The following is a 47,134-nucleotide window of genomic DNA, read 5'->3' as shown; positions in this document are numbered from 1 at the left end:
GTGGGTCAGTCAATACATCCGGTGACTGACAGACCGTATTCGCGAGCAAGCCCACTCCCACATTGACCGAGGCTGACTTGATACCGGTGAGCTCCCTCAATCGCCGTAGATATCGGCTTTGAAATACTGCTGCGAAATCTTCTGGTACTCCCCGCTCGCCCGAATCCCGTCAATCGCCGTGTTCAACTCGCTGACCAACGCCTCATTACCTTTGCGCACCGCAATCCCCGCACCCTCACCCACGTATTTAGGGTCTTTGAGCTCCGGCCCGACAAATGCATAGCCCTTGCCCCGTGGCATCTGCAAGAAGTCATTGAGCGGGATGGTATCGGCAAAAATCGCATCCAGGCGCCCCGCCGCCAGGTCCATATAGATCTCTTCGTTGTTGCTGTAGCGCTTGACGTTGATGCCCTTGGGCTCGAACACCTCGGTGGCATAGCGGTCGGTGGTGGTGGCGCGCTGCACGCCGACGGTCTTGCCCTTGAGGCTGGCGTACTGGTCGTCCACCACGGCGCCGTCCTTCATCACCAGGCGCGAGGAGGTGAAGTAGTACTTGTGGGTGAAGTCCACCGACTTCTTGCGGTCTTCGTTGATGGTCATGGACGACAGGGCCATGTCGATTTTCTTCACCTTGAGGGAAGGAATCAGCCCATCGAACTCACCTTCGACCCACACGCACTTGACCTTCATCTGTGCGCACAGTGCATTGCCAATGTCGTAGTCAAAACCGACGATCTTGCCCTCCTCGGTCTTGGACGCAAACGGCGGGTACGCGGCCTCGATGCCGATGCGCAGGGTTTTCTCGGCGGCCAGCATTGGGCCAGACGCAAGCAGGCCAAGGGCCAGGGCGGTGATGAGAGGGAGTTTCTTCATGGGGACGATCTCGCAAGTTGTTGTTGATTTGGCAAGAGTGAAGAAAAAGACGAAACGGGAGCGACTGCTTTTGTACTTATAATTCCATACTGGACTTTTATGTCTTTATCGTCAATCGCAGTTGTAGCGCGTATGCACCAGCACCCGCGTAAACGGCGGCGCGGCCCTGGCGCCTTCACGTGCCCCGCGAATCCAGCGCACCGCCGCGGCCATCTCGCCGACAAAATCGTGAGACACCACATAGTCCATCACCCCGGACTCCAGCATGGCCCGGGTGTGCACGGTCAATTCATGACCAACAAACACCGGGCGTCGCTCGGCGGCGAGGGTGCCGATGGCTTGGGCCACGCCCCGATTGGCGCCGGCCACGTTGTAGATCGCGGCCGGGCAATCGTGCTTGGCGAAGTAACGCATCAACTGCTCGGCCGTGGTTTCGGGGCTATCGTCGGACATCATCCGCTCATCGATTTTCAAGTGGGGAAACTCCGCCCGCAGTACCCGCCGAAAGCCCATCTCACGCTCCTGCTGGCAGCGAAACGCCATGCTGGTAACCAGCAAAATCTTGGCCTTCTGCCGCGCCAGCGCATTGCCAATCAACAACCCGGCAACGCTGCCAGCGGCGTACTGGTCGTTGCCCACATAGGCGCTGCGCCCCGAGTTGGGCAGGTCGGTGGTCAGGCACACCACCGGGATGCCCTGGCGGCACAAGGCGCGAACCGCGCGGTTAATGGCCGGGTGCTCGCGGGACACCACGATCACGCCGTCGGCCGAGGCGCCATCGGCCTGGACGTGGTCGGCGAACGTCGCCGGGTCAACCTGGTTGGAAGGCAGGAAATGGCCATGCACCACCGCGCCGGGGGTGGAACCGTTGATCACCTCTTGAGCGCTGGCCAGAGTGGCGTTGAAGGTTTCGCCCGACTCGCAGAACAACTTGATGTGCAAAGTGGCGGTGCCATTGGCCATGTCCTGCTTGAGCTTATCCAGCGCCGCCAACACTTTTAGCCGTGTGTTTTCCCGCACGTTCAAACGGTTGTTGAGCACCCGATCCACAGTGGCGACGCCAACACGGGCCACCTTGGCAATCTGCTCAACGGTGGGGCCTTTCCAAAGCTGCGAGGGAATTCTAGAAGGCATGGACAACGCGCCAATAGTGATGGAATTGCCATCAGTTATAACGCTTTAACCACCATTATCCGAGTAGGAGCCGCAGCGATATCTGATGGAGTTCCCATCAATCTTTGCCCTTGCTCGTCCTTGAACGAAGGGTCCGCGCTGCCAATAATCCCCTCCATAACAACCACAACAACTCATCTGGACCACCAAGGATCCTCTCTATGAAGCTGGGATTTGTCACCGATACCCTGGGCTCCCTGCCCCTGGGCGATGTGCTCAAGCACGCCGAACGCATGGGCCTGTCGGGCCTGGAAGTGAACACCGGCGGCTGGTCCACCGCGCCGCACATCAACTTAAAACAGATGCTCCAAAGCAATGCCGCACGCCGGGATTTCACCCACAGCTTCGAGCAGCACAACTTGGAAATCATCGCCCTCAACGCCAACGGCAACCCGTTGCACCCAACCCAGCCGGAACAGGCCCAGTGCCTCAAGGATACGATCCGTCTGGCTGGCGAGCTGGGGATCAAGACCGTGTGCACCATGTCTGGCTTGCCCGAAGGCCAGGCCGGCGACCGCATGCCCAACTGGGTGGTCGCCTCCTGGCCGCCAGAAACCCAGACCATCCTGCGCTATCAATGGGAAGAGCGCCTGCTGCCGTTCTGGAGCGACATCGCCGACCTGGCCAAGGCCCATGGTGTAGAACGCATCGCCCTGGAACTGCACGGCAGCCAATGCGTGTACAACGTACGCTCGCTGCTCAAGCTGCGCGGCGCCATCGGCCCGCTGATCGGCGCCAACCTGGACCCGTCCCACCTGTTCTGGATGGGCGCCGACCCACTGGCCGCCGCCGACGCCTTGGGCGATGCGCTGTACCACGTGCACGCCAAGGACACGATGCTTAACGCGCCGGTACAAGCGGTGGATTCGCTGCTGGAAAACGGCTCGCTGATGGACGTGTCGGCGCGCAGCTGGTCGTACATCACCCTCGGCTTCGGCCATGGTGAAGAGTGGTGGCGCCAGTTCTGCTACCGCCTGAAAATGGCCGGCTACGACGGCTGGCTGTCCCTGGAACACGAAGACGTGCTGCTCAACAGCCTCGAAGGCCTGGAGAAATCCGTGGCGCTGCTCAAGGGCGTGATGCCCGTTGCCGCCAGCGATTTCAAGCCACAGGCAATCTGACTGCCTGCCAGCGGCGTGATGGCAAAAAAAGCCATCACGCCGCTATTAACAATCATTCTCGTTTGTTATATTGCGCCGCGCTTGCTTCCATGGCTGTCAGGTAGCTTTATGTCCGGCTCAGATCTCAAGGCGCTTTACCTCGCCCATCGCGGTGAAATCCAGGCTTACCTGGACCGCCGTCTACGCTGCAAGGAAACCGCAGCCGACCTGACGCAGGACGCGTTCATTCGCCTATCGGAGCAGATGGGCCGCACCCGCATCGAAAATTTCCGCGCCTATTTGTTCTCTGCCGCGCGCAACCTGTTCATCGACCACACCCGCCGCCAGGAACACCGCAAGGGCGAGCCGCTGGACCTACAGGAACCCGGCACACTCGAACAGCCCAGCCCCACCCTGGAACAAGCCGCCATCGCCAACCAGCAATTGGCAACCCTCAACGACGTGCTGCACACCATGCCCGAGCCCTGCCGCGTCGTATTTTTGCTGGTGCGGGTCGAAGGCCTCACCTACGTCGAGATCGGCGAACGCCTGGGGATTTCCCCCAAAACCGCCTACAGCCGCATGGTGCGCGCCCTGGACTTGTTGAAGCAGGGCATGCCCGAGTGAGCGCGTTCACTTATACTCGCCGCCTGACCGGTTTTTGTTGAATTGATTAACCCATGAGTGTTGAACCGCCGCGCCTGCTCCCGCCCCTCGCCCGCCCGGATGACGCCAGTCACCAGGCCAGTGAGTGGTTTGCCTTGCTCCAGGCAGGCATGCCAACCCCGGCCGAGCGCGAAGCACTGGCCCAGTGGCTGGCCGCCGACCCGCGCAATGCTCAGGCGTATGCCCACCTGGAGAAGGTCTGGGCGGCAACTGCGCTGCTGGCACCGCCCAAGGTTCAAGCGCCACAACTGTCTCGACGGCGCTTTGTTGGTTTGGCCGCCGCCGCCAGTGTGGCGGTGGTTGCCACCAGTGCGGGCACCCTGTGGCTCAAGGGCGTCAGCTCGCCGTTTGCCGATGTGCGCACCGCCGTGGGCGAACGACGCAGCGTGCAATTGCCCGACGGCTCGACGGTGGAACTGGCAGGCAATACCGCACTCAACCTGAATTTTTCCGCCACCCAACGCTCGGTGGAACTGCTGCAAGGTGAAGCGTTTTTCACGGTGCAGCCTAAAGCCTCCGGGGAGTTTTCAGTACAGACCCAAGCCGGTCGCGTGCTGACGCCCCAGGCCGACTTCTGCCTGGCCTGCGACGGGGCCAACGCGCAGCTGAGCGTGAGCCGCAACACCGTCCGCGTGATCACCCCCAACCAACAAACCGACCTGGGCGAAGGCCTCTCCCTGCGGTTCAGCACCACGCAAACCGGGGCGATCCAACGCGCCGAACTCGAACAGGTATTGGCCTGGCGCAACGGTCGCCTGGTGTTCTTCGACACACCGCTGCTCACCGTGGTCAACCAACTGCAACGCTGGCGTGAAGGCAAGATTTTCATCCCCGATCCACACCTGGCCGCACGCCGGGTCAGCCTGATCCTCAACCTCAATCGCCCCGACCAGATGCTCGACGTGTTGTCCAAAGCCCTGGCCGTACGCATGACCCGCTACACCGACCTGGTCACCCTGATCCAACCGGCCTAATCGCAAATAATTCACATCGCCATCAGGTATCGCCGAGTTTCATCCGTCCTAGAGGGATTGATAGCGCGACCTCATAGGGAACCACCTGAATGGCAAAGCATCCTCAACCCACCCAGCACTGGCGCGCCGCCGCCCTCGCCTGCAGCCTGCTCATGGGTGCGGTCCCGGCCTATGCGGCGCCGGCACCGGGCACCTCGGTGGATAAGCTGTCGCTGAACATCCCGGCCCAGTCACTGCGCCAGGCACTGTTGGTGTTCAGCCAGCAGTCGGGGCAGAACGTGCTGCTGGACGGCAACCTCGATGCCGCCTTGCGCAGCTCGGCGGTGGTGGGGGTGTACTCGCCGGAACAGGCCCTGGCCGAATTGCTCAAGGGCAGCGGCTATGGCTTTTCGCGCACCGACGCGGCCACCCTGTACCTGGTGCCCCTGCCCCAGCAGGCGGACGGCATGACCCTGCCTGCTATCCACATTCAGGACTACGCAGGGCAAGACGGCGGCGCGAGCGTCGGCTACCTGGGCAAGCCGAAGTCCACCACCACCAAGCTCGGCCTCACCGACAAGCAAACCCCGCAGGCCGTCACCGTGGTCACCCGCGAACAGCTGGACGATTTCAAGCTCAACAGCGTCAAAGAGGCCTTGCGCAGCGCGCCGTCGGTGACCGTGGAGCAGTTCGAAACCGACCGTACTGCCTTCACCTCCCGTGGTTTCAAGATCGAGAACTTCGAATTCGATGGCATGGGCCTGCCGTTCTCCGGCGGCGTGCTGGTGGGTGAGCAGGACATGACCGAGTTCGAACAGGTCGATGTGCTGCACGGCGCCAACGGCTTGATGAGTGGCGCGGGTGACCCCTCGGCCACCGTCAACCTGGTGCGCAAGCGCCCCACCGACACCTTCCAGGCCCGTATCGATGCCAGCGGCGGCTCCTGGGACAACCGGCGCCTGGCCCTGGATGTATCGGGCCCGCTGACCGACGGTGGCAACGTGCGCGGGCGCTTTATCACCTCCCACGACAAGGGCAACTCCTACCTCGACAACTACAGCCACGAAGTCAACGTGATGGCGGGTTTGCTGGCCTTCGACCTGTCCGATGCCGACACCCTCACCGTAGGCTTCTCCCAGCAAGACAGCCAATCCAACGGAAGCACCTGGGGCGGCTTGCCGATTGCCGACTACTTAGGCAACCGCATCCACTACAGCAGCCGCAGCAGCAGCGTGGGCCAGCCGTGGACCTACTGGAATATCCAGACCCAGCGCGCCTTCGCAGAACTCGTCCACGCCTTCGACAATGGCTGGACCAGCACCCTCACCGTGTCCGGTATGAGCCAGCACTCCGACACCAAAATGCTCTACGCCATCCCGATCACCGCCGACACGGTCGCCGCCTATATCAACCGCACCACCAGCACCGAGCATCAGGTGGCGGCCGAAGGGCAATTGTCCGGGCCGTTCAGCCTGTTGGGCCGTGAGCATGAGTTGACCCTGGGCGCCAACTACGGCCGCCTGCACCACACCGAGCGCGGCCACTACCGCACCTCGTCGGGTAATCAAGTAGAAAACCTGGAGGACGTGCTGGCCGGCAACGTGGTGGAGCCGGAGATGAACTACACCGACGACCTCAACACCCAACGGTTCACCGACCGCCAAAAAAGCCTGTTCGCCGGTGCGCGCTTCAGCCTTACCGACGACCTGCACTGGATCGCCGGTGCGCGCATGCTCAGCGCCGATGGCGACGGCATGGGCTACGGCTCGCCCCACAACACCCGGGTACACGGCAAAGTCACGCCCTACACGGGCCTGGTCTATGACCTGACGCCACAGTGGAGCCTCTACACCAGCTGGACCGAGATCTTCAAACCGCAATACCTGCGCAGCACTGCCGGCGGCATCATCGAACCACTGGAAGGCAAAAGCATGGAAGTCGGCGTGAAGGGCCGCCTGCTGGATGAGCGCCTGGGCGTCACCGCCGCCGTGTTCAAGACCGAGCAACAAAACGTCGCCGAGGCCACCGGAGCCATCGTCAACGGCCAATACGTGTATCGCGGCGTCGACTACAAGAGCCGTGGCGTGGAGCTGGAAGCCAACGGTGAAATCCTCACCGGCCTGTCCCTCAGTGGCGGTTATACCTACGTGCATATCGAGGACAACAATGGCGAACGCGCCCGCCAGTACGTGCCCACCCACAGCGTACGCGGCAGCCTGACCTATCGCCTGCCCGGCTTGCCCAAAGCCAAGATCGGCAGCCGCGTGCAATGGCAAAGCCACACCGAGGTCGACAGCAACAGCCGCGTGTACCAAGACGCCTACGCCCTGGTGGACCTGATGGGCAGCTACGACTTCGACGAGCACTGGAGCACCTCGCTTAACCTGAACAACGTCACCGACCAGAAGTACCTGCTGTCGCTCTACCAGGCCGCCGGTTCCACCAACTACGGCGCGCCGCGCAACCTCACCGCGTCAGTCACCTGGAAATACTGAGCATGAGTTTTTTGCACAACCCATCGGTGTTTCTGCGGGTTCATCTCTAGATTTATGCGTGCCTATACTCGGTTCAGCCACCCGGCTGAGCCGGGGGCCAGTCCTACAACAAGTCCCTACAACAATAATCAAGGACACCGACCATGACGCACCCCTTCCTGGCCGCCCGGGATTTTCTGCTCGCCCACCGCACCGACTATGCCACCGCCGCACGGGACTTCCGCTGGCCGCAACTGGATGCGTTCAACTGGGCGCTGGATTACTTCGATGTGATGGCCGAAGGCAACTCAGCCACTGCGCTATGGATCGTCGAGGAAGATGGCAGCGAGCAACGCTACAGCTTCCAGCAACTGTCTGCGCGCTCCAACCAGGTGGCCAATCACTTGCGTTCCCTGGGCGTGCGTCGCGGTGATCGGGTGCTGCTGATGCTGGGCAACGACGTGGCGTTGTGGGACACCATGCTCGCCGCGTTCAAGCTGGGCGCCGTGGTCATTCCTGCCACTGCCCTGCTGAACCCGGATGATTTGCGCGACCGTATCGAACGTGGGCAGGTACGTCATTTGGTGGTGGGTGAAGCCTATGTCGGCAAATTTGCCGGGCTGGCCGAGGGTTGCAGCCGCATCTGTGTCGGCGCGGCGCCCGCTGGTTGGGTGGCCCATGACGCCGCCTTTGAGTATTCCGAGCAGTTCGAAGCCGAGGGCCAAACCCACGCCACCGACCCGATGCTGTTGTATTTCACCTCCGGCACCACCTCCAAACCGAAGATGGTGCTGCACAGCCACCAGAGTTACCCGGTGGGCCACCTCTCGACCATGTACTGGATCGGCCTGCAACCGGGCGACCTGCACCTGAATATCTCCTCCCCCGGCTGGGCCAAGCATGCCTGGAGTTGCCTGTTTGCGCCGTGGAATGCCGGGGCATGCATCTTTATCCATAACGTCGCGCGGTTCAGCGCACCCGCCCTGCTCACGGCGCTGGAACGCTATGGCGTGACCAGCCTGTGCGCGCCGCCCACGGTGTGGCGCATGCTGATCCAGGAAGACCTGGCCAGCTATAAATCGCGCTTGAACCTGCGGGAACTGGTGGGTGCCGGCGAACCGCTGAACCCGGAAATCATCGAACAGATCCAGCACGCCTGGGGCTTGCCGCTGCGCGATGGCTTCGGCCAATCGGAAACCACTGCACTGGTGGGCAATACGCCGGGCCAGTTGCTCAAGCCCGGTTCCATGGGCAGGCCGTTGCCGGGGTATCAGGTTGCATTGTTGGACCCGGACGGCCTGCCCGCCACTGAAGGCGAAGTCGCCCTCCCCCTGGACGTACGCCCGCTAGGCCTGATGCTCTGCTACGAAGACAGCCCGGAAAAAACCGCCGAAGTGATGCGCGACGGCTACTACCGCACCGGCGATACCGCGCAGATCGACGCCGACGGCTATATCACCTTTGTTGGCCGTGCCGACGATGTGTTCAAGGCCTCCGACTACCGCATCAGCCCGTTCGAACTGGAAAGCGCGCTGATCGAACACCCGGCGGTGATGGAAGTGGCCGTGGTGCCCAGCCCCGATCCTTTGCGCCTGGCGGTGCCCAAGGCCTTCCTGATCCTGGCCCACGACGCCCCAGGTAGCCATGAACTGGCACGCCACATCCTGGCGTTTGCCCGCGACAACCTGGCGCCGTACAAGCGGGTGCGGCGTATCGAGTTTGTGAGCGAGTTGCCCAAGACCATCTCCGGCAAGATCCGCCGCGTGGAGTTGCGGCAGATGGAGGTGGTGCGGCGCCAGAGTGAGACGCGGGGGGAACAGGAATATTTCGAGGAAGATTTTGTAGTGACTACCCCCACGGTGTAACTGCCTGACTCGGTTCAAAATGTGTGAGGGAAACTAATGTGGGAGGGGGCAAGCCCCCTCCCACATTTTGGATTGAGGGGTGTCAGCAGCACTCTAAGCAGCTGACCTAATCCTCCTGAATACTTGCCTGATCCTGCGAACTTATCGACCACCGGATACATTGCCCTTGCGCGGTGGTCTAGAGTTCGACAATAAGCGGCCACTGCATTCATAAAGGCCGCACCTACCGTCGATCAGCAGGTGAGCCATGCAATTACGTATTAACCAACAGACCTATCAGGTCGATGCGGACGCGGACACACCGTTGCTGTGGGTGATCCGCGATGACCTGGGGCTGACCGGCACCAAGTACGGTTGCGGCCTGGCCCAGTGCGGCGCGTGTTCGGTACTGGTGGACGGCAACGTGGTGCGCAGTTGCGTCACCCCGGTAGCCGGTGTGGTCGGGCGCGAAATCACCACCATCGAGGCCATCGAGGCCGATGACGTGGGCAAGCGCGTGGTGGCGACCTGGGTCGAGCGTCAGGTGGCGCAATGCGGTTACTGCCAGTCCGGGCAGGTGATGGCCGCCACCGCTCTGCTCAAGCACACCCCCGCGCCCAATGACGCGCAGATCGAAGCGGCGATGATCAACCTGTGCCGCTGCGGCACCTATAACGCTATCCGCACCGCCATGCATGACCTGGCCAAGCCGGAGCGTGCCTGATGAATACACCCAAAGACCTATTTGATGCGCCGGTGAATTTGTCGCGCCGACGCTTTTTGGCCAGTACCGCCGTGGGTGCGCTGGTGATCGGTTTCGGGCTGCCGCTGGGTACTTCCAGGGTGCAGGCTGCCACCGCCGCTGAACGCGGCACTCAAGTGCCGGCTTTCCTGGAAATTCGCCCGGACGGCAGCGTGCACCTGCTCAGCCCCTTTATGGAAGGTGGCCAAGGCACCCACACCGCAATGGCGCAGATTGTCGGCGAAGAACTTGACGCCGACCCCGCCACTTTCGTGGTCGAGGCCGCGCCGCCCGGTGAAGCCTATGTGGTGATGGAAAACGGCATGCGCATTACCGGCGGCAGCATGTCGGTGCGCATGAGCTACCCCACCATGCGTCGTCTGGGCGCCCTGGCGCGTACCATGCTGCTGCAGGCGGGCGCTTCGCAATTGGGCGTGCCGGTGGCCGAGTTGACCACCCAACCAGGCCGCGTGGTGCATACGGCGTCTGGCCGGTCCCTGGGTTACGGTGAGTTGGCCGGCCTTGCCCTGGATATGCCCGTGCCCGACCCGGCCAGTGTGAAGCTGCGCGACCCCAGCCAGTTCCGCTGGATCGGCAAGCCGGTAAAACGCCTGGATGCCTACGACAAATCCACCGGCAAGGCCATGTACAGCATCGACCAGAAGGTCGACGGCATGCTCCACGCCGCCGTGCAACACGCGCCGCGCCTGGGCATGACCGTGGGCAGCCTGCGCAACCAGGCGCAAGTGGAAGCCATGAAAGGCGTGCATTCGGTTCACCAACTGCCCGGCGCCGTGGCGGTGGTGGCCGAACGCTGGTGGCACGCCAAGCGCGCGGTGGAAGCGATTCAAGTCGACTGGCAGGAACCCGGTGCCGATGCGACCGTGCGGGTGATGCCGGCGGACTTTTCCAGCGATGGCTTCCGCGACTTTCTTGCCGCCCAGCAAGGCCCGGCGCGGGATGACGAAAACGAAGGCGATGTGGCCGGCGCACTGGCAGGCGCCAAGACCAAGGTCGAAGCGACTTATCACAACCAGTATCTGCACCACGCCCAGCTGGAGCCGCCATCGGCCCTGGCGCGGTTCAACCCCGACGGCACGCTGGATGTGTGGCTGCCCAACCAGGCCCCCGACATGTTCCGCGCCGATATCGCCAAGCGTACCGGCCTGGCTATCGAGCAAATCAACCTGCACTCGCCGTTGCTGGGCGGTTTTTTCGGCCGGCATTTCCTGTATGACTCGGCCAGCCCCTACCCGCAGGCGATCACGTTGGCCAAGGCGGTGGGCCGTCCGGTCAAGTTGATCTGGAGCCGCGAGGAAGAGTTCCTGCGTGATGTATTGCGCCCGGTGGCGGTGGTCAAGTTCCGCGCCGCGCTGGACGACAAAGGCCTGCCGACCGCCATTGAAGCGGTGAGTGCCACTGAAGGCCCCACCGAGGCCATTGCCGGCAAACAGGGCGAAAAGCTTGACCCCACAGCCCTCGAAGGCTTGTCGGGCAAGGCCTATGCGATCCCCAACAAACGCATCGCGCAAATCTACGTCAAGGGTCCGGCCATGCTGGGCTACTGGCGCTCGGTGGGCAATTCCCTGAATGACTTCTTCTACGAGGCATTTTTGGATGAATTGGCCGACAAGGGCGGCCACGACCCTTACGAGTTGCGCCTGCATCTGCTGCGCGACAACCCACGGTTGACCACGCTGTTGCAGGCGGTGGGCGAACTGTCCGGTGGCTGGAAGCGCGGCCCCTACACCGCCGAAGATGGCACCCGCAGAGCCCGTGGCGTGGCCATGGCCTCGCCATTCGGCTCCCATGCGGCGGTGGTCGCCGAAGTGTCGATTGAAAACGGCCAGGTCAAAGTGCACCAGATCTGGCAAGCCATCGACCCAGGCAGCATCGTCAACCCGGCGATTGTCGAGGCCCAGGTCAATGGCGCGGTGTCCCTGGGCTTGTCCCAGGCCTTGCTGGAAGAGGCGGTGTATGTGGACGGCAAGCCACGGGCGCGCAACTACGACCTGTATCCGATTCTGCCGCCGTCGCGCATGGCCCAGGTGCATGTGCGGATTGTCGAGAGTGGCGAAAAAATGGGCGGCATTGGCGAGCCTCCGTTGCCCGCCGTGGCACCGGCCGTGGCCAATGCGGTGGCGCAGTTGACCGGCCAGCGCATCCGCAGCTTGCCTTTGAGCCGACACACTTTCAGCTAACCGACAGAGACCGCCCATGAACAACCGTCGATTCGTAAGAACCGCAGGCTGGCTGGCGCTGCCCTGCCTGGTCGCCGCAGGTGTGCTGGCCTGGTACGTCACCCGCCAGCCCGCCTCACCGCTTGAACAAACCCCCACTGTGGACGCCGCCTTGGTCAGCCGTGGCGAATACGTCGCGCGTTTGAGCGACTGCGTGGCCTGCCACAGCCTGCCGGGCAAGACACCATTTGCCGGCGGCCTGGAAATGGCCACGCCGCTGGGGGCCATCCACGCCACCAATATCACCCCGGATCGAGAACACGGCATCGGCGCCTACAGCCTGGCCGACTTCGACCGTGCCGTGCGCCATGGCGTGGCGCCCGGTGGCCGCAGGCTTTACCCGGCCATGCCCTACCCTTCCTATGTGAAGCTCAGCGACGATGATGTGCGTGCGCTGTACGCGTTCTTTATGAAAGGCGTACAACCGGCCAACGAGCCGAATATCCCCAGCGACATTCCCTGGCCGCTCAACCTGCGCTGGCCCATTGCATTGTGGAACGGCGTGTTCGCCCCCAGCGAACCCTACGCCGCCAAGCCCGATCAGGATGCGCTGTGGAACCGTGGTGCCTACATCGTCCAAGGCCCCGGCCATTGCGGCAGTTGCCATACGCCGCGCGGCCTGGCCTTCAACGAAAAGGCGCTGGACGAATCCGGCAAGCCTTTCCTCGCCGGTGCCCTGCTCGACGGCTGGTACGCCCCCAGCCTGCGCCAAGACCCCAACACCGGCCTGGGCCGCTGGACCGAGCCGCAGATCGTGCAGTTCCTCAAGACCGGTCGCAACCAGCATGCGGTGGTGTACGGCTCAATGACCGAGGCGTTCAACAACTCCACGCAATTCATGCAGGACGACGACCTGGCGGCCATCGCCCGCTACCTCAAGTCACTGCCGGGGGACCCACAGCGTGACGGCACGCCTTGGCAATACCAGACGGCCGCCGCCGATACCGGGCCGGGCGCCCACACCTATGCGACGCGCTGTGCGTCCTGCCACGGCCTGGACGGCAAGGGCCAACCGGAGTGGATGCCACCGTTGGCCGGCGCTACATCGGCATTGGCTGCAGAAAGCGCCTCGGCCATCAACATCACCCTCAACGGCTCGCAGCGCATCGTGACCGCGGGTGTGCCGGATGCCTACCGGATGCCGGCGTTTCGTGAACAGCTGTCTGACCAGGAAATCGCCCAGGTACTGAGCTATGTGCGCAGCACCTGGGGCAACAAAGGCGGCGCGGTGGACGCGCAAGCGGTGGGCAAGCTGCGTGGGCATACTGACCCTGCGAGCAGCAGCCCGATTATTTTGCATATGCGCTGACTATCTGAGCTGGACCTGATTGGGGAGCACACCGCGATCCCCTGTGGGAGGGGGCTTGCCCCCGATGGCGGTGTGTCTGTTGGTGCATGTGCCGGCTGACACACCGCTATCGTGGGCAAGCCCACTCCCCCATTTTGATCGGTGCCAAGCCTGCTATCTGACTACCCCTGTGGTTTGATGTGTGCCAACCCTGGCACCTGAGTACACCGCCACCCCCTCTTGCACCACCACGCAGCAAGAGCCCTTGCGCAGCGCACATTCAGTGCACCAGTTCCCCTTCTTCCAGCACCGCCCCCTGTGATTTCAAGGCCGCAAAGGATTGGCACGCTTCATGCCTCTGTATATTTATTCAAGTTACTTGAATGAAATTACCGACCTTTCAAGGGGAATGACGATGATGCGATTCACGTTAAAAGCACTGTCCTTGTCGCTGGCTGCGCTGTGCAGTGTGTCCGTGGCCCATGCCGACGATCTGTTGCAGCGGATCAAGCAGAAAAACGAGATCGTGGTGGCGACGGAAGCGCGTTTCGCGCCATTCGAATCCGTTGAGAACGGCAAGATCGTCGGCTACGGCGCCGACCTGATGCACTACGTGCTCGACGCCGACCTGCCGGGGGTCAAGGTGCGCCAGTTGGACCTGCCCTTCCAGGGCATCCTGCCTGGCCTGGACACCAAGAAGTTCGACTTCGTGGTCACCTCGGTCACAGTCAACAAGGCGCGTTTCGAACAGTTCGCCTTTACTGTGCCAATCGCCGAATCCACCGTGGCCCTGCTCAAGCGCGCCGACGACGCCAACGTCAAGACCCTGGCCGATCTCAACGGCCGCGTGATCGGCTCCCAAGCCGGCTCCGGGCAACTGGCGGTATTGCAGGCGCTGGATGCCAAGCTCAAGGCCGAAGGCCAACCGGGCCTCAAGCGCATCAAGGAATACGTCGGTTTTGACGAAGCCTATGCGGACCTCGCCAACGGTCGCCTGGATGGCGTGGCCCAATCGCTGTCCAACCTCGGCCCGTTGATGAAAGCCCGCCCCGGCGTGTTCAGCACCCTGCCCGAGATGGTCGGCCCAGTGACCTACTTTGGTTGGGTCGGCCGCAAAGACGCCGACAGCGCCAGCCTGGTCAAACTGTTCAGCGACGGCATCGCCCGCGCCTCGAAGGACGGCACCCTCAAGACCCTGCAAGACAAATGGTTCGGCTTCACCATGCAATTGCCCACCGACGCCATGCCGGTGCCGAGCATCTGATGAACGATTTCAGCAGCCGTCTCGCCCTGTATTGGCCGGCCTTGCTCGATGGTGCATGGACCACCCTGTGGCTGTGCAGCATCGCCATGCTGCTGGGCTTTGCGCTGGGGGTGCTCATTCACCTGTTGGCCAACGGCCGCAGCCGGGTGGGCGTGGCCTTTACCCGGGTCTACGTGAGTTTCTTTCGCGGCACGCCAATGCTGGCGCAACTGCTGCTGATCTTTTACCTGCCCTCGGCCCTGGGCCTGGACATTCCACCCATGGTCGCCGCAGCGGCGGCGCTGGCCTTGAACACGGCGGCCTACCAGTCGCAGATCCTCAGCAGCGGCTTTGCGGCGATCCCTCGCGGGCAGCTGGAAGCGGCGTCGATATTCGCCCTGGGCAAGTACAACACCCTGGTGCATATCCAATTGCCCCAGGTGCTGCGACTGACCTTGCCGGCGCTGATTTCCGAGCTGATCGATGTGATCAAGGTGTCGGCGGTGGTTTCGGTGATTTCCATTACCGACTTGATGCGCGTCAGCCAACAGTTGGTGTCGCAAACCTATCGCCCGCTTGAGGTGTACCTGGTGGCGGCGCTGTTCTACCTGGTGCTGACCAGCCTGTTGAGCGTGCTCGGCAGCCTGTTGGAACGCCGCTGGAAGGAGCGCACCTGATGCACGAAGTCTTGAGTTACCTGCCGGATTTTGCCGACGCACTGCTGGTGACCCTGGGCATCAGCCTGGCCGCCGCCGTGATCGGTTTGGCCGCAGGCTTTGGCCTGAACGCCCTGCGCCTGCGGGTGCCGGGGTTTGCCCTGGTGTACCGCGTGTATGTGTGGCTGATCCGTGGCACGCCGTTTTTGGCGCAGCTGGCAGTGATCTATTTCGGCCTGCCGGTGATCGGCCTGCGCCTGGAAGCCGTGGAGGCCAGCATCCTCGCACTGGCGCTGTATAGCGCTGCGTATTTTGCCGAGTTGTTCCGCTCGGCCTGGGCCAGCGTGCCCCATGGCCAGGTGGAAGCGGCGCGGGTGCATGGCCTGTCGCAAAGCCAAGTGTTCTGGCATGTGCAGGCACCCCAGGCCCTGGCCTTCGCCCTGCCCTTGCTGGGCAACCAGGTGATTTTGACCATCAAGGAAAGCGCCGTGACCTCGATCATCACCGTGCCCGAACTGACCATGACCGCCGGGCGCATCGTGTCCACCACCTTTTCTTATGTCATGCCCTACGCCCTGCTGGTATTGAGCTACTGGCTGCTGACCACCGCGGTCGCGGCCGTGGCGCGCAGCCTGGCGCGGCGCATGACTCGCCATCTACGAGGCTGACCGGATGAGCAACCTACCGCTTCTTGAACTGCGCGGCGTGGGCAAGTCCTACGGCGCCAACCGCGTACTGCGCGGCTTTGACCTGCAGGTGCAAGCCGGTGAAATCGTCTCGCTGATCGGGCCCTCAGGCTCCGGCAAGACCACCGCCCTGCGCTGCATGAATTTTCTGGAACGCTACGACGAAGGCGAAGTGTGGATCGACGGCCAACTGCTGGGCTATAGCGGCCCGGGCCGACAAGTGAGCGATTGCGACAGCGAAGCCAAGGTCGATGAAGTGCGTAACCCGCTGTCCATGGTGTTCCAGCAATTCAACCTGTGGCCCCACATGACGGTGCGCGAAAACGTCATGGCGCCGTTGGTGCTGGGCAAGCGCATGGCTAAATCCGATGCGCGCACTTTAGCCGACCACGCACTGGCCCGCGTCGGCCTGGCCGCCAAGGCCGATGCCTACCCGGCGCGGCTGTCGGGCGGCCAGCAGCAACGCGTCGGCATTGCCCGCGCACTGGCGGTGAAACCACGCCTGATGCTGCTGGACGAGCCCACCTCGGCCCTCGACCCGGAGCTGGTGGAAGAAGTGCTGCAAGTGATCCGCAGCCTCGCCGACGACGGCATGACCATGGTCATGGTCACCCACGAGATGAGCTTCGCCGCGCAGATTTCCGATGTGGTGGTGTTTATGGAAGCCGGGCAGATCATCGAGACCGGCGCGCCCCAAGGGCTGTTCAATGCGCCGAAGACCGAGCGCCTGCAACAGTTCCTCAAACCCTGGTTCAACCGCAGCCTGCAGGTGACGTCATGACCGCACTCGCCGTTTCATCCACGCGCTTGCAAGGCCTGCTGGATACCCTGGCCACCTTCGGCCCCAGCGCCAATGGCGGCATGAACCGCCAGGCCTTGTCGGAAGAAGATTTCCAAGCCCGTGCCTGGCTGATCGACGAAGCGCGCAAGCTCAGCTGCACCGTCTGGACCGACGCTTGTGCCAACCTGTTTTTGCGCCGTGACGGCCTTGAAGACCTGCCACCGGTGATGACCGGCAGCCACATCGACACCCAACCCACCGGCGGCACGCTGGACGGGTGCTACGGCGTCATGGCCGGCCTCGAATGCCTGCATGCCTTGCACGACGCCAATGTGCGCACCCGCCGCCCCATCGAAGTGGTGGTCTGGACCAACGAAGAAGGCAGCCGTTTCAGCCCCGGTGCCATGGGGTCCAGCGCCTACGTCGAACCGGCGCGGCTGGCTGCCTATCGCAACAATTTGGACAAGGACGGCGTGTCGGTGGGCCAGGCACTGGACGCCCACGCCCTGCGATTTGCCGACATCCCGTTGCGCGACAAGATCCAAACCCACGCCTTCGTCGAACTGCATATCGAACAAGGCCCGGTGCTGGAACAGGCCGATATCCCCCTGGGCGTGGTCTCGGGCATCCAGGGTGTGCGCTGGTACCAGGTGCGTTGCACAGGCGCCTCGGCCCACGCCGGTACCACGCCGCACTCGATGCGCAACGATGCGATGCTGCAGGCCATGGATGCCGTCAGGCACATCGATGCACTGGCCGATACCCTGGCCGGTGACGACAAGCGCCTGACCTTCGGCCGCTGGAACGTGCACCCCAATGCGATCAACACGATTGCCGGTGAAGTGACCTTCAGCATCGATTTCCGTCACGCCGACCCAGCCGTTCTCGCCGCTTTCGATACGCAGTTGAGCACTTGCCTGCCGACCCATGCCGAGCTGACAAGCCTGTTCAGCCATGCGCCGACGGCATTCGATTCCAAGGTCATCGAGGTACTCGAACACGCCTGCGACGCCACCGGCCTGCCGTGGCAACGCATCCGCTCGGGCGCCTTCCACGACGCCATGTACCTGGCCGAGCACTGCCCCACCGCCATGCTGTTCGTCCCCAGCCGCGACGGCATCAGCCACAACCCGCTGGAATTCACCGAACCCACGCAACTGCTGGCGGGCACCCAGGCCTTGGCCTGGAGCCTGGTTGCACTTGCCGAACAACCCTGAACCCATAGGAACCCAATATGACCCACGTTACCCATAGCCACGACTACCCAGCCTGCTGCCAACCCGACAACGGCAACTCCCTGGGCATCAACGCCACCCTCAAGGAACCCATCTCGGTGGACGGCACCCCGGTGCTCGGCGAAACCTACACCGTACCCGCCCGCTGCGGCCGCGCCGTGCGCCTCAAGGCCGGTGAAGTGATCAAGATCGTCAACACCCATGGCACCCAGGTGTGCGACACCTGGCTGTTCAACAGTGAAGACCTGAGCGAGTTCCTCTCCATGGAACATGCCCGCGCCCACTGCAACAGCATCATTCCCAAGGCCGGTGATGACCTGTTCAGCAACCGTCGCCGCAGCATCGGCACCCTGCTCACCGACACCTCACCGGGCATCCACGACACCCTGATGGCCGCCTGCGACCTGCACCGCTACACCAACCTGGGCGTGGTGGGTTACCACGACAGCTGCGCCGACAACATGCGCCTGGCCCTGGCCGCCATTGGCCTGCGCGCCCACGAAGTGCCGCAGCCGTTCAACCTGTGGATGAACATCCCGGTCAAGCCAGACTACAGCGTCGAGTGGCTGCCACCGGTGTCCAAGGCCGGTGACTATGTGGAGATCCGCGCCGAGATGGACGTGGTGGTGGTGATGTCGGCCTGCCCGCAGGACATCGTGCCGATCAACGACCTGAACCCGGTGGAAGTGACCTTCTCGGTTCACGCCTGAGGCGCCAACGCGCAGTAGACGACAGGCGTCCGTGACCCTAGGATGCCTGTCGCATCATTGAATGCCCTTTTTTCACCCGAGGCCTGCATGTCCACACCCAGCAAACCGCCTGTCACCAAAGCCCTGCACTCCGATGGCCTGCCCAGCCTGAGCGTGCGCCTGCGCCATGCACGCAAGGTGGCCGGGCTGACCCTCAAGCAGGTGGCGGTGGCCGCCGGTTGTTCCGAAAGCCTGATCTCCAAGCTGGAAAACGACGCCGCCTCGCCGTCCCTGGCCATGCTGCACCGCCTGGCCATCGCGCTGGGCAGCAACGTGTCCGAATTGACCAGCGAAGAATGGGTATCCGAAGAGCCGGTACTGCGTGCCGGTGCGCGGCAAATCAACCGGTTCGCCAATGGAGCGAAGAAGGGCTATATCGACCTGGAGCGCATCACCCACCTGCAAAAAGGCGGGTTGCTGCAGGGCGATATCCATATCGTGGCGCCGGGGATGGTCAGTGACATGATCGAGCATGCCGGTGAAGAAATGGGCTACGTGATCGAAGGCAGCCTGGAGCTGACCTTGGGTGACACCACCTACACGTTGAACGCAGGGGATTCGTTCCACTTTCCCAGCAATGTGCCCCATGGGTATCGCAATGGCACCGACAGCGTTGCGCGCATCCTGTGGATCAACACCCCTGCTACCTTCTAAACACAGGCGCACCGCAAACGTGCGTCTTTTCTACCCAGGTGACAGTTTCCGGGGCGTGAAACCCACTGAGACAAACGTTCATTTCCTTTAAAAACATAAACATAGCGTTTATGGCCTGAAGCTTGCTTTTGAAACAGCGCCGCACCTAGCGGTACTCGTTTCCCCCATCCCCTTGCGATGGGCGACCCAGCCTCAACGATGCGGTTGGTGTCTCCAAGCGAAACGACTCACACATTCAGCCGACAGCGTCGTCGGTATGAGAAATCAGGCCCTCCTTCCCCCGCCTGCATTTCTTCCCAGTCCTTTCCTCTTCCAGCGCAACTGCCCAAAGGCGGCGGTGGACGTTTGGGCCTGGGTTCCAGGAGTCTTCCGAATGGCTATGAATCGTCGTGCTTTCCTGCGTACGTCCGCTATTTCTGCTGCTGCATTGTCCACCTTGAGCTTGAAGAGCTTTTCGGCGTTTGCCGCCGATGACGCGATCAACATCGCCTCGCTCTACGACAACTCCGGTGGCCTGGACATCTATGGCAAGCCCATCGTCGACGCCCTCACCTTCGCGGTCGAAGAACTCAACGGCGCTGGCGGCCTACTGGGTCGCCCGCTCAACCTGATCAAGTACGACACCCAGTCGAACATGCAGCTCTACGCCCAATACGCCCAGCAGGCGGCCCTCAAGGACCGCGCCGCAGTGGTGCATGCCGGTATCACCTCGGCCTCGCGGGAGGTGGTGCGCCCGGTGCTCGACCGCTACAAGACCCTGTACTTCTACAACAACCAGTACGAAGGCGGCGTGTGTGACCGCAACGTGTTTGCCACCGGCGTGACCCCTGGGCAGACCGTGGAAAAACTGGTGTCCCACGTCACGAAAAAATGGGGCAAGAAGGTCTACATCGTCGCGGCCGACTACAACTACGGGCAGATCGTCACCGCCTGGGTGAAGAAGTACGTCGAGCAGGCCGGCGGCGAAAGCGTGGGCATCGAGTTCTTCCCGCTGGACGTGACCAACTTCGGCGCGACCATTTCCAAGATCCAGGAAGCCAAGCCGGACTTCGTGTGGTCGGCGCTGGTGGGCGGCGCGCACATGTCGTTTTACCGCCAATGGAAAGCCGCGGGCATGACCGGCAAGTTGCCGATTGCCTCCACCACCTTCGCCGGAGGCAACGAGCACATTGTGCTCTCGCCCGAGGAGTGCAACGGCATCCTGATCTGCCAGAACTATGTGCAGGAACTGGCCACGCCGCAGAACCAGGCGTTCGTCGAGCGTTTCCACAAACGCTTTGGTGCCGGCTACCCCTACATCACCGAACTGGCCATGGGCGCCTACCAGGGCATGATGCTGTGGGCCGAAGGCGTGCGCCAGGCCGGCACGGTGGAGCGCATGGCGGTCACCCAGGCCCTGGAAAAAGGCATCACCCTGGACCTGCCCAGCGGCAAGGTCAGCGTTGACCCGGCCACCCACCACTGCATCCTCGACGTGCACATCGCCGAGGTGCGCGACCGCCGCCTGGAAGTGGTGGAAAGCTTTGCCCAGCAAGCGCCGTCCGACACCGCCGCCGTGTGCGACCTGGTGAAGAACCCGCGCGACGCCAAACAATACAGCCTCGCGCTGTAAGGAGGCCGTCATGGATTGGGCTGCCATTTTTTCCCTGCAAATCGTGGGCGCCATCGCCACGCTGGTGCTGCTGAGCATCGGCCTGGCGGTGGTGTTCGGGATGATGAAGATCATCAACCTGGCCCACGGTGAATTCATGATGCTCGGCGGTTACGTGGCCGTGCTCGCTACCCATCACCTGCATGTGCCCATCTGGATCTCGATCCTGGTGCTGGCGCCTTTGACCGTGGGGTTGTTCGGCATGCTGGTGGAGCGCCTGCTGGTGCGTCACCTGTATGGCCGCATGATCGACACCATGCTCGCCACCTGGGGCCTGAGCCTGGCCCTGACCGGCGCGGCCACCATGCTGTTTGGCAATACTACGGTGGGCATCAGCTCGCCGTTGCCGGGCATCAGCATCGGCGCTTATCAAACCAGCGGCTACGGCCTGTTCGTGATCGGTGTGGCCGTGGCCGTACTGCTGGGCATGTGGGCGCTGCTGCGCTTTACCCACTTTGGCCTGTGTGCCCGCGCCACCATGCAAAACGCCAAGATGGCGGCGGCGTTGGGGGCCAACCCTGGGCGCATCTACAGCCTCACGTTTGGCCTGGGCGCGGCGCTGGCCGGTCTGGGTGGTGCGGTGTTGGCGCCGCTCACCGGGGTGATCCCGACGCTTGGTGCCAGCTATATCGCCAAGGCGTTCATCACCGTGATCGGCGGCGGCAGTGCAGTCATCACCGGCACCCTGAGCGCCGCCAGTGGCTTTGGGGTGATCAGCCAGGTGGTGACGTTCTTCAGCACCCCGGTGTTCGGTGAAGTGGCGTTGCTGCTGGCGGCCATTGTGTTGATCCGGGTTTTGCCCCAGGGCATTACCGGTCGTTTCTTTCGGAGGGCGTTCTGATGCCTGTTGATACCCGCACCCTGCTACCGGTGCTCGGCTGCGCCCTGGCCGCCGTGCTGGTGGCGGTCCTGCCGCAGTGGCTGGACCTGTTTACCTTATTGTCCCTGACCATCTACCTGGTAATGGCGCTGTTGGCCCTGAGCCTGGCGTTTATCTGGGGTTTTGGCGGCATCCTGTGTTTTGGCCAGGCGGCATTTTTCGGCCTGGGGGCCTATGCCTATGCCATTGGTGTGATCAACCTCGGCGACAGCACCTGGCCGGTGTTGCTGGCGATCGCGGTACCTGCACTGGTGGCGGCGGCCATGGGGTATTTCATGTTCTATGGGGGCATCAGTGACGTGTACCTGGGGGTGATCACCCTGGCGGTCACCCTGATTCTGTTCAATGTGATGAACTCCACGTCCGGCTCCGAGTACCACATCGGCAGCGCCTTGCTCGGTGGTTTCAATGGCATCCCGGCGATCCCCACCCTCAATGTGCCGTTCAACCCCGACCGCGTGCTGGAGCCGGAAACCCTGTTCCAAGTGATCGGTGGTGCGTTGATCCTGTGCTACCTGGGCCTGCGCGCCCTGCTCGCCAGCCGTTTCGGCAAAGTGGTAGTAGCGATTCGTGAAAACGAACAACGCGCCGGTCTGCTGGGCTATGACACGCGCCTGCACAAGTTGATCGTGTTCAGCCTCGGCGGCGGCATCGCTGGCTTGGCCGGTTGCCTGTTCGCCAACTGGGGCGCGTTTGTCAGCCCCGGCGTGTTTGGGCTGGCGCAATCGGCGCAGATCATCATCTGGGTCATCGTCGGCGGGCGCGGCACCTTGTTCGGGCCGATCCTGGCGTGCATTGGCATCCAGGCGCTGATGGCGCGCCTGGGTGAGCAACAGCATGTGGACAGCGGCTTTGTGCTGGGCCTGATTCTGCTGGTGTTTGTGATGCTGTTGCCACGAGGCTTGCTGCCGACGTTGAGCGGTTTTCTATCGCGTGTTTTCCAGCGTCGCCCACGATCTATGCCTGCACAGGAGCGCGCACTATGAGCCTGTTGCAAACCCAAGGCCTGGGCGTGAGCTTTGGCGGCGTGCATGCGGTCAAAGAGGTGGACTTCACCCTGGAGCGCGGCGAACTGCGCTGCCTGATCGGGCCCAATGGCGCGGGCAAAAGCACCTTTTTCAAGATGCTCAGCGGCCAGCTCAAACCCACCCGTGGTGTGTGCCACTTCAAGGGCCAGCGTATTTCCGGGCTGGCACCGCACAAGGTTGCCCAGCTCGGCATCGGCATCAAGACCCAGGCCCCCAGCGTGTTCGACGGCCTGGACGTGCTGGAAAACCTGCGCCTGGCCGCCAGCCGCCAACAAGCCCCTGGCCAAGCCCGTGCCACCGCCGAAGCGACCCTGGAACGCATTGGTCTGACCGAGTTGCGCAACCGCCTGGTGGGCGACCTGGCCCACGGCCAACGCCAATGGGTGGAACTGGGCATGATCCTCGCCTCGCGCCCGGAGCTGGTACTGCTGGACGAACCCGCCGCTGGCATGACCTACCAGGAAGTGCGCAAGACCGCCGCGCTGATCAAGGAAATCAACGCCCACAGCACCGTGGTGGTAGTGGAGCACGACATGGAATTTATCCGCTTGATCGCCGGCACCGTCACCGTGTTCAACCAAGGCGCGATCCTGGCCCAAGGCAGTTTTGCCGAAGTCACCCAAGACCCCGCCGTGCGCGAAGCCTACCTGGGCAAGCAGGAGATCAAACATGCTTGAAGTCATCGGTTTATCCGCCGGTTACGGCCGTATCCCTGTGCTGCGCGACATTCGCTTGAGCTGCGCCGCCAACACCTGTGTAGGCGTGCTGGGGCGTAATGGCATGGGCAAGACCACCTTGCTGCGTGCGCTGATGGGGGAAATACCCGCCATGGCTGGCAGCCTGCATTTCGATGGCGAGGACTTGAGCCGCGCCGCCGCCCACCAGCGCGCCCGCGCCGGTATCGGCTATGTGCCCCAAGGCCGGCAGATCTTCCCGTTCTTGAGCGTGCGGGAAAACCTGCGCATGGGCTGCGTGAAGGATTTTGCCAAGGCCGACGCCACCATCGAACGCATCCTTGCGTATTTCCCGCGCCTACAACGCCTGCTCGACCAACCGGGCGGCGCGCTGTCGGGTGGTGAACAGCAGTTGCTGGCCCTGGCCCGCTGCCTGTGTGGCGAGCCGAACATCATCCTGCTGGACGAGCCTACCGAAGGCATCCAGCCCTCGATCTGCGACGAAATCATCGAAACCCTGCAACGCCTGCGGGTGGAGCAAAGCCTGGCGGTGATCCTGGTGGAGCAAGACATTGAATTTTTGAGTGCCTTGTCCGACCGCATCCTGATCATCGAGAACGGCCAACTGGTGGACGAGGTCGACCCGGCCCACACCAGCGCCGAGGCCATCGCCGAGCGCTTCATGGGCTTTCATGCATAAGGAACCTGCTATGTCGATTCAACGCCCTACCCTGGCCGATCTCACTGAAGTCGGCCACAACCTTGGCCTGCAAATGGCCGAGCCGTTGCTTGCCGAATACGCACACATTCTCGAAGCCGTATGGCAGGACTACGACCGCCTCGACGCCATCGCCCAGCCGCCCGCGCCGCCACGCTACCCACGCGGTCCCGGCCAGGTGCCGCAGCACAACCCTTACAACGCCTGGTACGTGCGCACCGAGATCCAGGGCGCCGCCACCGGCAAACTGGCCGGCAAGCGCGTGGCGCTCAAGGACAATATCTGCCTGGCCGGCGTGCCGATGATGAACGGCGCCTCGACCCTGCACGGCTACGTGCCGGACCTCGACGCCACCGTGGCCACCCGCGTGCTGGACGCCGCCGGGCAGATCCTCGGCAAGGCCCATTGCGAGTTTTTCTGCGTGTCGGGCAGCAGCCACACCAACGCCACCGGTGCGGTGCACAACCCGCGCAATCCGGGGCATTCCACCGGCGGCTCGTCGTCGGGTTGCGCGGCGTTGATTGCCGCCGGTGAAGTGGACCTGGGTATCGGCACCGACCAGGGCGGCTCGGTGCGCATTCCGGCGGCGTATTCCGGCATCTACGGCATGAAGCCGACCCACGGGCTGATCCCCTACACCGGCATCATGCCCATCGAAATGACCCTGGACCATGCCGGGATCATGAGCGCCAACCTGGCCGACAACGCGCTGCTGCTGGAGGTGCTGGCCGGCGCCGATGGCCTCGACCCACGCCAGGACCGTGTGGTGCCCACCGAGGCCTACACCCAGGCGCTGGGCAAGGGCTGCAAGGGCCTGCGCATTGGTGTGGTGCGCGAGGGCTTCGGCCACGCCAACTCCGAGGCCGATGTGGACGCGGCGGTACGGCGCGCAGCGGCATTGTTCGAAGGCCTGGGCGCACGGGTGGAAGACATCTCGATCCCACTGCACGCCCTGGGCCATGCGATCTGGACACCGATCGCGGTAGAAGGCACCACCCAGTTGTTGCGTGGCTACAATTACGGCTCGAACTGGAAAGGCCTGTATGTGCAGAGCCTGATGAATGCGCAGCAGGGCTGGCAGAACAAGGCCGGGCAATTCCCCCACGATTTGAAAACCTGCCTGTTGGCCGGTGAATACGCGTACAAACGCTTTGGCGGCCAGTACTACGCCAAGGCCCAGAACGCCGCCCGCCAACTGCGCGCCGCCTACGACCAACACCTGCAGGACTTCGACGTGCTATTGATGCCCACCGTACCGCTCAAAGCGCCCAAGCTGCCCTCGGCAGATGCGTCGCCCAGCGAGTGGGTGCAACGGGCCCTGGAAATGAACGCCAACACCGCGCCGTTCGACGTGACCGGCCACCCTGCCCTGTCCATACCCTGCGGGCTCGCTGCGGGTTTGCCGGTGGGTATGATGCTGGTTGCGCGGGACTACGACGAAGCCATGCTGTACCAAGTGGCGCACGCGTTCGAACACCATATCGACTGGGAAAGCCTGACGTCATGAGCACCACCGACTACAAAGTCGGCCTGCTGTTTTCCGAGTGCAGCCTCACCGCTGCCTCGGAGACCACCCAGGCCAATGCCACTCACCTGGCCATCGCCGAGGTCAACGATGCCGGTGGTATCCACGGCCGCCTGCTGGTGCCGGTGGACGGCCACCCCGGCGCCGAGCCTGCGGATTATCGCGACAGCGCCGTGCGCCTGTGTGACGAGCACCAGGTGCAGGTGCTGTTCGGCACCCACATGTCCAGCACGCGCAAAACCGTGCTGCCGGTGGTCGAGAGCCGTCGCCGGTTGCTGTTCTACCCCACGCTTTATGAAGGGTTTGAATACTCACCGTGGTGTTACTACACCGGCTCCGCGCCGAACCAGAACTCGGTGCAACTGGCGCGCTATGTGCTGGAGCACTTCGGCAACCGCGTACTGTTCGTCGGCGGCTCCTACGTGTACCCGTTCGAGTCCAACCGCATCATGCGCGAGCTGTTCGAGCAGGCCGGCGGTGAAGTGGTGGATGAGATCTACCTGCCGTTCCACGCCACCGCCGAGGACTTCGAGCGGGTGATGCACCAGGCCCGCGCCACGGCACCGGATGCGATCTACTCGACCATCGTCGGCAGTGATATTCCGGCGCTGCACCGGGCCTACCGCCAGGCCGGTTTCGATCCGGCGCGCATGCCCATCGTCAGCCTCGCCACCAACGAGGTGGATGTGTTGCGCATGAGCGCTGAAGAGGCCGAGGGGCATGTGTCCGCCGCGCCGTGGTTTTCGACGTTGCAGACACCGGCCAGCCAGGCGTTCGTGGCACGCTACCGGGCGCGTTTTGGTGATGAAGCACCGTTGACCGCAGGGGCCGAGGCCGCGTATTTCCAGGTGCACCTGTTCGCCGAGGCGGCGCGGCGCGCCCAGGGTTCATCCATTGAAGCACTGCGCCAGGCCTTGGCCGGTGCGCAGTTCGACGCCCCCCAGGGCCGCGTGCAAATCGACGCCGACACCCAGCACACCTGGCTGTGGCCACGCATCGCCCGCCTCGACCACCAGCGGCGTTTCGAGCTGGTGGTGCATAGTGAGCAACCGGTCAAACCCAGCCCCTATATGGTCGACTATCAACTGGACGGGCAGCCATGAGCGGGAGCAGCGCACCGTCATTGCTGCGCGAACTCAAGGGCCTGCGCGTGCTGGTGATCCACCCGGTGGACGCCGAAGCCCGCGTGGTGCTGGACCAGTTGCAGCGCATCGGCTGCATCGTCGAACAATGCTGGCCGGTGCCTGCGCACTTGCCAGAGCACACCGACGTGGTGCTGCTGGCGGTGGAACTCAGCCAACGCCTGAACACCCAGGCGCTGGTAGAGGGCCTTGGCGAACAGGCGCCGCCGATCATTGCCGTGGTGGGCTATGAAAACCCCTCGATGCTGCAGTTGGTGCTGGAAACCCAGCCGGCTGCGGTCATCGAGCGCCCGTTGCGCCCGTTCGGCCTGTTGACCCAGTTGCTGATGGCCCGCGCGGCCTGGCGTGCGCGCATCGACATGCTGGCCCAGTTGCGCAAATTACAGACCCGCCAACCGGCGGTATCCAAGATCTCCATGGCCAAGGCTTTGCTCATGGCCCGTCATCGCATCGGTGAAAACGACGCCCACCGCCGCCTGCAACGCGATGCCATGGCCAGCCGCAGCAGCATGGAAGCGGTGGCCCAGGCTATTATCGATGCCGGCCTGCCCCCTCAACCCGAATAAGCACTGCGGTGCATCCAACAATACGTAGAGGTTCGTTATGCAAGCTTTCAACTTCAGCACCACCGCCCACCTGATCTGCGCCAGCGGTGCTGCCGCCCAACTGGCCGAGCATTGCGCCGCCCGAGGCGCGTGTAACGTATTGCTGGTGACCGACGCCGGCATCCTGCGCCACAACCTGCTGGACTCGGTGCTGCCTGGCTTTGCCGCAGCCGATATCAACCTGCAGGTGTACAGCGACGTGCTCGCCGACCCGGCCGAAGAACTGGTGCTGGCCGCAACAGAACAAGCCCGCGCCATGGGCGCCGACCTGATCGTCGGCTTTGGTGGCGGCAGCTCCATGGACACCGCCAAGCTGGTGGCCTACCTTGCCCACCCCGGCCAACGTCAGGGCCTGAGCGATATCTACGGCGTCAACCAGGCCAGCGGCGCGCGCCTGCCGTTGATCCAGGTGCCGACCACCGCGGGCACCGGTTCGGAAGTCACGCCGATTTCCATCGTCACCACCGCCACCGGCAAGTCCGGCGTGGTGTCCACGCAGTTGCTGCCGGACCTGGCGATTCTGGATGCACAGCTGACCGTGGGCTTGCCCGGCCCGGTCACCGCTGCCACCGGGATCGACGCCATGGTGCACGCCATCGAGGCCTACACCAGCAAGTTGCGCAAAAACCCGATCTCCGATCTGCTGGCCCGCGAAGCCCTGCGCCTGCTCAGCGCCCACCTCGAAACCGCCGTGCGCGAGCCGCAGAACCTGGAGGCACGCCAGGCCATGCTGTTGGGTGCCTGCCTGGCCGGCCAGGCCTTCGCCAACGCCCCGGTGGCGGCGGTGCATGCGCTGGCTTATCCGTTGGGGATTACGTTCCACTTGCCCCATGGGCTGTCCAATGCGCTGGTACTCAACCCGGTGCTGGCGTTCAACCTGTCCCACGCCGGGGCGCTATACGCGCAACTGGCGCCGTGTGTGTTGGGTGAACGCCTGGAAGCGGGCGATGCTGCTGCGCAGTTCATTGCCGAGATGCAGCGCATACACGCCGCCGTGGGCCTGCCATTGCGCTTGCGAGATGCCGGGGTGACCTTGGAAAGCCTCCCGGAGCTGGCCCACAGTGCCATGCAACAGCAGCGCCTGTTGGTGAACAACCCGCGAGAGGTGAGTGAAGCGGATGCGCTGGCGATTTATCGCGCGGCGTACTGATCAAGCAGTACGGTAGTTTGAACCCGCCATTGGCGGGTACATCCGCCTACTTGATGACGGGGCGGCTTACGACGTGGTCTCGGACAGGCCCTGGCGGTACTCGGTGGTGGTGACTCCGGCGTAGCCCCAGTTATCGGTCTCCACTTCCTCGATCACGATGTGCGTGAGGTGCGGGTCCTTGTTGAGCACGGTTTGCATGGTCTGGGTGATCTCGGCGATCACCTGGGCTTTCTGTTCCCGGGTGACGCCATCGCGGGTGATTCGAACGCTGATGAAAGGCATAAAAAGTGCTCCGGCTCGTGCCCTGTCGGTGTGACGGGGCAACGCGTGGGAGCCACTGTAGGAGGTTGTGGCGAGTGGATAAATACGGGCGGGGGCACATCATTTGTGCTGCGGTGTAATCAATCCCCACCTTCATCGCTTGAGGTTCTTGACGCTGGCAAACGTCGACTCGCCCCTCGCCTGCTCCATCACATTGATCGGCACCGGCGCCGGCAAGGCATGGAGGATCGGTTTGACCACGATGGACCGCTCACTGTCCGTCGCCGAGCGCTCATCGCTGGGCGGCACGCCAAAGTACTCGCGGTAGCATTTGGAAAAGTGCGGCGTGGACACAAAGCCACAGAGCACCGCCAACTCGACAATCGAGATGGGCGTTTGCTTGAGCAACTGCCGCGCACGAATCAACCTTAGCCGCAGGTAGTAGCGCGAAGGCGAACAGTGCAGGTACTTCTGGAACATGCGCTCCAGCTGCCGACGCGACAGGGCGACATACGCCGCCAGTTCGTCCAGGTTGATCGGCTCTTCCAGGTTGGCCTCCATCAACGCAACGATTTCCTGCAACTTCGGTTGCTGGGTGCCGAGCATATGCTTGAGGGGCACACGCTGATGGTCCTGCTCATTGCGGATGCGCTCGTACACGAACATGTCCGAGATCGCCGCCGACAGTTCATGCCCGTGATCGCGGCCGATCAGGTGCAACATCATGTCCAGGGGCGCAGTGCCGCCGGAGCTGGTGAGACGGTCACGGTCGAGGGTGAACAGGCTGGAGCTGACCGTTACCCCTGGAAACGCCTCCTGCATGGCTGCCAACCATTCCCAGTGCACGCTGCACTCAAAACCGTCGAGCAACCCGGCGCGGGCCAACACCCAACTGCCGGTACAAACACCGCCCAGGCGCTTGGAGTAACGCGCCTGGCTGCGCAGCCACTTGACCAACTCGCCGGTCACCGTGCCTTGGATGCCAATGCCGCCGCAGACGATCACGGTGTCCGCAGGCGGCACGCTGGTGATCGAACCGTCAGGGGTAATGGGCACGCCGTCGCTGGCCCACACGGGATGACCGTCCAGGCTTGCGGTGTGCCAGCGGTACAGTTCCTGGCCCGACAGTTGGTTGGCCATGCGCAACGGCTCCAGGGCGGAGGCCAAGGAGATCAGGGTGAACTGGTCCAGCAACACAAACACGATACTGCCCACGGGCCTCGCACTCATGGCTGGGAGGCTGCGGGGACCGCCTGTGGCACCGGGTCCGATTGCCGCGCGGTGATCAGCCCGATCAAGGAAATCATCAAGGCCAGGCCAAGGGTCGAGGACACTTCAAAGCGGTGCTCGGGGGTGATCAGCATCACCGACAACGCCGCGCTGATAAAGGCGATGACCAGCCAGGTCAGCCAAGGAAACAGCCACATCTTGAAGGTCAATGGGACGTTGCGGCGCAGCAGGAGCTTGCGCATGCGCAGTTGGGAAACGGCGATCACCAGGTACACCAGCAAGGCAATGGCACCAGAACTGGCGAGCAGGAACTGGAACAACCCGGCCGGCATGAAATAGCTGAGCAACGTCACCCCAGCCCCCAGGACAGTGCTGGCGATCACCGCCGCTCGCGGCACACTGGCCGCAGAAGTCTTCTTGAGCATTGCCGGTGCATCGCCGCGCTTGCCCAGGGAGAACAACATGCGCGAAGCAATGTAGATCGATGAGTTCATGCAGCTGGCCACGGCGATCAACACCACCACGTCCACCAGCAGCTTGGCATGGGGAATGTTCATCAACTCCAGCGCCCGCTGGTACGAGCCCACCGACGCCAGCAATGGGTCATCCCACGGCACCACGGAGATCACCACGAAGATCGACAACACATAGAACACCCCGATGCGCCACATCACCGAGCGCGTCGCACGGGCGATGTTCTGCGCCGGGTTATTGGACTCGGCGGCGGCGATGGTCACCGCTTCCGTGCCGATAAAGCTGAACATGATGGTGATAAACGCCCCGACCACCGCCGACAGCCCATTGGGCGCAAACCCGCCATGGTCCTGCATCAACTGGCTGAGCCCACTGGCCTCGCGCTCGGGCACCCAGCCCATCAGCACCGCGAAGCCCACCCCGATAAAACCGATGATCGCCACCACCTTGGCCATGGCGAACCAGAACTCGAACTCGCCGTATTTGGACACGCTGAACAGGTTGGTGACCACCAACAAAAAGATCGACAACAAGGCAAACAGCCAAGCGTCGATCTGCGGGAACCATTGGTTGAGGATATGCCCGGCGGCCAGGGCTTCGATGGGGATCACCAGCACCCAGAACCACCAGTACAACCAGCCGATGGTAAACCCGGCCCAGCGGCCGATGGCCTGGTCGGCATAGGTCGAGAACGACCCAGTGTCCGGGTTGGCCACCGCCATTTCCCCGAGCATGCGCATCACCAGCACCACCAACAGGCCGGAAAACAGATAGGCCAGCAACACCGCCGGCCCCGCCGCCGCAATCGCATGCCCGGACCCCACAAACAACCCCGCGCCGATGATGCCGGCGATGGAAAGCATGGTGACATGGCGCGGCTTGAAGCCCTGCGCCAACTGGGCGTTGGAGTGGTTCGGAGTGGGGCTGTTCATTGTTTTCTTATTCTCGGTGATCGACGTAAGGCCTACTGACTGAAGAGTCAGGCGATCATCATTTTTAATGATGCGGTCACCTTACGCGGCCTGAGCCGACCGAAAATAGCCTGGGTGCGGCATGGTTTGGTCTGATATCGACATAGCGTCCGCTGACTGACCGAGATTGACTGTCGAACCCAGTTCTAAAGGTGGGAGCGGGCTTGCTCGCGAAAGCGATAGGGCAGGCGGCCAAGTCTTATCGGATGTACGCCGCTCTGATGTGGGAGCTGGCTTGCCTGCGATAGCCGTGTGTATGGCGCTGGAGCTTTTTGGTCGCAGTGAATATCCGTTATTTGGGTGATGGCTGATATGGGTTCCGCCCTTACGGCGGCTCACTTTGGAAAAGCCGGAATGCCGGCCCAGCCCAAAGTAAGCAAAGGGTACCAACGAACGGTGTGGCCCAACCTCGCCAACTGCCCACCTTCGGCCAGGAAGCGCCGTCGAAAATGTCCTGAACATGGGCCGGGCCACCGTCTACAAATACCTCAAGGAGTTGCGCGAGAGCGAGGCAGGGTAAGGCGAGCCTGTAGACCTCAATGGGCAATACACACCGACTTCAACTCGGTATACGCCTCGATCACCGCCCGCCCAAACTCGCGCCCCATCCCAGACTGCTTGACCCCACCAAACGGCATCGCCGGGTCGAGCAGCACATGGGCGTTGATCCACACGGTGCCGGCTTCGATGCGCGGCACCAGGTTCAGGGCTTTGGTCAGGTCGTTGGTCCACAGGCTCGCCGCCAGGCCGTAGGGGTTGTCGTTGGCCTGGGCGATCACCGCATCTTCGTCATCAAAGGGCAGCACCGCCAGCACCGGGCCGAACACTTCTTCGCGGGCCACGGCCATGCTGTGGTCGACACCGGCCAGGATCGTCGGCTGCACGTAGAAGCCCTCCCCCTCCAATAACTCGCCGCCGCACACCACCTGCGCACCTTCGCGGCGGGCCTGTTCGATGTGCTTGAGCACGCCCTGTTGCTGCTTGCGCGACACCAGCGGGTTGATCACCGCATCGGCGTCCATGCCCGCGCCAATCGGCATGGCCGATACCGCCGCAGCAAGTCCTTTGACGAACGCGTCGTGGATTGAGCGATGCACATAAAAGCGCGACGCCGCCGCGCACACCTGGCCGTTATTCAACAGGCCACCGAGGATCGCGCCCTGGATGGCTTTGTCGATATCGGCATCGGCGAGCACGATCATCGGGTTCTTGCCACCCAACTCCAGGGCGAAACGAGTCATGTTCTGCATGCACGCCACGCCCACGCTTTTGCCCACGGCGGTGGAGCCGGTGAACGACACCTTACTCACCAGCGGGTGGGTGGTCAGCGCGCCGCCCACCGAGGCACCACCCCCGGTGACCACGTTGAACACGCCGGCCGGAATGCCCGCCTCAATCGCCAGCTCAGCCAGGCGCATAGCGGTCAGTGGGGTTTCCATCGCCGGTTTGATGACCACTGTGCAACCGGTGGCCAGGGCGGGCATCAGTTTCCAGGCGGCGATCATCAGCGGGAAATTCCACGGCACGATACCCACCACCACACCCACCGGCTCGCGCTTGGTGAAGGCGGTGAATTTAGCGCCGGGCGGCAATGGGATAGATACATCGAAGGTCTGCCCTTCGATCTTGGTGGCCCAGCCGGACATGTAGCGCATGAATTCCACAGTGGCGTTCAGGTCCAGGGCCCGCGCCATGTTGATCGACTTGCCCTGGCTCAGGGTTTCCAACTGGGCCAGTTCTTCGGCGTGTTCTTCCACCAGGCGCGTGAAGTTCAGCAGGATGCGTTCACGGTCGGCCGGGCGCAGGCCCGACCACACCCCCGCCTTGAACGCGGCATGGGACGACTGCACCGCGCGCTCCACCAGCTCCGACGGCGCGTCCAGGGTTTCGCACAGGGTCTGCCCGGTGGCCGGGTTAAGCACCGCAATAGACTGCCCTTCGGCGAAGACCCACTGGCCGTCGATAAAACAGCCGTGGCGGCGGTCAAGGAATGCAGCAACTTGGGGCAGGATTTCAACGTTGCTCATGGTTCACCTTTTGTTCGAATGATTGGGCCGGGGTAGTTGCTGTAGGGCTTGGCGCGATTGTCGGTGCACGCTCTACCTACCGGTTTTCCCTGCGTGCCAGATGCTTTTGCGGCACTGCCAAACCGACGATGCTGGCAAGCACAGTCAAGGCTTTGGCAACCACACACAAGGCAGCAAAAGTTCCACGCCTTAGTATCGAAAAAGAGCGCAAACCTGCGTTCGCGAACAAGAACGGATGCCCCCCATGCTCAAGTCCCCCAAGCTTTGTGTGTCGACCCTCGCCCTGTTGGTCAGTGCTGGCAACGCCCAGGCGTACGAACTCTACAGCGATGCCGACAGCCACCTGAACGCCACGCTGGAAGCGGTATTCGGCGCGTTCCATAGCCAGGAACGCTACGCCCCGTCCGGGCGCCTGAACCCAGGTTCATCCGCGTGGCGCGAGGGCTATATCAAATATGGCCTGAGCTTTGACAAAGGCCTGGCAGGCGCTGGCACCGCCTATGGCGCGGCCAACCTGTTGAGCTCCGGCACCTGGGGCGACGGCGATGCCGCAGGCTTCAGCGATGGTTCGGAACGCACCACCAAGTTCGAAGACGCCTACCTCGGCTGGCGCTCCGGCAAGTTGTTCGAAGCACTGGGCGACGATGGCGTGGACCTGTCATTCGGCCGCCAGAACATCGTAGTCGGCGACGGTTTCCTGATTAACGGTGATGCCCTGAACGTGGGCAACGGCCTTGCCGACGGCGACTACAACCGCGGCGGCGCCTACTACCTGGCGGCACGCAAAGCCTTCGACGAGACCGCCGTGTTGCGCCTGGGCGGCAAGCAGGGTTGGCGCAGCGACCTGATGTGGCTCAAGTCCAACAACCGCGCCCAGGCCAAGACCGAAATGGTCATCGGCACCCTGGAACACGTTGCCGCCGAAGGCACGGTGGGCCTGACCTACATCGACACCACCGACGTCGACAAGCAATACGCCTCCCCCGCCCAGCTGGAACGGGACGGCATGAAGACCTACAGCCTGCGCGCCCAAGGTAACGCCGGGGTAGAAAACCTGTTTCTGTCCGGTGAATACGCCAAGCAGGACAAGCCCCACGCCGCCAGCGAAAACGCCTGGTACCTGGAAGCCGGCTGGACCTTTGCCGACATCGCCTGGGCGCCGAGCGCCAACTATCGCTACAGCCGCTTCTCCAAAGGCTTCGACCCGCTGTTCTACGGCCTCAATCGGGGTTACGGCACCTGGTTCCAGGGCGAAGTGGCGGGCAACTATGCTGGCCCGTTCAACACCAACTCGCGCATCCAGTCGATCACGCTCAAAGCCTCGCCGCTGGAGAGCGTCAGCATTGGCGCAGTGCTGTTTGACTTCGACACCCTTGATCGCGGCCTGGGCAATACCGATGGCCACGAGATCGACCTGTTCGCCGAATGGCGGGTCAACCCGCATCTCACCGTGATGCCGCTGATTGGCCTCTACCAACCGGATAAAAGCGCCGATCACGGCGGTACCCAACTGGGCAACAACGACAAGAACGTCTACAGCCAGCTGGTCTTCGCCACCACTTTCTAACCCCGGCCGGTGCGGCTCAGACATGGAGATCCAAATGTGGGAGCGGGTTTGCTCGCGAATGCGGTGGATCAGCCCATAAATTTGTCGACCGGCATACCGCATTCGCGAGCAAGCCCGCTCCCACTTTTTTTGACCGCACCCGGCTTCCATACCCTGTGCAACCTGCTTTTCTATGGGTGCCGATTTACACCTGCCAGTCGCTATGATCCATTCAGGCACGCAGCACAAGGATTTTGGCGAGAATCCAAAAGCATCAATCTATACGCTGTAGCAAAGTGCTACCTGACCCTGTCCTCGGTTCACTTCAAGGAACTCAGAAATGCTCTCGCCCACCGCTTTGCTCAAAAGAACGCCCCTTGCCCGACTCGCGCTGGCCATTGCCCTGGGCACTTTCGGCCTGCCTGGCTTGCAGACCACTGCACAGGCCCATGGCGGCGCTGCCGAAATGGTGCCGTTGCAGTCGACTCTTGAAGCGTTTGGCGCTTCGGTCAAATGGGACGACTACGCCAACGTGTTCGTGATCGCCAAGGACGGTGCCTACGTCAAGGTCAAGCCCGACAGCAAGGTCGCGGTGCTCAATGGCAAACGCATGGAGTTGCCAGTGCCGGTGGTGTTCAAGGGCAAGACTGCGTACATGTCCAAGGACTTTATCAACCAGGTGTTCCAGTCCGGCCTGGACAAGACCTTTGTCATCGAGACCCGCCCCAGCCCGCTCAACCCACTGAGCGCGGATGAGATCAACAGTGCGGTCCAGATCATCAAACAGTCTGCAAACTACAAACCCGGCTTCCGTTTCACCGAAATCTCGGTGCACACGCCCCCCAAGGATCAGGTGTGGAACTTCATATACAGCGGGCAAAAGCCCACCCAGTCACGCCAGGCCAATATCGTGGTGCTCGATGGCAAGCATGTGATCGAGGGCCAGGTCGACCTGGACAGCAAGACCTTGCTGTCGTGGAAGCCGATTGAAGGCGCCCACGGCATGGTGCTGCTGGATGACTTCGCTACCGTGCAGTCCGTGATCGAAACCAGTGCCGACTACGCCCAGGCGCTGGCAAAGCGCGGTATCACCGATATCAAGAAGGTGGTGGCCACGCCGCTGACCGTCGGCTACTTCGACGGCAAGGACGGACTGACCCAGGACAAGCGCCTGCTGAAAATCGTCAGCTACCTCGACACCGGCGACGGCAACTACTGGGCGCACCCGATTGAAGGTTTGGTGGCGGTGGTCGACCTTGAACAGAAAAAACTGATCAAGATCGAAGACGGCGCCGTGGTCCCGGTGCCGATGAAGCCCACCCCCTACGACGGTCGCGGCCGCAAGGGCGTGGCGCTCAAGCCGCTGGAGATCATCGAGCCCGAAGGCAAGAACTACACCATCACCGGCAACAGCATCCATTGGCAGAACTGGGACTTCCATGTGCGCCTGGATTCACGCGTGGGGCCGATCCTGTCCACCGTCACCTATGACGACAAGGGCAAGAAACGCAAGATCATGTACGAAGGCAACCTGGGCGGCATGATCGTGCCCTACGGCGACCCGGACGCCGGCTGGTACTTCAAGGCCTACCTGGACTCTGGCGACTACGGCATGGGCACCCTCACCTCGCCGATTGCCCGTGGCAAAGATGCCCCGCAAAACGCCGTGCTGCTGGACGCCACCATCGCCGACTACACCGGCGCACCCACCACCATCCCCCACGCCATCGCGGTGTTCGAGCGTTACGCCGGCCCCGAATACAAGCACCAGGAGATGGGCCAGCCCAACCTCAGCGCCGAGCGCCGTGAACTGGTGATCCGCTGGATCAGCACCGTGGGCAACTACGACTACATCTTCGACTGGGTCTTCCAGCAAAACGGCACCATCGGCATCGACGCCGGCGCCACCGGCATCGAAGCGGTCAAGGGCGTCAAGACCAAGACCATGCACGAGGCCAGCGCCAAGGAAGACACACGCTACGGCACCCTGCTGGACCACAACATCGTCGGCACCACCCACCAGCACATCTACAACTTCCGCCTGGACATGGACATCGACGGCGAGAACAACTCGCTGGTGGAAGTGAACCCGGTGATTGCACCGAACGAGCGTGGCGGGCCGCGCACCAGCACCATGCAGACCGAACAACGGGTGGTCAGCACCGAACAACAGGCCGCGCAGAAGTTCGACCCCTCCACCGTGCGCCTGCTGACCAACTTCGGTAAGGAAAACAAAGTCGGCAACCCGGTTTCCTACCAGTTGATTCCGTATGCCGGTGGCACGCACCCGGTGGCCAAGGGTGCCAATTTCGGCAAGGACGAATGGCTGTATCACCGCCTGAGCTTCATGGACAAACAGCTATGGGTGACACGCTACAACCCGGATGAGAAGTACCCGGAAGGCAAGTACCCGAACCGCTCGCAAACCGACACCGGCCTTGGGCAGTTCACCAAGGACGACCAGTCCATCGAGAACAGCGACGACGTGGTGTGGCTGACCACCGGCACTACCCACATCGCCCGTGCCGAAGAGTGGCCGATCATGCCGACCGAGTGGGTGCACGTACTGCTCAAGCCGTGGAACTTCTTTGATGAAACGCCGACGCTGAACCTCAATTCACCTAAATAACGACACCCCTGTAGGAGCGAGCTTGCTCGCGAAAGACGCATAGACACCGCGTGCTTCCAGGCTTCACGCGTTATCGTTGACGTCTTTCGCGAGCAAGCTCGCTCCTACAGAGAATCAGGCATATTGTTTGCGGTACTCACCCGGCGAAATGCCAAAGCGCGACTTGAACGCCGTAGAAAAGTAACTCGAATCCGAAAACCCCCACGAATAGCCCAACGCCGACAGCTTCTGCTCGGCACGGGATTGGCGCAGGGATTCAGCACACAGGTCCAGGCGGCGATTCTTGATATAGCGCGCCACCACCAACCCCTTGCGCGCAAACATCCGGTACAGCCCGCGCATCGACACACCAACCTCTCGTGCCAGCAACTCAGGGCACAGGTCTTCCGAACGAATATGCTCGTCAATGTAGCCAAGGGTCTTGCGAAAGATCCGCTCGTGGGGATCCTCCGCGCCTTCGCACTGGGTGATGGCCGGGCGTAGCAGGCTGACCACCGCATCCAGGGTCGCCTCGCTTTCCTGCTGGCTCGGGTTGGCCTGGCGCGTGGCGTCCAGTATCAAGTGGTGGGACAGCGTGGCAATGGGCGACGTGGCCGCGATCCGGTGCCCACACTTGACCGGGTTGAAACGCAGGGACTGCTCCACCAGCGGGTACGGCAAGATCAACGACAACTGCCGGGAGCTTTCGCTGTAGGTGAAGTCACTGGGCTGCGAGGCGTCGATCAGGGTGATATCCCCGGCCGACAACGCCACCCGGTTATCACCCTGGGCCATGCTGGCCGTGCCGTCGAGTTGGAACACCGCAAAATACTTGCCGCCCTCGCCCGCCGCCACTTCCCGTGGCGTGCGGTACAGCCGTGCCTGGCAGGCGTCGACAAAACTGAGCTTGAGCGCACCGCTGTGGTATTCGCGGATGTGCCCGGAAAACTCATCGCCCAGGGTTTGTGCGTTGAAGGCGCCGCAGATCTGGTTGATCTGATGGATCCATTGCTCGAACCCATCACGGCGCTGTGCAGTTGTAGAAGTCATGTGAGGCCTCACGCAGGCTTATTTTTATTATCTACGTCGATCCACGCTAAAACACACAGCATGTTGCTTGATTGATGGCGGGTTATTTGAGCCCGCCAAAGCGTCGGTAAAAACTCTCGCCGACATCCGGCAAGGGCCCGTCGGCGGTTTCCAGTGCGCTGTTCAACCACTCTTCGGCCTTGGCGAAGATCAGACGGTAGATATTGCGGCACAACTGTCGTGCGGCGCGGCCTTCCCAATCACCGGGCAATAGCTCGTCGGGCAACTGGGGGTCGCGCAGCAGTAATTTGCGGTACTCATGCACTAGCAGAACCCGTGCCAGGAAGCAGTCGGACGGCAACAGGCTCTCCTGCTCGCGCAGGGCTTGCCAGAGCGGGCGGAACAGTTGGATGAACTCGCTGTAGTGGGTGGCCAGCTCCTCGATATTCCAGCTTTCGCGCACCTGCAAACGCAGGGCCTTGGAGGCCAGTACATCCTGGGCGGTAGTTTCGAAGACGATGGTTTCTTCCAGGGCGCCCAGGTCCTGCAAGGTGGCGTTCACGTCAGCACGGTCGCTGCGCGGGCAAGCCAGCAGCACGGGCGAGATTGCACCAAAACCTTGCCACTCCAGCTCTTCGCGCACCTGTTTGCGCTTGTCCTGGGGCAACTGTGTGAGCATCACCAGGCACCAGGAACCGTCCCAGGCTGGCACGCTGGAGCTGTAGACGCGCTTGAAGGCTTTGTCGAAACGTCGGCGACCGGTGCCGGTGAGGCTGTAGTAGCTGCGCCGCCCGACTTTCTCGGCGGTCAGCCAACCTTCTTTGGTCAGGCGGAAAATCGAGGTGCGGATCAGCCGTTCATTGATGCCAATGGGTTCGAGCAACTGGATCAGGCTACCTAACCAGACGGTACCGCCATGGGGTTCGATGGCATCCCCGTACAGGGTGATGATCAGCGAACTGGCGCGAATCGGCGTCTGCTCTTGAAAGCGCGTGATCAGGGAATTCAACGGGGCTAGGGACGACATGGGCGTACCGGACAGGAAAAAAGGCTGAAATATACCCGGCGAGCGGGCCTTGTGACCATCCTGCACATGCAATGTTGGTTCACAGCGCCGCACCCTTGGGCCGCAGGCCGCTGTCGCTGCCCCGTGGCCGATGGGGTTCGACGGCTTCCAGGGGCTCGCACTCCTGCATCTGTTCCAGGCAACGCTTGGCCAGTTGCTGGTACTCGCGGGTGCCGGTCTGTTTCCAGCTCACTTCTTCATCGCTGAGGCTGCGCTTGACGCTGGCCGGCGTGCCCATCACCAAGGATTGCCCGGGGCATTCGAACCCGGCCTTGACGAACGCGGTGGCAGACACAAATGAACGCGGGCCAATGCGCGCGCCGTCCATGACCACCGCATTCATGCCCACCAGGGCGTCCTCGCCAATGCGGCAACCGTGCAACACCGCGCCGTGGCCGATGTGGCCATTGCGCTCGATCACTGTGTCGCTCTCCGGGAAACCGTGCATTACGCAGGTGTCCTGAATATTGGCGCCCTCCTCCAGCACGATACGGCCGAAGTCGCCGCGCAGGCTGGCCAACGGCCCGACATAGCAATGCGGGCCAATGATCACATCGCCAATCAGCACGGCCGATGGATGCACATAGGCCGTGGGGTCGACCACCGGGGTGAGGCCGTTGAGGCTGTAGCACGTCATAGAAAATTCCTTGAAAGCGCAAAGCGATACGCATGCAGACTTATTTTGTATCACATCACTTATCTCACACAAAGCACAAAAAACCGTATCACTTTTAAGCGCCGGCCGAGCAGGCCTCTAAAACGCCAATAATCTCAATCAAATAGGGATATAAAGACCGAAAACGCGGGAACATTGAAAATAACAAATCCACAATAGGACACGTTAATTCAATTTCACACTTGATTTTGTGTATCGCATTAAAGCTATACTCTGGCAAAACCGGCCACCTGCGGCCGATCCAATAATGAGCCGGCACCCAAGCCGTGCGTGCACCGAGGGCATCCGCCATGCCTCAGACCCTAGCCGTCGAGTTCTTTGCACCGGGCGTGCGCCTGATTACCCTGCAGCGCCCCCAAGCGCTGAATGCCCTCAATACCCAACTGTTGAGCGAATTGGCCGCCGAGCTGGCTGATGCCCAAGCGGACGACGGCACCCGCGCCGTGGTGCTCACCGGCAGCCGCAAAGCCTTTGCCGCTGGCGCCGACATCAACGAAATGGCCGAGCGCAACCTGGTGGGCATTCTCAATGACCCACGCCAAGCCGCCTGGCAGGCCATCACCCACTTCAACAAACCGCTGATCGCAGCGGTCAACGGTTTCGCCCTCGGTGGCGGCTGCGAACTGGCGATGCATGCCGACATCATCATTGCCGGCGAAGACGCTCGCTTCGGCCAGCCGGAAATCAACTTGGGCATCATGCCCGGCGCCGGTGGCACCCAACGCCTTCTGCGGGCAGTGGGCAAGTCCATGGCCATGCAGATGGTGCTCACCGGCGAGCCCATCGGCGCCCGCCACGCCCAGCGCGCCGGCCTGGTCAGCGAAGTGACCCAACCCGAATTCACCGTGGAACGCGCCCTGCACATCGCCCGCAATATTGCCGGCAAAGCGCCGTTGGCCGTGCGCCTGGCCAAGGAAGCCCTGCTCAAGGCGATGGACACCGACCTGGCCAGCGGCCTGCGCTTTGAACGCCACGCTTTCACCGTGCTGGCCGGCACCCGTGACCGCGACGAAGGCATCCGCGCCTTCCAGGAAAAACGCACACCGACCTTTACCGGCCAGTAACCCAGCATTCCCAGAGAGCCCCCTGACCATGACCTTCGAACACATCCTGTTTTCCATCGACGCCGGCGTCGCGCTGCTCAGCCTCAACCGGCCCGAGCAACTCAACAGCTTCAACACGCAAATGCACGGCGAGGTCAAAGAAGCCCTCAAGCAAGTGCGCCAGAACCCGGATGTGCGCGTATTGCTGCTGACGGGTGAAGGGCGTGGCTTCTGCGCCGGGCAAGACCTCAGCGACCGCAACGTCGCACCGGGCAGCAGCGCGCCGGACCTGGGCGAGTCCATCGAGAAGTTCTACAACCCGCTGATCCGCCAATTGCGTGACCTGCCGATGCCGGTGATTTGCGCAGTGAATGGCGTGGCCGCCGGGGCTGGTGCGAATATCCCGCTGGCCTGCGACCTGGTGCTGGCAGCGCGTTCGGCCAGTTTTATCCAAGCGTTCTGCAAGATCGGCCTGATCCCCGACTCTGGCGGCACCTGGACCTTGCCGCGCCTGGTAGGCATGGCCCGGGCCAAGGCGCTGGCGCTGCTGGGCAACCGCTTGAGCGCCGAGCAGGCCGAGCAATGGGGCCTGATCTACCGCTGCGTAGACGACGCCGAGTTACGCAACGAGGCGCTGACCCTGGCCCGCCACCTGGCCACCCAGCCGACCTACGGCCTGGCGCTGATCAAGCGCAGCCTCAACGCCAGCCTAAGCAACACCTTTGACGACCAGCTGGAACTGGAAAAAGACCTGCAACGCCTGGCCGGGCGCAGCGAGGACTACCGTGAGGGCGTCAGCGCCTTCATGGAAAAACGCACGCCAAGCTTCAAGGGGCGCTGAGCCATGACCGCACTGAACACCACTGCACGTATTGCCGTGATTGGCGCCGGGGCCATGGGCGCCGGTATCGCCCAGGTTGCGGCCCAGGCCGGCCACCTCGTGCTGCTGCTGGACAACCGCCCTGGCGCCGCCGCCCAGGCCATCGACGGGATCGACCGGCAGTTGGGCAAGCGCGTGGAAAAAGGCAAGCTTTCGGCCGACGCCCGCACGGCCACCCTCGCCCGCTTGCAGGCGGTGGAGTCCATCGACGCCCTGGCCGATTGCGCACTGGTCATTGAGGCCATTGTCGAGAACCTGGAGGTCAAGCGCGCCCTCTTGCGCCAACTGGAAGGCATTTGCGGCGAGCAGTGCATCCTGGCCAGCAACACCTCGTCGTTGTCGATCACCAGCATCGCCGCCCAACTGGAGCGCCCGCAGCGTCTGCTGGGCCTGCACTTCTTCAACCCGGCGCCGGTAATGGCGTTGGTGGAAATCGTCTCCGGCCTGGCCAGTGACCCGGCCCTGGCTGACTGCCTGTATGCCACCGCCAAGGCCTGGGGCAAGAAGCCGGTGCACACCCGCTCGACACCGGGCTTTATTGTCAACCGCGTGGCCCGCCCGTTCTACGCCGAAAGCCTGCGCCTGTTGCAGGAAAACGTAGCCGACTGCTCGACCCTGGACGCACTGATGCGCGACGCCGGTGGCTTTGCCATGGGCGCCTTCGAGCTGACCGACTTGATCGGCCACGACGTTAATTATGCGGTGACGTGCTCGGTGTTCAACGCCTACTACGGCGACAACCGCTTCCAGCCCTCGCTGATCCAAAAAGACCTGGTAGACGCCGGGCGCCTGGGGCGCAAGAGCGGCCAGGGCTTCTACAGCTATGCAGACGGCGCCGAGCGGCCAACGGCGAAAACCACACTCAGCCAGCGAGCCGTCACCACCTGCGTGGTCGAGGGTGACTTGGGTATCGCCAACGCATTGATCCCACGCTTGCGCGAACACACCATCGACGTCACTCACCGCGACGGCCACGGCCTGCTGCGGGTGGGCGATGCGGTGCTGGCCCTGAGCGACGGGCGCATGGCCTGCCAGCGCGCCCAGGAAGATGGCCTGCGCAACCTGATCCTGCTGGACCTGGCTTTCGACTACGGCACCGCGAGCCGCATCGCCATCAGCTGCGCGGCAGGCATCGACCCTGGCGCCTTTGAAGACGGTGTGGCCCTGCTGCAACAAGCCGGGCTGCGCGTCAGCCTGCTCAGCGACAGCCCGGCACTGGCCGTACTGCGCACCGTGGCGATGCTTGCCAACGAAGCCGCCGACGCCCAACTGCAAGGCGTGGCCTCGGCCGCCGATATCGACCTGGCCATGCGGGCCGGGGTCAATTACCCCCAAGGCCCGCTGGCCTGGGCCGATGCCATTGGACCTGCCCATGTACTGCGCGTGCTGGAACACCTGCACGCCAGCTATGGCGAAGAACGCTACCGGCCGTCGCTGCTGTTGCGCCGCCGCGTGGCGCAAGGGAGAAGTTTGCATGACTAACCACGACGCCAACCGCCTGGCCAGTGCCTGCGCCCAAGCCCTGTTCGAACGCGACAGCGCCAGCCAAGGCATGGGCATGCGCCTGCTCTCGGCCGCGCCAGGCACCGCCCGCGTGGGCATGAACGTGCGCGCCGACATGCTCCAGGGCCACGGCACCTGCCATGGCGGCTACCTGTTTGCCCTGGCCGACTCGGCCTTCGCGCTGGCCTGCAACAGTTACAACGAGGCCACGGTGGCCATGGGCTGCAGCATCGACTACATCGCCCCGGCCCGCCTGGGTGACACCCTAAATGCCGACTGCATCGAGCAAAGCCGTTCCGGCCGCACCGGCAACTACGACGTGCGTATCGAAAACCAACGGGGCGAGTTGATCGCCCTGTTCCATGGCAAATCCTACAAAGTGCGCGGCCCGGTGCTGGCGCAGGAGACCCCGAATGAATGACGCCCTGATCATCGACGCGGTGCGCACCCCGATTGGCCGCTACGCCGGAGCCTTGAGCAGCGTACGCGCCGACGACCTCGGTGCAGTGCCGCTGCGCGAGCTGCTGCGCCGTCACCCGCAAGTCGACTGGAACACGGTAGACGACGTGATCTACGGCTGCGCCAACCAGGCCGGTGAAGACAACCGCAACGTGGCGCGCATGTCGGCGCTGCTGGCCGGGTTGCCGGTGAGCGTGCCAGGCACCACCCTCAATCGTCTGTGCGGCTCCGGGCTGGACGCCATCGGCAGCGCCGCCCGCGCCATTCGCTGTGGTGAAGCCGGCTTGATGCTGGTGGGCGGCGTGGAATCCATGTCCCGCGCGCCGCTGGTAATGGGCAAGGCCGAGCAGGCGTTTGCGCGCCAGGCCGAGCTGTACGACACCACCATCGGCTGGCGTTTCGTCAATCCGCTGATGAAAACGGCCTACGGCATCGACTCCATGCCGGAGACCGCCGAGAACGTCGCCGCGCAGTTCAATATCTCCCGCGCCGACCAGGACGCGTTTGCCCTGCGCAGCCAGCAACGGGCTGGCGCAGCCCAGGCCAGCGGGCGCCTGGCCAAGGAAATCGTCGCAGTACAGATCCCTCAGCGCAAAGGCCCGGCCAAGGTGGTGGAGCATGACGAGCACCCACGCGGCGACACCACCCTTGAGCAATTGCAGAAACTCGGCACGCCCTTTCGCGAAGGCGGCAGCATCACCGCCGGCAATGCGTCCGGGGTCAACGACGGTGCCTGCGCACTGTTGCTGGCCAACGCCGAAACCGCCAAACGCTACGGCCTGAAGGCACGTGGCCGGGTGGTCGCCATGGCCACCGCCGGCGTGGAGCCGCGCATCATGGGGATCGGCCCCGTACCGGCGACCCACAAAGTGCTGGAGCTGGCCAACCTGAGCCTGGCGGACATGGACGTGATCGAGCTCAACGAAGCCTTCGCCGCCCAAGGCCTGGCGGTGCTGCGTGAACTCGGGCTGGGCGACAACGACCCACGGGTCAACCCCAACGGCGGCGCCATCGCCCTGGGCCATCCCCTGGGCATGAGCGGCGCGCGCCTGGTGACCACCGCCCTGCACGAACTGGAGGAACGCCAGGGCCGCTACGCCCTGTGCACCATGTGCATCGGCGTCGGCCAAGGCATCGCGGTGGTCATCGAGCGTCTATAGGACCAAATAATCCCAATTCCCAGGGAGCCGAACGGTATCCTTGGGGCATGCACTCAAAGCCCTGGTGCAACCGGGCTGGAACACAAAAATAATTCGAGTGAAGTCATGAACATGCCAATTGCCCAAACCGTGCTTGAACCTGTGCTGGACCCGCTGGAAACCGCCAGCATCGACGAGCTGCGCCAGCACCAACTGGACCGCCTGCGCTGGAGCCTCAACCTCGCCTACAACAATGTGCCGCTGTACCGTCAGCGCTTCGATGCGCTGGGCGTGCACCCGCGTGACATCACCTGCCTGGAAGACCTGGCGAAGTTTCCGTTCACCACCAAGTCCGACCTGCGCGACAACTACCCCTACGGCATGTTCGCCGTGCCCATGCACGACGTGGTGCGCCTGCACGCATCCAGTGGCACCACCGGCAAACCCACCGTGGTCGGCTACACCCAGAACGACATCGACACCTGGGCCAACGTGGTCGCCCGTTCGATCCGCGCAGCGGGTGGGCGGCGTGGCGACAAGGTGCATATCTCCTATGGCTACGGCCTGTTCACCGGCGGCCTCGGTGCCCACTATGGCGCCGAACGCCTGGGCTGCACGGTGATCCCGATGTCCGGCGGGCAGACCGAGAAACAGGTGCAACTGATCAAGGATTTCCAGCCGGACATCATCATGGTCACGCCGTCGTACATGCTCAACATCGCCGATGAGATCGAGCGCCAGGGCCTCGACCCGCACAAGCTCGCGTTGCGCCTGGGCATCTTCGGCGCCGAACCGTGGACGGGCGAGCTGCGCAGTGCCATCGAACACCGCCTGGGCATCACCGCCCTGGACATCTACGGCCTGTCGGAAATCATGGGCCCGGGCGTGGCCATGGAATGCGCCGAAACCAAGGACGGCCCGACCATCTGGGAGGACCACTTCTACCCCGAAATCATCGACCCGGTCACCGGTGAGGTGTTGCCGGACGGGCAGATGGGCGAGTTGGTGTTCACCTCCCTGAGCAAAGAAGCGCTGCCGATGATCCGCTATCGCACCCGCGACCTGACGCGCCTGCTGCCCGGCACCGCCAGGCCCATGCGGCGCATCGACAAGATCACTGGGCGCAGCGACGACATGTTGATCATCCGTGGGGTCAACGTGTTCCCCACCCAGGTCGAGGAGCAGGTGCTCAAAGTCAAACAGCTGTGCGAGTGCTACGAGATCCATCTGTATCGCAATGGCAACCTGGACAGCGTTGACGTGCATGTGGAACTCAAGGCCGAACATCAACACCTGGGCGACGAACAGCAAAAGGCAATCGCGGGCGAGCTGAGCCGGCACATCAAGACCTATATCGGCATCAGCACCCGTATCGTGTTGCAGCCAATGCACTCGATCAAGCGCTCCGAAGGCAAGGCCTGCCATGTGATCGACAACCGTCCCAAAGCATGACTGCTGCACTTTAAGCCCCGCTCCGGCGGGGCTTTTTTTT

At 62.9% G+C, this 47,134-nt stretch carries 41 protein-coding genes; 32 read left to right on the top strand and 9 right to left on the bottom strand.

Annotated features, from left to right (window positions below; genetic code table 11):
• Positions 1-96: 96 nt before the first annotated feature.
• Both DYL59_RS25945 and DYL59_RS25940 read right to left on the bottom strand, forming a co-directional pair.
• On the bottom strand, positions 97-873 hold the full coding sequence (locus DYL59_RS25945; protein ID WP_135291753.1) for an ABC transporter substrate-binding protein: 777 nt from the start codon (positions 871-873) through the stop codon (positions 97-99).
• Between the two features lie 111 nt (positions 874-984).
• Positions 985-2,007, bottom strand: coding sequence for a LacI family DNA-binding transcriptional regulator (locus DYL59_RS25940; protein WP_135291752.1), 1,023 nt, complete (start codon positions 2,005-2,007; stop codon positions 985-987).
• 200 nt (positions 2,008-2,207) lie between these two features.
• Between DYL59_RS25940 and DYL59_RS25935 the strand changes: the two genes are divergently transcribed.
• The 24 genes from DYL59_RS25935 to DYL59_RS25820 all read left to right on the top strand — a co-directional run bounded on the left by DYL59_RS25935 (position 2,208) and on the right by DYL59_RS25820 (position 28,730).
• Positions 2,208-3,167, top strand: coding sequence for a sugar phosphate isomerase/epimerase family protein (locus DYL59_RS25935; RefSeq protein WP_135291751.1), 960 nt, complete (start codon positions 2,208-2,210; stop codon positions 3,165-3,167).
• 108 nt (positions 3,168-3,275) lie between these two features.
• On the top strand, positions 3,276-3,773 hold the full coding sequence (locus tag DYL59_RS25930) for an RNA polymerase sigma factor (RefSeq protein ID WP_135291750.1): 498 nt from the start codon (positions 3,276-3,278) through the stop codon (positions 3,771-3,773).
• Positions 3,774-3,826: 53 nt separating this feature from the next.
• Complete coding sequence (locus DYL59_RS25925) at positions 3,827-4,786, top strand: FecR family protein (protein ID WP_135291749.1); 960 nt, start codon at positions 3,827-3,829, stop codon at positions 4,784-4,786.
• An 89-nt stretch (positions 4,787-4,875) separates the two neighbouring features.
• On the top strand, positions 4,876-7,260 hold the full coding sequence (locus DYL59_RS25920) for a TonB-dependent siderophore receptor (RefSeq protein WP_135291748.1): 2,385 nt from the start codon (positions 4,876-4,878) through the stop codon (positions 7,258-7,260).
• Positions 7,261-7,403: 143 nt separating this feature from the next.
• Positions 7,404-9,104, top strand: a complete 1,701-nt coding sequence (locus DYL59_RS25915; protein WP_135291747.1) for an AMP-binding protein — start codon at positions 7,404-7,406, stop codon at positions 9,102-9,104.
• Positions 9,105-9,351: 247 nt separating this feature from the next.
• A complete protein-coding gene (locus DYL59_RS25910; RefSeq protein WP_135291746.1) occupies positions 9,352-9,807 on the top strand; it encodes a (2Fe-2S)-binding protein in 456 nt (151 codons plus the stop codon).
• Entirely contained in the window at positions 9,807-12,026 is a 2,220-nt protein-coding gene (locus DYL59_RS25905; protein ID WP_135291745.1) for a xanthine dehydrogenase family protein molybdopterin-binding subunit, read from the top strand. Before DYL59_RS25910 ends, DYL59_RS25905 begins: the two co-directional genes overlap by 1 nt.
• Positions 12,027-12,042: 16 nt before the next feature.
• Complete coding sequence (locus DYL59_RS25900) at positions 12,043-13,374, top strand: c-type cytochrome (protein WP_135291744.1); 1,332 nt, start codon at positions 12,043-12,045, stop codon at positions 13,372-13,374.
• Between the two features lie 394 nt (positions 13,375-13,768).
• On the top strand, positions 13,769-14,617 hold the full coding sequence (locus DYL59_RS25895; RefSeq protein WP_135291743.1) for a transporter substrate-binding domain-containing protein: 849 nt from the start codon (positions 13,769-13,771) through the stop codon (positions 14,615-14,617).
• Entirely contained in the window at positions 14,617-15,273 is a 657-nt protein-coding gene (locus DYL59_RS25890) for an amino acid ABC transporter permease (protein ID WP_135291742.1), read from the top strand. The genes DYL59_RS25895 and DYL59_RS25890 overlap by 1 nt, the downstream gene beginning before the upstream one ends.
• Positions 15,273-15,920: an amino acid ABC transporter permease gene (locus tag DYL59_RS25885; protein ID WP_135291741.1), complete on the top strand. Its 648-nt coding sequence runs from the start codon at positions 15,273-15,275 to the stop codon at positions 15,918-15,920. The genes DYL59_RS25890 and DYL59_RS25885 overlap by 1 nt, the downstream gene beginning before the upstream one ends.
• Before the next feature lie 4 nt (positions 15,921-15,924).
• A complete protein-coding gene (locus DYL59_RS25880; protein ID WP_135291740.1) occupies positions 15,925-16,719 on the top strand; it encodes an amino acid ABC transporter ATP-binding protein in 795 nt (264 codons plus the stop codon).
• Positions 16,716-17,936, top strand: a complete 1,221-nt coding sequence (locus DYL59_RS25875) for a M20 family metallo-hydrolase (protein WP_135291739.1) — start codon at positions 16,716-16,718, stop codon at positions 17,934-17,936. Before DYL59_RS25880 ends, DYL59_RS25875 begins: the two co-directional genes overlap by 4 nt.
• Positions 17,937-17,953: 17 nt before the next feature.
• Positions 17,954-18,664: a DUF1989 domain-containing protein gene (locus tag DYL59_RS25870; protein ID WP_167496717.1), complete on the top strand. Its 711-nt coding sequence runs from the start codon at positions 17,954-17,956 to the stop codon at positions 18,662-18,664.
• 87 nt (positions 18,665-18,751) lie between these two features.
• Positions 18,752-19,357, top strand: coding sequence for a cupin domain-containing protein (locus tag DYL59_RS25865; RefSeq protein WP_135291738.1), 606 nt, complete (start codon positions 18,752-18,754; stop codon positions 19,355-19,357).
• 373 nt (positions 19,358-19,730) lie between these two features.
• Positions 19,731-20,969 (top strand): urea ABC transporter substrate-binding protein, encoded by a 1,239-nt coding sequence (locus tag DYL59_RS25860; RefSeq protein WP_135291737.1) that lies wholly within the window; start codon positions 19,731-19,733, stop codon positions 20,967-20,969.
• A 10-nt stretch (positions 20,970-20,979) separates the two neighbouring features.
• Positions 20,980-21,849, top strand: a complete 870-nt coding sequence (locus tag DYL59_RS25855) for an ABC transporter permease subunit (protein ID WP_135291736.1) — start codon at positions 20,980-20,982, stop codon at positions 21,847-21,849.
• Positions 21,849-22,874, top strand: a complete 1,026-nt coding sequence (locus DYL59_RS25850) for an ABC transporter permease subunit (RefSeq protein ID WP_135291735.1) — start codon at positions 21,849-21,851, stop codon at positions 22,872-22,874. The genes DYL59_RS25855 and DYL59_RS25850 overlap by 1 nt, the downstream gene beginning before the upstream one ends.
• Positions 22,871-23,593, top strand: coding sequence for an ATP-binding cassette domain-containing protein (locus DYL59_RS25845; RefSeq protein ID WP_135291734.1), 723 nt, complete (start codon positions 22,871-22,873; stop codon positions 23,591-23,593). The genes DYL59_RS25850 and DYL59_RS25845 overlap by 4 nt, the downstream gene beginning before the upstream one ends.
• The gene (locus DYL59_RS25840) at positions 23,586-24,290 is read left to right on the top strand and encodes an ABC transporter ATP-binding protein (protein WP_135291733.1); all 705 of its coding nucleotides are present in this window, start codon (positions 23,586-23,588) and stop codon (positions 24,288-24,290) included. The genes DYL59_RS25845 and DYL59_RS25840 overlap by 8 nt, the downstream gene beginning before the upstream one ends.
• Positions 24,291-24,300: 10 nt before the next feature.
• A complete protein-coding gene (locus DYL59_RS25835) occupies positions 24,301-25,815 on the top strand; it encodes an amidase (protein WP_135291732.1) in 1,515 nt (504 codons plus the stop codon).
• Positions 25,812-26,936 (top strand): transporter substrate-binding domain-containing protein, encoded by a 1,125-nt coding sequence (locus tag DYL59_RS25830; RefSeq protein ID WP_135291731.1) that lies wholly within the window; start codon positions 25,812-25,814, stop codon positions 26,934-26,936. The genes DYL59_RS25835 and DYL59_RS25830 overlap by 4 nt, the downstream gene beginning before the upstream one ends.
• The gene (locus DYL59_RS25825) at positions 26,933-27,541 is read left to right on the top strand and encodes an ANTAR domain-containing response regulator (protein ID WP_135291730.1); all 609 of its coding nucleotides are present in this window, start codon (positions 26,933-26,935) and stop codon (positions 27,539-27,541) included. Before DYL59_RS25830 ends, DYL59_RS25825 begins: the two co-directional genes overlap by 4 nt.
• Positions 27,542-27,578: 37 nt before the next feature.
• Positions 27,579-28,730, top strand: a complete 1,152-nt coding sequence (locus DYL59_RS25820) for an iron-containing alcohol dehydrogenase (protein WP_135291729.1) — start codon at positions 27,579-27,581, stop codon at positions 28,728-28,730.
• Positions 28,731-28,796: 66 nt separating this feature from the next.
• Here DYL59_RS25820 and DYL59_RS25815 read toward each other — a convergent pair whose 3' ends face one another.
• The 4 genes from DYL59_RS25815 to DYL59_RS25800 form a co-directional block, all read right to left on the bottom strand.
• Positions 28,797-29,012, bottom strand: coding sequence for a tautomerase family protein (locus DYL59_RS25815; protein ID WP_135291728.1), 216 nt, complete (start codon positions 29,010-29,012; stop codon positions 28,797-28,799).
• A 132-nt stretch (positions 29,013-29,144) separates the two neighbouring features.
• Positions 29,145-30,221, bottom strand: coding sequence for a choline metabolism transcriptional regulator GbdR (gene gbdR, locus DYL59_RS25810; protein WP_135291727.1), 1,077 nt, complete (start codon positions 30,219-30,221; stop codon positions 29,145-29,147).
• Positions 30,218-31,627, bottom strand: coding sequence for a GABA permease (gabP, locus tag DYL59_RS25805; RefSeq protein ID WP_135291726.1), 1,410 nt, complete (start codon positions 31,625-31,627; stop codon positions 30,218-30,220). Before gabP ends, gbdR begins: the two co-directional genes overlap by 4 nt.
• A 575-nt stretch (positions 31,628-32,202) precedes the next feature.
• Entirely contained in the window at positions 32,203-33,693 is a 1,491-nt protein-coding gene (locus DYL59_RS25800) for an aldehyde dehydrogenase family protein (protein ID WP_135291725.1), read from the bottom strand.
• Between the two features lie 244 nt (positions 33,694-33,937).
• Between DYL59_RS25800 and DYL59_RS25795 the strand changes: the two genes are divergently transcribed.
• Both DYL59_RS25795 and tynA read left to right on the top strand, forming a co-directional pair.
• Positions 33,938-35,260: an alginate export family protein gene (locus DYL59_RS25795; protein ID WP_135291724.1), complete on the top strand. Its 1,323-nt coding sequence runs from the start codon at positions 33,938-33,940 to the stop codon at positions 35,258-35,260.
• A 319-nt stretch (positions 35,261-35,579) separates the two neighbouring features.
• A complete protein-coding gene (gene tynA, locus DYL59_RS25790) occupies positions 35,580-37,868 on the top strand; it encodes a primary-amine oxidase (RefSeq protein ID WP_135291723.1) in 2,289 nt (762 codons plus the stop codon).
• 114 nt (positions 37,869-37,982) lie between these two features.
• Here tynA and feaR read toward each other — a convergent pair whose 3' ends face one another.
• The 3 genes from feaR to paaY all read right to left on the bottom strand — a co-directional run bounded on the left by feaR (position 37,983) and on the right by paaY (position 40,579).
• A complete protein-coding gene (feaR, locus tag DYL59_RS25785) occupies positions 37,983-38,897 on the bottom strand; it encodes a transcriptional regulator FeaR (protein WP_135291722.1) in 915 nt (304 codons plus the stop codon).
• 82 nt (positions 38,898-38,979) lie between these two features.
• On the bottom strand, positions 38,980-39,903 hold the full coding sequence (gene paaX, locus DYL59_RS25780; RefSeq protein ID WP_135291721.1) for a phenylacetic acid degradation operon negative regulatory protein PaaX: 924 nt from the start codon (positions 39,901-39,903) through the stop codon (positions 38,980-38,982).
• Positions 39,904-39,982: 79 nt separating this feature from the next.
• Positions 39,983-40,579: a phenylacetic acid degradation protein PaaY gene (gene paaY / locus DYL59_RS25775; RefSeq protein WP_135291720.1), complete on the bottom strand. Its 597-nt coding sequence runs from the start codon at positions 40,577-40,579 to the stop codon at positions 39,983-39,985.
• A gap of 329 nt (positions 40,580-40,908) precedes the next feature.
• Here paaY and paaF point away from each other — a divergent pair, with 329 nt between their 5' ends.
• From paaF to paaK, 6 genes are all read left to right on the top strand, one after another.
• Entirely contained in the window at positions 40,909-41,682 is a 774-nt protein-coding gene (paaF, locus tag DYL59_RS25770; protein WP_135291719.1) for a 2,3-dehydroadipyl-CoA hydratase PaaF, read from the top strand.
• Between the two features lie 28 nt (positions 41,683-41,710).
• Complete coding sequence (paaG, locus tag DYL59_RS25765) at positions 41,711-42,502, top strand: 2-(1,2-epoxy-1,2-dihydrophenyl)acetyl-CoA isomerase PaaG (RefSeq protein ID WP_135291718.1); 792 nt, start codon at positions 41,711-41,713, stop codon at positions 42,500-42,502.
• Positions 42,503-42,505: 3 nt separating this feature from the next.
• Positions 42,506-44,023, top strand: coding sequence for a 3-hydroxyacyl-CoA dehydrogenase PaaH (gene paaH / locus DYL59_RS25760; RefSeq protein WP_135291717.1), 1,518 nt, complete (start codon positions 42,506-42,508; stop codon positions 44,021-44,023).
• The gene (gene paaI / locus DYL59_RS25755) at positions 44,016-44,465 is read left to right on the top strand and encodes a hydroxyphenylacetyl-CoA thioesterase PaaI (protein ID WP_135291716.1); all 450 of its coding nucleotides are present in this window, start codon (positions 44,016-44,018) and stop codon (positions 44,463-44,465) included. The genes paaH and paaI overlap by 8 nt, the downstream gene beginning before the upstream one ends.
• On the top strand, positions 44,458-45,663 hold the full coding sequence (pcaF, locus tag DYL59_RS25750) for a 3-oxoadipyl-CoA thiolase (RefSeq protein WP_135291715.1): 1,206 nt from the start codon (positions 44,458-44,460) through the stop codon (positions 45,661-45,663). Before paaI ends, pcaF begins: the two co-directional genes overlap by 8 nt.
• 105 nt (positions 45,664-45,768) lie before the next feature.
• Complete coding sequence (paaK, locus tag DYL59_RS25745; RefSeq protein WP_135291714.1) at positions 45,769-47,094, top strand: phenylacetate--CoA ligase PaaK; 1,326 nt, start codon at positions 45,769-45,771, stop codon at positions 47,092-47,094.
• Positions 47,095-47,134 lie beyond the last annotated feature (40 nt).

This window comes from Pseudomonas kairouanensis (assembly GCF_004682055.1).
GTDB classification, from domain to species: Bacteria; Pseudomonadota; Gammaproteobacteria; order Pseudomonadales; family Pseudomonadaceae; genus Aquipseudomonas; species Aquipseudomonas kairouanensis.
This window is presented reverse-complemented; position numbering and strand designations above follow the sequence as displayed.

Bases quoted from the DNA above. Each gene is read 5' to 3' on its own strand.
- paaI (WP_135291716.1), top strand. From the start codon at position 44,016: ATGACTAACCACGACGCCAACCGCCTGGCCAGTGCCTGCGCCCAAGCC.
- DYL59_RS25875 (WP_135291739.1), top strand. From the start codon at position 16,716: ATGACCGCACTCGCCGTTTCATCCACGCGCTTGCAAGGCCTGCTGGAT.
- gabP (WP_135291726.1), bottom strand. From the start codon at position 31,627: ATGAACAGCCCCACTCCGAACCACTCCAACGCCCAGTTGGCGCAGGGC.
- tynA (WP_135291723.1), top strand. From the start codon at position 35,580: ATGCTCTCGCCCACCGCTTTGCTCAAAAGAACGCCCCTTGCCCGACTC.
- DYL59_RS25895 (WP_135291743.1), top strand. From the start codon at position 13,769: ATGATGCGATTCACGTTAAAAGCACTGTCCTTGTCGCTGGCTGCGCTG.
- feaR (WP_135291722.1), bottom strand. From the start codon at position 38,897: ATGACTTCTACAACTGCACAGCGCCGTGATGGGTTCGAGCAATGGATC.
- paaG (WP_135291718.1), top strand. From the start codon at position 41,711: ATGACCTTCGAACACATCCTGTTTTCCATCGACGCCGGCGTCGCGCTG.
- DYL59_RS25900 (WP_135291744.1), top strand. From the start codon at position 12,043: ATGAACAACCGTCGATTCGTAAGAACCGCAGGCTGGCTGGCGCTGCCC.
- DYL59_RS25940 (WP_135291752.1), bottom strand. From the start codon at position 2,007: ATGCCTTCTAGAATTCCCTCGCAGCTTTGGAAAGGCCCCACCGTTGAG.
- paaK (WP_135291714.1), top strand. From the start codon at position 45,769: ATGAACATGCCAATTGCCCAAACCGTGCTTGAACCTGTGCTGGACCCG.
- DYL59_RS25930 (WP_135291750.1), top strand. From the start codon at position 3,276: ATGTCCGGCTCAGATCTCAAGGCGCTTTACCTCGCCCATCGCGGTGAA.
- DYL59_RS25920 (WP_135291748.1), top strand. From the start codon at position 4,876: ATGGCAAAGCATCCTCAACCCACCCAGCACTGGCGCGCCGCCGCCCTC.
- paaX (WP_135291721.1), bottom strand. From the start codon at position 39,903: ATGTCGTCCCTAGCCCCGTTGAATTCCCTGATCACGCGCTTTCAAGAG.
- DYL59_RS25795 (WP_135291724.1), top strand. From the start codon at position 33,938: ATGCTCAAGTCCCCCAAGCTTTGTGTGTCGACCCTCGCCCTGTTGGTC.
- DYL59_RS25870 (WP_167496717.1), top strand. From the start codon at position 17,954: ATGACCCACGTTACCCATAGCCACGACTACCCAGCCTGCTGCCAACCC.
- DYL59_RS25835 (WP_135291732.1), top strand. From the start codon at position 24,301: ATGTCGATTCAACGCCCTACCCTGGCCGATCTCACTGAAGTCGGCCAC.
- DYL59_RS25915 (WP_135291747.1), top strand. From the start codon at position 7,404: ATGACGCACCCCTTCCTGGCCGCCCGGGATTTTCTGCTCGCCCACCGC.
- DYL59_RS25845 (WP_135291734.1), top strand. From the start codon at position 22,871: ATGAGCCTGTTGCAAACCCAAGGCCTGGGCGTGAGCTTTGGCGGCGTG.
- paaH (WP_135291717.1), top strand. From the start codon at position 42,506: ATGACCGCACTGAACACCACTGCACGTATTGCCGTGATTGGCGCCGGG.
- pcaF (WP_135291715.1), top strand. From the start codon at position 44,458: ATGAATGACGCCCTGATCATCGACGCGGTGCGCACCCCGATTGGCCGC.
- DYL59_RS25905 (WP_135291745.1), top strand. From the start codon at position 9,807: ATGAATACACCCAAAGACCTATTTGATGCGCCGGTGAATTTGTCGCGC.
- paaF (WP_135291719.1), top strand. From the start codon at position 40,909: ATGCCTCAGACCCTAGCCGTCGAGTTCTTTGCACCGGGCGTGCGCCTG.
- DYL59_RS25925 (WP_135291749.1), top strand. From the start codon at position 3,827: ATGAGTGTTGAACCGCCGCGCCTGCTCCCGCCCCTCGCCCGCCCGGAT.
- DYL59_RS25850 (WP_135291735.1), top strand. From the start codon at position 21,849: ATGCCTGTTGATACCCGCACCCTGCTACCGGTGCTCGGCTGCGCCCTG.
- DYL59_RS25800 (WP_135291725.1), bottom strand. From the start codon at position 33,693: ATGAGCAACGTTGAAATCCTGCCCCAAGTTGCTGCATTCCTTGACCGC.
- DYL59_RS25910 (WP_135291746.1), top strand. From the start codon at position 9,352: ATGCAATTACGTATTAACCAACAGACCTATCAGGTCGATGCGGACGCG.
- DYL59_RS25865 (WP_135291738.1), top strand. From the start codon at position 18,752: ATGTCCACACCCAGCAAACCGCCTGTCACCAAAGCCCTGCACTCCGAT.
- DYL59_RS25945 (WP_135291753.1), bottom strand. From the start codon at position 873: ATGAAGAAACTCCCTCTCATCACCGCCCTGGCCCTTGGCCTGCTTGCG.
- DYL59_RS25885 (WP_135291741.1), top strand. From the start codon at position 15,273: ATGCACGAAGTCTTGAGTTACCTGCCGGATTTTGCCGACGCACTGCTG.
- DYL59_RS25880 (WP_135291740.1), top strand. From the start codon at position 15,925: ATGAGCAACCTACCGCTTCTTGAACTGCGCGGCGTGGGCAAGTCCTAC.
- DYL59_RS25815 (WP_135291728.1), bottom strand. From the start codon at position 29,012: ATGCCTTTCATCAGCGTTCGAATCACCCGCGATGGCGTCACCCGGGAA.
- DYL59_RS25855 (WP_135291736.1), top strand. From the start codon at position 20,980: ATGGATTGGGCTGCCATTTTTTCCCTGCAAATCGTGGGCGCCATCGCC.
- DYL59_RS25860 (WP_135291737.1), top strand. From the start codon at position 19,731: ATGGCTATGAATCGTCGTGCTTTCCTGCGTACGTCCGCTATTTCTGCT.
- paaY (WP_135291720.1), bottom strand. From the start codon at position 40,579: ATGACGTGCTACAGCCTCAACGGCCTCACCCCGGTGGTCGACCCCACG.
- DYL59_RS25935 (WP_135291751.1), top strand. From the start codon at position 2,208: ATGAAGCTGGGATTTGTCACCGATACCCTGGGCTCCCTGCCCCTGGGC.
- DYL59_RS25820 (WP_135291729.1), top strand. From the start codon at position 27,579: ATGCAAGCTTTCAACTTCAGCACCACCGCCCACCTGATCTGCGCCAGC.
- DYL59_RS25840 (WP_135291733.1), top strand. From the start codon at position 23,586: ATGCTTGAAGTCATCGGTTTATCCGCCGGTTACGGCCGTATCCCTGTG.
- DYL59_RS25830 (WP_135291731.1), top strand. From the start codon at position 25,812: ATGAGCACCACCGACTACAAAGTCGGCCTGCTGTTTTCCGAGTGCAGC.
- DYL59_RS25825 (WP_135291730.1), top strand. From the start codon at position 26,933: ATGAGCGGGAGCAGCGCACCGTCATTGCTGCGCGAACTCAAGGGCCTG.
- gbdR (WP_135291727.1), bottom strand. From the start codon at position 30,221: ATGAGTGCGAGGCCCGTGGGCAGTATCGTGTTTGTGTTGCTGGACCAG.
- DYL59_RS25890 (WP_135291742.1), top strand. From the start codon at position 14,617: ATGAACGATTTCAGCAGCCGTCTCGCCCTGTATTGGCCGGCCTTGCTC.